Here is a 57671-nt window from a genome sequence, read left to right as displayed (position 1 = left end):
TCAGCACCTGGGTAATAAAGTGCCTTTTGATTATTTCAAAATGCGTAACCGGTTCCATATTCCGGCAAAAGAAGATACCATCATGCTGGCCAATCTGAAGCTGGCGCAACAGGCCGGTATTTTAGTAGTGGCAGGAACCGATGCCGGCAATATAGGTACGCAACATGCCGCTTCTTTCCAGAAGGAATTGTTTGCCATGCAACAGGCGGGACTCAGCAACTGGGACATCATTCGTTCCGCTACCATTAACGCCGCAAAAGGGTTTGGGCACGACAAAGACCATGGCAGTATTGAAAAAGGAAAGATGGCCGATCTGTTGTTACTGGATATTGATCCTGTAAAAGACCTGAATATACCAGCTAACCTGCACACGTTGATACACAAAGGTGCGGTCATTCAGGCAAAAGAATTAATAACGCCCACACCCGAAATGCTGGTACAACAGCAACTAAATGCATTCAATGTTCGTGATATAGAAGCTTTTCTGGCGCCCTATAGCGACAGCATTGCCCTTTATAATTTTGATGGAACGCTGATCTCGAAAGGGAAAGAACAAATGCGCAAAACCTACAGCGCATTCTTTAACCGGTCGCCCGGTTTGCATTGCCAGATCCTGAACCGCATGGTGCAGGGCAATATCGTGATAGATCAGGAGCATACGACCATCACAGACCGTAAACCATTTGGCGGAATAGCTGTTTATAAAATAGAGCAGGGTAAAATTTCAACCGTACATTTTATAGATTAATATATGGCACGCACACCTTCAGTTATGACGCCGTTGGGAAAAAAAGCGCCCGACTTTACATTGCCCGATACGGTAAGCGGAAAAACGCTCACACTTCAGACAATAAAAGGCAATACGGCCACGGTAATTATGTTCATCTGTAATCATTGCCCGTTCGTGAAACACGTAAATACACAACTCGTACAACTCGGCAATGACTATAAAAATAAAGGGATCAGCTTTATTGCCATCAGCTCAAATGATGTGGCCGGTTACCCCCAGGATGGGCCGGAACAAATGAAAGAGGTTGCCACACAATTGCAATTCCCTTTCCCCTATTTATACGATCAGTCGCAGGAGGTGGCCAAAGCCTATGAGGCTGCCTGCACACCCGACTTCTTTATTTTCGATGGCGGCTTATCGCTGGTTTACCGCGGCCAGCTCGACGATTCGCGTCCCGGCAATGAAAAGCCTGTTACGGGTGCCGATATACGTAATGCGCTGGAGCACCTGGTAGCAGGCAAACCGGTTGCAACCGATCAAAAACCAAGCATTGGCTGTAACATAAAGTGGCGCGAAAGCTGAGGGAAATGAAGAATTAGAAACAGGCAAATGAAAATTATAACGCCGGTTACCCACTGGTAGGAAATAAACCGGGTATGAGCATAGGCACCTGCTTTTTGTAGGTTACATACTTTTGGCCAAACTGCGCTACCAGCTTTTTTTCTTCGAGCCGGGCGCCTAAAACAGTGTATACAGTTATTACGAAACAGGCCAGGCCGTTATTCAAATAAGGATAGATCAGGAACAGCGACCAGATAAATAACAAAGTCCCGAAATACAGGGGATGCCGCACATAGCGATGCATTCCGCCCTGCTCAAGCACCACCGGCGGTTGCTGTTTATAAAAAACGCTGATGCCACTGAGTGAGAAAAAATATTTCTTGATCACCACCCCCATGATCAGTAAACCCACCAGCGCCGGCAGGCATAAAACCAGTTTAACACAAACAGGCACTGTGTATAATAGCGGACTTTCTACGGAATACTGAAATATAAGAACGCCAGTCAACGAAAGGGCAGCAAACACCGAATACGAAAAATGATAGTATTTGTAATGCGTTCCCAGCCATCGCTGCATAATTTGCTTCCACCAACCGGCTGCCAGCAGGCTGTGCAAAATGCCAAACAGCCCCCAAAGCAAAACAAGGATAATATGGTTGATGATCAATGGCAAGTAAAGAATTTAATTTCTGTAAGTTACGAGTCAGCAGTCAAAACTGGTAACCGGTAACCGGAAACTGACTAAATTTGCGCCATGCATTATGTATCCGTAGAAGCACTCGGCAAGTCGTTTGGAATAAAACCGTTATTTGAGAATATTTCTTTTCATGTTGAAGAAGGTGACAAAATTGCGTTGGTAGCCCGCAATGGAAGCGGCAAAAGCACCCTGCTGCGGATACTCGCCGGCAAGGAAACAGCCGATAGCGGCACCTCCTGGATCAATAAAGAAGTTACCGTAGCCCTGTTTGAGCAAGACCCCCAGTTTGATGAAAAAGGCACGATCCTGGATAATATCTTCTATCATAACCACCCCGTTATCAACGCTATACGGGAATTTGAGGCCATCAGTGAAGAAGGTGATCCCGATAAACTGAGTGATGCCATTGTAAAAATGGATGACCTGGGCGCCTGGGATTTTGACGCCAAAGTAAAACAGATACTGGCCAAGCTGAATGTTCATCACCTGAACCAGGCGGTGAATACGCTTTCAGGGGGGCAACGTAAACGAGTGGCGCTGGCCAAAACACTCATAGATATCGGCTTCGATCATAAGCATGTGCTGCTGATCATGGACGAACCTACCAACCACCTGGATATTGAAATGGTGGAGTGGCTCGAGAATTACCTCGATCAGCAGAACGTTACATTGCTGCTGGTTACCCACGACCGCTATTTCCTTGATTCGGTATGCGATGAGATTTGGGAGCTCGATGGCAGTGAACTGTTCGTGTACAAAGGAGATTATCAAAATTACATCGAAAAAAAAGCAGCCCGCCAGGAAAGCGATGCTGCCAGTATAGATAAAGCCCGCAATACCTATCGCAAGGAGCTGGAGTGGATGCGCAAACAGCCCAAGGCCCGCACCACCAAAAGCAAAAGCCGCCAGGATAATTTTTATAAAGTAGAAGCCAAAGCCAAACAGCGGATTGAAGATGCTCAATTGGAACTAAATGTGAAAATGAGCCGCCTGGGCGGTAAAGTGATAGAACTGAAAAAAGTGTACAAAAGCTATGGCGAAAAACCCATCACGAAAGGATTTGATTACACCTTTAAAAAGGGCGAACGAATTGGCGTGGTTGGTAAAAATGGCGTGGGCAAGTCTACTTTCCTGAATATGCTGCAGGGACTTGAACCGGCCGACAGTGGTAAGATCAATATTGGCGAAACAGTAGTGTTCGGCAACTATTCGCAACAGGGATTAGTGATAAAAGAAGATATGCGGGTGATTGAATTTGTAAAAAATATTGCAGAAAGCTTTCCGCTCGCCAGCGGTGGGGCATTAAGCGCCGCCCAATTCCTGCAATTATTCTTATTTCCACCCGATCAGCAATACACTTATATTTCCAAACTCAGTGGCGGCGAAAAAAGGCGGTTGCATTTATTATCCATCCTGTTTCGCAACCCCAACTTCCTCATCCTCGATGAGCCTACCAACGACCTCGACCTGCCTACCCTGGGCGTGTTGGAGAATTTCCTCAGCGAATATCCCGGCTGTTTGCTGATCGTTTCGCACGACCGGTATTTTATGGATCGCCTGGTAGATCACTTGTTTGTATTTGAGGGCGACGGTATCATCCGCGATTTTCCCGGCAACTATTCACAGTACCGGTTATGGCTAAAGGAGAAAGAGGAAGAAAAAACAGAGATCAAACCTATAACGACAACAGAGGTAAAAGCAGCCCCCACCAAAGAGGGCGAAAAAAGAAAATTGTCGTATAAAGAAAAAAGAGAGTTTGAACAACTGCAACAGGATATTGCCAACCTCGAAAAAGAAAAGGAAACCATCACCGAACAATTGAACAGCAGCTCACTGCCCTTTGATCAGTTGCAGCAACTATCAGTACGCATAAGCGAGATCACGGGATTGCTTGATGAGAAAGAGATGCGGTGGCTGGAATTGAGTGAGTTTGAGGCGTAATACCCCCCATCCCCTAAAGGGGGTGCCGGTAACAGATGCCAGGCTGTGGAATATTAGTAGTTTGCATACTATCATTGCATATTGCCTATTCACCATTGCCCATTGACCATTCACCATTCACCCATCAATTTTTCGAAATCCCATCCAACTCGTTATTTTTGAACTCAAACAAAAATAACATTATGAGAAGGATGCTCCTGGTTATGGCTATGGCGGCCACTTCGGCGGCTTCGGCGCAAAAAATAGCCGATCCCAAGCCATTTGCCAATTCGATAACACCAGATGATCTGAAGAAACATTTATACATCGTAGCCGGCCCCGGAATGGAAGGGCGTGAAACAGCCACAGAAGGCCAGCGCAAAGCAGCCGCATACATTGAAAGCCAGTTTAAATCGCTGGGCCTGATCCCGGGCAATAAAGGTAATTTTCAATTAGGTTATCCCATTTACCAGGACTCATTGATAAGCACCTCTATAGAAGTGAACGGACAGAAATTTTCGATAAACACCGATTTCATCATCAATCTGAACATGGCGCATACCAGCACTATTTTTTGCAGTGATGTGGTATTTGCCGGCGCTGGCATCAGCGATAGCACCCGCAATGATTATAAAGACATCAATGTACAGGGCAAAATAGTACTGATCCTTCAAAACCCGCCCGCCCCATCGGGAGGCGCCAGCACCCCTACCCGGCGGTTGAACCCTTTCACTATTATGGAAACGGCGCAAAAGAACGGCGCCGCTGCCATCCTGATGGTACAGAATAATTTTCCCCGCAAAGGCGTGCCCTACGTTAAGGGGTCGCCATACCTGAATGGATTCCAACACAGCGTTTACCCCAATACGTTCTTCATTTCGGAAGAGATCGCCAAAGCCATTATGGGCGCCGATTTCGATGCGGTGAAAGATGCCATGAAGAACGGGAATTCGCCCTTTAAAAAATACCAGGCCAACGTAAAGCTGGAATTCAAAAAAGAAATAAATGAACTGGCCAGCACCAATGTGATCGGTTTCCTGGAAGGCAGCGATAAAAAAGATGAATTTGTTTTTATCACTGCGCATTATGATCACCTGGGCAAACGCGGCGATTCAATCATATACTATGGCGCCGATGACGATGGTTCAGGCACCGTAAGCGTACTGGAGCTTGCCGAAGCATTTACAAAAGCCAAAGCAGCCGGTAAAGGTCCCCGCCGCTCCATCGTATTCATGACCGTATCGGGCGAAGAAAAAGGCTTATGGGGGTCTGAATTCTATAGCGATCATCCGCTATACCCGCTCGACAAAACAACAGCTGACCTCAATATCGATATGATCGGCCGCATTGATCCCAAACGCAAGGAAGGCGACAGCACCAATTATGTTTATGTGGTAGGCGATGACAAACTTAGTAGTGACCTGCGCCCCATCAGCGAGGCAATGAATAAGAAATACACCAAACTGGAACTGGATTATAAATACAATGCGCCCAAAGATCCCGAACGTATTTATTATCGCAGCGACCATTACAACTTTGCCCGCAAAGGCGTACCCATCATTTTCTATTTCAATGGTACCCATAACGATTACCACCGTCCCAGCGACACCCCCGACAAGATCAATTACAACCTGATGGCCAAAAGGGCCCAGCTGGTATTTTATACCGCCTGGGAAATGGCCAACCGCAATGAGATGCTGAAAAGGGATATTCCGCTTACACAACAATAACTTTATTATACAAATCGCTGAATGCCTGATGCAGACGCTGGTGTTGCATCAGGCATTTTTGTTTTAGGTTCCATAGGCAACCCACGGTTCTCCCTTTGCGTATTCATACATCGAACTCTAATCATTCCAAAACATAATGTATGAAACGATTACTGCCCGTAACGGGAGCAGGCATTGTATTGCTTGCACTGATATTTCAAGGCTGCAAACACGATTCCGACTCAGGCCCTTCCACAGTGAAAAAATGGACAGTGGAAATGAAAGCGATCTATGAGGTGCCCGCACCTGCCGGAAGAAATGAAGAAGGAGAAGCTACCATAGAACTGCTTTCAGACAACTCCCTGAAATATACTCTTCATATCCATAACCTGTCGGCCAGCGATCAATTGACCAATGCCCATATTCACGCCGGTGACGCAGGTACTTCGGCCGGTGTTCTTATCCCATTCAACCCCACATTTATAGGCCCCGGTACAACCGGCACCGTCACCAATTTACGCCAGGGACAAATTGATACGTTGCTTGGCAAACCGGTTTATGTAAATGTGCATTCCCAGCAACAGCCGGGCGGACTGGCACGTGGCCAATTGGATAAAGCTATTGTACTGGCCATGGATATACCCATGACTGGCGCAAATGAAGTGCCCGCGGTTACCACAACGGCTACCGGCACAGCCATTCTGCGGTTAACAGATGATAAAGTATTGTACTCAAAAGTTACCGTCAATAACCTCGAAAGCAATGACACCCTAACAGTGTCGCATATTCACCCGGGTGCAGCAGGCGCCAACGGTTCACCGCTTATTTTCCTTTGCAACAGCGTGACTGATTTTGGCGTGCTGAAGATCTCGAACCCGTTGCCCGACGCGCAATATAATTCGCTTGTAAACGATCCCATGTACGTAAATGCCCATTCACGCCGTCATGGCTCGGGCTTAATAAGAGGACAGATCAGGTAGGAAATGAAGAATAAGGAATAATAAATGAAGAATGAAAAAGCGAATACAGCTGCAATCAGCGTTTGTTTGCAGCTGTATTCCACTAACAAAAGCTTTATTTCTTTATTTTGAAACAATACCTGAACAGCTTTCCTTCGAAGTCGAATGGCGTAGTGGCCCGGGTGATATCTTTTATATCGGCAGCATTGATCAGGTCCCTTTCCAGTTCGAATTTGCGGTAATTGGTGCTGAAATAAATGACGCCGCCGGGAGCAAGCGCCTGTAAGGTCTTGTTCAGTAATTCGGCATGATCGCGTTGAATGTCGAGAAAATCTTTCATGCGCTTGCTGTTGCTGAAAGTGGGCGGGTCCATGATCACCAGGTCGAATGAAGCAGGCGCCAGTGAATCGAGGTATTGCTTTACATCGGCATGAATATAATGATGCTTTTTTTCATCGAAGAAATCATTCACGCGCATGTTTTCTTCGGCCCATTGCAAATAGGTTTTTGACAGATCAACCGAAGTTACTTCGGCGGCGCCGCCCGCCGCTGCATACACCGAAAAGGAACCGGTATAACAAAACAGGTTCAGCACTCTTTTGCCATTGGCTTCCTCACGCACCATGCCCCGCGTAATACGATGATCGAGGAATAAACCGGTATCGAGATAATCGCTGAGGTTCACTTTAAATTTCAGGCCGGCTTCTTCCTCAATAAAATTGGCCCCTTCAGTAGCCACCCGTTGATATTGACCCAACCGGCCAGGTTTGCGCTGCCGTTCCTTGATGTATACATTGTCGACTGGCATTTGCAGCACATCGCATATCAGCACAATGCATTCCTCGAGCCAGGCTTCATGCTCGACCTCCGCCATTTCAAATTTCCGCTTGTATTCGGCCAGGTATAAATTATCGCCATACCGTTCAATACAAAGGGCGAATTCGGGCAGGTCATGATCATAGATGCGATAACAGGTAATGCCCTGCCGCCTGGCCTGCTTGCCAATATGCCGGTACACCTTGGTAAGCCGGTTGCGGAACATCTCAAATTTTTCGGGTAGCATGGCGCAAAAGTACGTTATCCTTTCTCCATATACTTTTTCAACCACAGGAATCCCAGGGCAGTAGCAAAAGAGGTTGCCCCCAATACCCACCACAATACTTTAAAACCGGCATGTTCTGCCAGTTGTGCTGCCAAAAAGGGGCCGCCCGTTTGGGCAATTGACCATGCAATGGTATATAAACCTGCATACTGACCGCGGTTGTGGTGGGCGCTGCGCGAGGTCCAGAAGGTGTTCATAAATGGTAATGCCAGTATTTCGCCCATCGTCATCACCACCATCATCAACAGGGCCATAACATGATTGATGTGAAAGATATTCAGCATAAAATAGGCAACGCCTACCAGGCATACACCTCTCGAAATATAAAAAATATTCGACCGCCGGCCCTCCAGCTTAAAGATCAATACCATTTCAATTATAGAGATCATGATGCCGTTGATCGCGCCTATTAAACCAATGAACCGTTCATTGAAATGCAGTTCGATCTTGTAATAGGCATTCAGGTTGGTGAACAATTGAAAAAAACAGGCGGCAAACAGTATCACCAGTACGATAAAGAATAAATAAACTTTATCGCGGTAAGCGGAGTGCGAAGGATCGGCAACGGTTTCCTTTTTAGCCGGCCTTACCTGTTTTGATGGATGCAAAAAATAACTTAACAGCAAAGCAGCCACAATATTCGTAGCGCCATCAACCCAAAACAACAATTCATAATTGATAGCTGCCAGCAAACCGCCAATGGCGCTGCCAACCGCCCATCCGAGGTTAATGGCCAACCGGTTAAGTGCATACGAACGGGTGCGGTTTTCCTCTTTGGCATACGTAATGATCGCAGTGGAATTGGCCGGCCTGAAGGCTTCATTCACCAAACTGAGTAAATAGGTGAATAAACAGATCAGCGGATATGTTTTCATATGCCCCAAAAACATAAACAATACACCCCCACCCAGCAGGGTGATGAGCTGAACCGGGTAAAATCCTATGCGATCTGTCAGCTTTCCACCCAGGAATGCACCCGTTACCGCACCCAGCCCCCACAAGGCCATAACAAAGCCTGCCTGTCCTATGGAATAACCCATGGAAGGGCTGGTTAAATAAATGGTCATGAAAGGCAATACCATGGTGCCGCTGCGGTTCACCAACATTACAAACGACAGCCACCAGGTAGAGGAAGACAATCCGCTATAAGCGTTTTTGTACAGGGAAAGCGTTTTCGTGATCATGTGACTGTTATTATAAAAAAAACATCCCGACAGGTCGGGATGCAATTTATAATAAAACTCAAAGCAGATGAGGAAGAAAATTAGCTGCCGAACACTTTTTTCAGGATATCAGTAACACGGGCAGCAGGATCCTTGCGGATCTTTTGCTCTTCCTGAGCTACCTGGTAAAACATGCCACTCAATGATTTTTCAGTAACATAACCAGCCAGATCAGGATTTATTTTATTAAAGGTAGTCGGGAGCTTATTGTAAGCATCAAATACGGTTTTCCAGTATGAAGTGGCTGCCGTTTTTTGCAAGGCAGTATCAATTACCGGACGGAATGCACTGGAAAGTGCCGCTGTTGTTTTACCGCGCAGGTAACCCGTAGCCGCCGTATCGCTTCCTTTTAAAATATTTAATGCATCTGTAATGCTCATACTTGTGATAGCATTCACAAAAATAGGCGCCGCTGACTTGCTGGCATCTTCGGCAGCCCGGTTCATTGATAAAATAGCGTTATCAACGAGCTTGCCCATGCCTGCAGCACGCAAGGCTTTTTCAACTTTCTGCGCTTCGGGCGGCATCAACACTTTAATGGCAGCATTGGCAAAAAAACCATCCACAGCCGATAATTTATTAGCACTGTTCTTGGCGCCAACAGATAATGCTTCTTTTAAACCGGAAACAATTTCATCATTGGTCAAAGAGGTTTTGCCGGTAGAGGAAGTGGCCTTATTCAACACACTGCTTGCTTTCTTCAACAAGCTACTTTGTGCAAATGATGCAACACTGGTAAGCAGTAACAGGGGTAATACTATTCGTTTCATAGAGATATTCATTAAAATAATTCAGCTAAAATAACGTGTTAAATGGTAAAAAGTTGTTAAGTCTCCTGGTTATTTATCCCATATAAAATGTTCAGCCTTAGGCATTTTCTCAAATACATGTTTTACTGTATCTGGCGGAACCGTGAGCTTGCGCTGCTGCACATCCATCCAGGCGCCGTCAACGGTAAGAATGGCAGCTATTTCATCGCCATTTTTCCTAATATAATGCTGAATGCTCCACCGCGAATAATCTGGGCGGGTTTTCAACAGTTGCAGGTCAATGGTTATTACATCGCCCATTTTAAGCTCCCGTTTGAACACACATTCTTCCCTGAACAATATTGGCCCAAACTGGTGCTTTACCATCACCGCAGGTGTTAACCCATGTTCGCCCAGAAAAACAACGCGCACATAAGCCCCAAAATCATAATAAACGGAATGCCGCAAATGAAAATTTGGGTCAAGGTCAGACCAGCGGATCTCCAAAGGTTTAATATAGCCGCTCATAATATTTGTTTAAATTGATTACCCTAAAATTATAGAGTTATTAGTATTATTAGTACATTTCGTTAAAACCCAAATCCTGTTACGTGCGATCTTTAACTGCCATTATCTGTTTAACTGCCTTTTTGGCCTTGCAATACGGCAAGCTGGTCAGTTACTGGCATTGTAAGCTCGCTTCCATTTATACCGCCACGAGTTGCGATTGCGTTAAACAACTACTCGATACACACAAAGATGGCACCCCTCATACCGCCTCCACTATAAAGGAAAAAACAGAAGACATAGTATTCTTTCATGAGCTGGTGCAAAGCTGGCAATCACCTGTTATTCTCATTACGTATGAAATGGCTTATCTGGAGGTTATTCCCGAAACAGCCACTGCCGCCATTTTTCAGCCTCCCCGAAGCATACAATTCGCCTAATTGTACACTTAAAGTTTTTGGCCCCTGGCCTTACAGGATCATTATGCCCGTTTCAGGGCATTTAATATCCTTTGCAGCTGTATGCCACACCGGCATCATGGCCGCCTGTTTATTCATTACATAGCTATCACCTTTTAATTAAAATTGTATGCAATACATTCATATAACTGTTATCACTATCTTCATTTTTATCATTGCCGCCTGCACCCATAAAATGGCCGGCCAGGCAACCCAACCGGTGAATATGGAGGCCACTGATAAAAAAGGCAACCTCATCCTCCTGGGTAAAACAACCCGTGAACGCCTGGCAAAAGCGCCATTTGATGTTTGGTACACTAAAAATTATGAAGCGTATGCGGTTGACAGCAACACAGCCACTCAAATAAAACCTTTATTAAAGAATAAGCAGTTCCTCCTGTTTATGGGCACCTGGTGTGGCGATAGCCGCCGGGAAGTACCCCGCCTATACAAAATATTCGACTTTTGCCGGGTTAAAGCGTCGCAAATACAATTGATAACCCTCAACAACAGCGATACCGCTTATAAACAAAGTCCCGGCCATGAAGAACAGGGGTTGAACATCCGCCGCGTACCCACCCTGCTGATCTTCGAAAACCAGCGCGAAGTGGGCCGGGTGGTTGAATCGCCGGTAACTTCATTGGAAAAAGACATACTGGCCATAGTAAGCGGCCAGCCATACGAGCACCGGTACAAGAACCTGGGAGCCACCAAACCGGCTAATGTGGCCGATACTACACGATCACAGGCCGCAAACCGGCAATAATTCACCGTCGAATTCGTTTCATCTGGGAATTTTTATTGTGGTTTGGCCACATGAATCTTACTCCCGGCAAGCCGGGATAGGCTATGGCAAAATTTTCATGGGATTATGTGTTAAATGAAAATTTTGCCATGGACGATTCATTCACTTACTTTTGGTCCCTAAAATTATTGTAATGAAAAAATATGTGCTGTTGGCTTTAACCTTTTTACCAGCCGCCACCCTGTTGGCCCAGGCTCCAGCTAAAAAGAAGCCTGCTACAGCTGCTAAAAAACCAGCTGCCCAAACCGCTCCCGCGGCTCCTGCTTTGAAAAATTCTGCCGATTCATTCAGTTATGCCATTGGCTTAAGCATCGCCAGCTTTTATAAAGCCCAGGGCATAAGCGATATAAACAACCAGTTAGTACTGAAAGCCCTTGCAGATGCTAAAACAGACAAACCCCTGTTGAATGAAACCCAGGTAAACAACTGCATTGTAAGCTATATGCAGAATGCACGCAGTGCCAAAGCCGGTCCAAACAAAAAAGCAGGTCTTGCCTTCCTGGCCGAAAATAAAAAGAAACCCGGTATAGTTACCACTGCAAGCGGTTTGCAATACCAGGTTATAAAAGAAGGTAATGGCCCCAAACCAGGCCTCGAAGACCAGGTAAAAGTTCATTACCATGGTACATTAATAGATGGTACCGTATTCGACAGCTCAGTTGAACGCGGACAACCCATCACCCTTGGTTTAAAAAACGTTATTCCCGGTTGGACGGAAGCGTTACAATTAATGCCGGTTGGCAGCAAATGGAAACTGTTCATCCCTTCTGATCTGGCTTACGGCGACAACCCTGCCGGACCAACGATCAAAGAGGGTTCCACATTGATCTTCGAAGTAGAACTGCTTGAGATCGTAAAGCAATAAAATAAAATATGGTTGCTTCGCAGCTAAATGGCGAAGCAACCATATTCAATTCGATTCCCGGCGTTCCCGCTTACCAATTAATGAGCTTATCTTTCGGGTACTTCACACTGTAGCTCACGCGGAACTTCTTTATTTCACCCGGCGCCAGCTGTGGTTTCCAGGTTAAAATACCAGTTTCACTATTCACTGAAGCCCCATCAGATTGCAACAGCTCCACTTCAATATCTTTATTCGTTGACAATGGATATTGATCACGCAACTCCATTTGCACCGCTTCTTTCTTATTGTTCCGTATGGTTATTTCATACGTAAAGGTTTGCTTTTTGTTGCTGCCCAGGAATTTTACACTGCTGAAATCAGCCAGCTTTTCCCTGGTTACCACCACCCGCTTATCTCTGCCCAGCGTAAGGTTCAGCGTATCCTGTACCGATTCGGCATTGATGGTGGTTTTACCAATATAGGTGCCTTCAAAAATAATATTGGCTTCGCCCGGTAACAGGTTCAAGGCTTCCCAGTCAACAACCTCCCCCAACAAATAAGCATCCTTATCTATTTTGGGAACGCTGTAATATTTGTACAGGGCCGGTATCTTGAAATCTTTCAGGTTCACATTCTGTTCTTTTCCATTCGAAGGCACATCATAGGGCAGGTCAATATCGAATACCACATTCAGCTGGTTATCTTTCACCGATACATAATCGCCCATTTCCTTCAGCGTTACCATCACTACCCCACCGGCTGCCCGGGCACCGTAAACAGCACTCGCCGATGCATCTTTTAATACTTCCATGCTTTTGATGGCCCTGGGATCAATTCGTGAAAACTCATCCTTGCTCATGGGTGAACCATTTACAACATACATGGGTTCGTTCTGTTCTTTTTTTTCATTAGAATCATATGACTTATAACTACCGGTTCCCCGAATTCGTAATTCAGCAGCAGGCGCAGCTGATGAAACAGATAATCCTGCTACCCGGCCCTCAAGCGCCAACAAAGGGTTATTAGGGGAATAATACCCAAGGAACCAGCTATTTATTTCCGGCGCATTATTATGCTGGGCAGGAACCGAGGTACTCAGGGCCAGCTTCACATGTTGCCAGTCGATGCCGGTGCTTTGCACCAGTTTGGCTTTATAAGCCAGGGAAACAGGTTTGTTGATATTTTCCACCCGCAGATCATAGGTTGGGTTCCAGCCGGCTGAAGGCGTTACATACGATATCGTAAAATCATACTGGCCGGCCATAGGGCAGTACAATTGTAACAGCAACCTGCCGATCGTTTTATTATTCTTCTGTTCTTCCTCTTTTATCTGTTTATTTATTTTGGCTATGGTCTCAAACAGCTTCGATTCTTTTTCCCTGTAGCGGCTGAGCTCATTTTGCAATTCCAGCGTTTTTGTTTTATAGTACTCCATCATTTTAGTAAGCTCAACCACACTCACCCCGGTTTGATCGCCGCGGATCTCTTTGTTCGCTTTTAACAGGTCTAATAATTCCTGATCGGTCTTTAACACTACCTGCACTTTGGTAATTTCATCATTTACCGATTCCAGCGAATCTTCCAGTTTCTTTACAATGGGTAGTTTTTGTTCGTTGCGGAGATAATTGGTTGAGAACTCAACCGAAAGAATGGTCACATTACCATTGCTGCCTATTTGCAGGCTGTTTTTATCAATGATGTTACTGATATTATCTATTATCAGTTCATTATTTCCCTGGTTCAGGGTGGCTTTGGTTGTATGCGTTAATTCGGCGCCGGCCCTGTACACCATGGCCGATCTTAATACGGATGATACAATATTCTTATCATCGCCGGCCCATACCTGTACCACTACCGACAGGGATATTAAAAAGATAAACATTCGCTTCATATAATTCATTTTGGTGAGTGATTTCAGGATAGATGCACCAGAATTAATTATTACATAAGCGCCCGAAAAAAAGAAGTAAGAAGTAGGAAGTAGGATAATACTATTCAACATTCATTAACAAAAAAAGGACCACCTGCATCACAGATGATCCTTAATATATTTTTAGAACTTTTTAACTTTCTTACTTCTTACCTCCTACTTCTTACCTCAGCCTCATAAAACTAAGATCTCCTTCTTCTACTTATAAAGCAACTCATAATACTCATTTGCCATGCGCCCTGAGTCGAACTGAAAACGCACATCGCGCATCCCGTTTTTGGCAATCTGGCGCCAGGTATCATAGCGTTCATAATACATAGGCAGAATATCATGTTCCAACAGCTCATATATTTTATCGAGGTCGTATTGGTCCTGCTCCTGTACGCTCATTTTGGCGTAATCGGGCTTGGGCACCACAAAACCATTATGTCCCTGGTCAATGAACTCGGGTATCCAACCATCAAGGGTAGAGAAGTTAATAGCGCCATTCATGGCAGCGGTCATACCGCTGGTACCGGAGGCTTCACGCGGAACACGCGGGTTATTCAACCACACATCGGCCGCCTGTTTCATGCGCTTTGATAACCCCAATTCATAACCGACAAGCACTGCCACGTTCTTATACCCCTTGCTGATATGCACCAGGCTGTTGAAATCATTAATAGCAGGGTAATCCATTGGGTATGGCTTACCAGCCCAAATGATCTGCACGGGATATTTGGTACTGCTCAATAATTTTTCAAAACGGGCTTTATCGCGTGTCAGCAGCTCGGCGCGTTTGTAACCGGCAAAGCGGCGTGCCCATACAATGGTAAATACATTCGGGTTGAACAATTTACCGGTTTGATCGGCTACTATATCAAACGCCCGGCGCTTGAGGTATTTCTTGCGGTCATCCCACCAGCTGTCATTGCCTTCTTCTGCCGCGCGGTACAATTGTTTATCGGCCCAGTAACGCCAGTTCTGCGCATTGGTGATGCTAATGATGGGACAAATATTCTCATACCTTTCCCACATATGTCTCGATACTTCGCCATGTAATTTCGATACGCCGTTTGCGAGGTGGGCAAAACGCAAGGCTACCAGCGAGTGATTGAACTGGTCATCCTGAATACCCGTGAGCTTTCGCACTTCATCGATGCTTAAGCCACAGAAATAACTCATTTTATGGCACAGGTGAATATCATGCTTTTCATTTCCCGCTTCTTCAGGCGTGTGTGTGGTGAACACCAGCCGCTTCTTCACTTCCTCAACCTTGTTGCCGAATTTTTTATACAGGTAAAAAACTGAGGATACGCCATGCGCTTCATTCAAATGATACAGCTCGGGATTAAATCCAATTTCATCCATGAGCTTGGCGCCACCCACACCCAGTAAAATAAACTGGGCAACCTTGGTAGCTACATTGGCATCATATAAACGGTGCGTAATGGTTTGCGAAACATGATCGTTCTCGGGCAGGTCAGTGCTCAGTAAGAACAAGGGCGCCGTCTTGAATGTTTCGGGGTTCAGGTAATAGGCTTTCACCCATACCAGGTGATCGTGAATGGTGATCTGGAATTTAATGCCTGTATCTTCGAGGAAATGATAATACTTTTCGAGCCAGGTTACCTGCAGGGTATGGTCCTGGTTACGGGCCTGATCATAATATCCGTACTTCCACAAAATACCAATGCCCACCATGTTTTGCTGTAACTCATAGGCACTGCGTAAATGCGAACCTGATAAAAAACCAAGGCCGCCGCTGTAGATCTTCAATGGCTGGTGAACGGCAAACTCCATTGAGAAATAAGCTACCCGCTTGCTGTATTTTCCTTCTATCGGGTAAGGAACTGTAAAATTGGTAAAACTCATATACACTGATCTTTTTTATACATACAGGTATCGATCTTTTTGATCGTGCCCTGAGGTTGATTAAACGCTACAAAAACGGGGCGAATATAGATAGTATTATACTAATGAATGTTAGTATACCGGTTATTATTTAACATATTAACGTGTTCCCCCCTATTCCATGGGAGCAGGCGCTTCTACTTACTTCTTTTTACCCTTCGCTGTTTTCTTCTTCCAGTAACTTCCGTTGAAAAAGCACTGGATATCACGATACGAACCACAACCGCCTTTTTCCCTCATAGTGACTTTATTGCCCGCAAATACAAACTCAAGCGAGCAGGGGTTATCACTTTTAACAAATTGTGCCACCGTTGGTGAAATAAAACGTGCCGCCCCTTTTAATTCGCCGATGCACTTGCCACCATTCTTTTCAAAATGAACAAAGAACACTATTTCAGAAGCATTTTTTCCATCGCGTATTGAAACGAAATTCCGGTCATTTTCTACATAATCACCTGAAAATTTATGATTGGCCCTCATGGTATCAATGGGGTTCACAACATCCTGAATGATCTCTTCATTTGGCTCTGTTACTATAAGGGTAAAATTATCCCCGTTCCGGTCATAAAAATAGATGTTCCTTTTAAAGACCGCATCTGCGCCGGCTTTTTTGGTTTCGTGGTAGGTGGTGATCTGAAATTTTGAATCGAGCAGGCCATATGCGGAGGTATAGTGATCGAACCCGGTTCGCACCAATGGCATTGCCTTTAAGAATTTATTATCATGACTAAAACAGGCGAGGTAAACCACCCGTTTGCCACCCGATGCCACCTGGGTAAACAAATAACTTTCTTTTTCTTTTTCGGCTGTTCGTCCCAGCGCATAAATTTTAGGCATGGCATTTTTGCCAAAGTCCTTACGCCATACACTGTCAGGTATAAATTTGGAAACTACATTCAGCCCTATAGCCATTGAATCATTTGGCTTTCTTAATAACATGGTATCAGCTATCATATAGGGCAAATTAACTTCAGGATAAAATGCCACGAAATCTGCTGCGGTCTCTATTTCACCCGCCTGTAATGTTTTCGTTTTGTCCTTGCATGCAAATAATAGTAGAACCAAACCCAAACTTAAAAGGTACTTCTTCATAAAATATCCGATAGCTGTTGATGGATAAAAATAAGCATTCATCCCCATTTCAAAAAGAAAAGGCCACTCTCCCCCTCCATTTCAACGGATTAGAAAACCCTAAGTGCCTGATTAGGCAGGCAATGAAATTACGTTTATAATCAACGGGTTATTTAACACGGCATTGTTTGGATGCACGCAAATTATTTTTTAGATTTGTCTAAATTTTATTTTAGGTAAGCAATAAAAGCAGGTGTTCTTCGTATTAAAATAACAATCGTATGGGTCCAAAATATTCGAGCAGCAGGGAGAATTACCTGAAAGCGATCTTTCACCTGCAGGAAATACACGGTACTGTAACCACCAACGATGTTGCCAGTGAAATGCAAACCCGCCCGGCTTCAGTGACCGATATGCTGAAGAAACTGAAAGCCCAGAAATTATTATTGTATGAAAAATATAAGGGGTTTAAACTGAGCACGGAAGGGCGAAAAGTAGCCTTGCAGATCATTCGTAAACACCGGTTATGGGAATATTTCCTGGTTGAAAAATTGCGTTTTGGCTGGGATGAAGTGCATGAAATGGCCGAAGAGCTGGAACACATCAGCAGCAAAAAACTGGTCGACCGCCTCGATGAATTTTTAGGGTTCCCTAAAACCGATCCGCACGGCGATCCCATCCCCGATAGCCAGGGCCGGTTTACGCTCCCCCGGCAGGTCGATCTGTTGAACCTGCCCGTGAACCAACAGGCCGAAGTAAGCGGCATCGGCGATCAGTCGGCAGAGATCCTTGAATTATTGAACCACAAACACATTGCCCTTGGCACCCGGCTCGAAGTAAAGAAAAAGTTTGCCTTTGATAATTCGCTCGAATTAAAAATAAAAAATCAGTCACCCGTAACCATTAGTGAACACGTAGCAAAAAACGTATTTGTGAAATATGAGGAATAGAATAAAAGGGGAAGCATCGTTAAGTGAGGTACATGGATCAGTTGATATAAGTACGAAAAGTATAGGCTGGCGGCGTATCCTTGCTTTTTTCGGTCCTGCCTACCTGGTGAGTGTAGGTTATATGGACCCCGGTAACTGGGCTACCGACCTGGCCGGTGGCAGCCATTTTGGCTATACGCTTATCTGGGTTTTATTGATGAGCAACCTGATGGCCCTGTTGCTGCAAACCCTCTCGGCCCGTCTGGGTATAGTTCGCGGGCGCGATCTGGCGCAGGCCAACCGCGAAACATATTCCCGCTCTGTAAACTTTATGTTATATGTGCTCGCAGAAATAGCTATTGCTGCCTGCGACCTGGCCGAAGTTTTGGGGATGGCCATTGGCATCAATCTGCTTACAGGGTTACCGCTTATCTGGGGGGTATCAATAACTGTTTTAGATACCTTTCTATTGTTGTTCCTGCAGCAGCTTGGCATACGTAAAATGGAAGCCTTTATTATTGGACTGGTCGCTATTGTGGGGCTCTCTTTCCTGATAGAAATTCTTATGGCCAAACCAAATTTTGGCGAAATGGCCACCGGCCTGGTTCCTACCCTGCCCAACGAACAGGCTTTATATATTGCCATCGGTATCATTGGCGCTACGGTAATGCCGCACAATTTGTATTTGCATTCTGCACTGGTGCAAACCCGTAAAATTGCCCGAACAAAAGAAGGTATTAAACAAGCCCTTAAATGGAGCTTTATTGATTCAGCCATTGCCCTTAATGTGGCATTCCTGGTGAATGCCGCCATATTGGTACTGGCAGCAACCACCTTTTTTAAAAAGGGCCTGGTTGAAGTGGCCGAGATCAAAGAGGCGCATCAGTTGCTGTCGGGTTTATTAGGATCAAAGGTAGCACCGGTATTATTTGCCGTTGCGTTGATCGCGGCCGGACAAAGCTCTACCATCACGGGCACCCTGGCGGGGCAGATCGTAATGGAAGGATACCTGCGCTTACGCATCAACCCCTGGATGCGCCGGCTGATCACCCGGTTGCTGGCCATTATTCCCGCCATTTTAGTAATTGCGATCTCCGGCGAAAAGGAAGTTGATGGCCTGCTGGTATTAAGCCAGGTTATCCTTAGCCTGCAATTGGGCTTTGCCATCATTCCCCTGATCCATTTTGTAAGCGATAAAAAAACAATGGGCGATTTTACAATTAAACCCATTGTGCAGGTGGCAGCCTGGTTAGTGACCGTAGTGCTGGTGTACCTCAACCTTCGCATGCTGTTTGATCAGGTCAGTTCGTTTTTTGCCACATCAACCAATATATTCTGGAAGGTGCTTATCATTGCAGGCGGCGCCACTTTCCTTGGCTTGCTGGTGTATATTATTTTCTATCCGTTCTTTAACAAAAGGGCAGCAGGATCCATTCAATTGCATAAGCAAATTGAAGGCTTGCAAAAACTCACCATTCCTTCTTATAAAAAGATTGCGGTAGCACTTGATTTTGGTGAGCATGATGATACCCTGCTGTCACACGCCATTGGGCAGGGCCAGGGCAATGCAGAATACCTGTTGATACATGTGGTGGAAAGCGCTTCGGCCCGTTTGCTGGGTCAGGAAAGCGATGATTTTGAAACCCGTAACGACGAAGCGCGGTTGCAATCGTATGTGCAACAACTGCACGATCAGGGCCTCATTGCAACCAGCCATCTTGGTTTCCGCGACCGGGCCGGGGAAATCGTTCGCATTATAAAAGAATCCAAAGCCGATATGCTGGTCATTGGCGCCCACCGCCACAGTGGTATCAAAGACTGGTTGTATGGAGAAACCATCAACTCGGTGCGGCACGAGTTGAAAATACCGATACTCGTAGTTAATTTATAGGCTTATAGCTTTTTTTGAAAGAGAAGGTGTTTCAACCGGCTGAATGTTTCGGGTTTAATATTGAGGTATGAAGCCAGGATCTTTTGCGGAACCCGTTGCAGCATATGCGGGTGGTTGTTCATGTAATCGATAAAGCGCTCTCTGGTACTCGTTTTTAACTGATCGAAATAGCGGGCGTCTTTTTTAATGAACATCTGCATTATGATAGAGCGGCCCAGTGCTTCGGCTTCCGGCACTTTATCAAGCGCCTCCTGCATGCGAAGGTAATGCATTGATACAAGCACGGTGGGTTCCAGGGCTTGAATAACCACATCTGACGGTACCCTATGATGAAAGGAAATTTCTGATTGAATAACGTGGCCTTCGGTGGCCAGCTGCAGGGTAACTTCACCCCTGATGGAAGATGGAACGTATTTACGAACGAGCCCTTTGATCACTACATTCAGGTAATCTTCCATGTCGCCCAGGTTTACGAGCTTCTTTTTTTTGTCGAACCGGCGGATCTCCAGATAAGGAATTAATTGTTCTACCCCTTCGCGGCTTATTGCTGAAAACCGCTGCAGATGGCCCAGTAACTGTTCATAACATTCCCTGGCAACAATATTTTTCTCCCCCATAAAAAAATATCATTTAAGATAAGGAGCATCTGAGTTCTTTTTGGCTCTCAACAGATGCTTAAGCCGGCTGAATGTTTCAGGCTTTATGTTCAGGTAAGATGCCAGGTATTTTTGCGGCACCCGCTGAAACAATTCCGGATTTTCAGTCATAAAACGCAAAAAGCGTTCTTTTGTGCTAAAACGGATGCGTTCCAGTTCCCATTTTTCTTTTTGCAAAAATAATTCAGTGATCACCAAACGGCTTAACCGTTCCAGTTTAGGGTAGCGGAGATATAACTGTTCTGCTCTGTCATGGTGCAGGGAATAAAAAGTGGTGGGCTCAATGGTCTCTATCACATATCCCGAAGGCATGCCTGAAAAATACGACACAGAAGAAGAGATGAGCTCCCCTTCCCTGGCAATTTGGGTTATTATCTCTTCTTTTCCTTTTAAAAAGAACTTTCGCGCCAACCCTTTTATAACGAAGTACAGGTACTTCTCCGTTTCGTTTACATCGGTTAGGCGAACTTTTTTGTCTACAGATCTTACCTCAATGGAATTGATAAGCGCTTCCAGTTCCTCGGCCGGAAGATCAATAAACTGGTCTATATACTTTTGTAATATAGCAACCATACTGCAAGTTATAATTTATCAACAATTATTAGTTGGTGTTTGACCGGGGACCTCATTAATTAAGTACAACTATGTACCGGGCTTAGGAAAAAACATCCTTCCTGTGCGCTGTTTGCCAGCTAAAAAGCCTTTTGCACATTTGGCCATTCTGCTGTAGGTTTGCACCCTTATTTGAAGGCAAAAACAAGCATTTATGGCACAAAAAATCAATGTACAGAATCCTGTTGTAGAACTGGATGGCGATGAAATGACACGCATTATCTGGAAGTTCATCAAGGATAAACTCATCCTCCCCTACATTAACGTCGATATCAAGTATTACGACCTGGGTATTGAATACCGCGACCAAACCAACGACCAGGTTACAGTTGATGCCGCCAATGCTATTAAACAGTATGGTGTAGGGATCAAATGTGCTACCATTACTCCCGATGAGGCTCGCGTAAAGGAATTCTCCCTGAAACAAATGTGGAAGAGCCCCAATGGTACCATTCGTAACATCCTCGATGGTACAGTTTTCCGTGAACCTATCGTTATCAACAATATCCCCCGTTTGGTTACCAACTGGACAGCCCCCATCATTGTTGGCCGTCACGCATTTGGCGATCAGTACCGGGCTACCGATACCGTAATCAAAGGAAAAGGCAAGCTCACCATGACCTTTACTCCTGAAGGCGGTGGCGAACCCCAAACCTTTGAAGTATTCAATTTCAAAGGCGATGGCGTGGCTATGACCATGTACAATACCGACGAAAGCGTGAAGGGTTTTGCCCGCAGCTGCTTCAACATGGCCCTCAGCAAAAAATGGCCTCTTTATTTGAGTACTAAGAACACAATTCTTAAAAAGTACGATGGCCGTTTCAAAGATATCTTCCAGGAGATCTTTGACAACGAATTTAAAAAAGCCTTCCAGGATGCCGGTATCGTATATGAGCACCGCCTCATCGATGACATGGTTGCCAGCGCCCTGAAATGGAACGGCAATTTTGTTTGGGCCTGTAAGAACTACGATGGCGACGTTCAAAGCGACACCGTTGCACAAGGCTTTGGTTCACTGGGCTTAATGACCTCTGTACTCATTACCCCCGACGGCAAAACCATGGAAGCTGAAGCAGCCCATGGCACCGTAACACGCCACTATCGCGACCACCAGGCCGGTAAACCTACGAGCACCAACCCTATCGCTTCCATCTTTGCATGGACAAGAGGTTTGGCCTTCCGCGGTAAACTGGACGGCAACCAAGCCCTTATAGACTTCTGCAACACATTAGAGTCTACCTGTATAGAAACAGTTGAAAGCGGTAAAATGACTAAAGATTTGGCCGTTTGTATCCACGGAAATAAAGTAGAACATGGAAAACACTTCCTGTATACTGAAGAATTCCTGGATGCTATTGATGCCAATCTGAAAAAGAAAATGGGTCTGTAAGCACCCTGCATCAGCAAAATAAACTGGTTATATATTATCAAAAAAGCGTCTACCGTTGGTAGGCGCTTTTTTATTGGCTGGAACCGGAGCTTCAGGCCCAATGTGGTTCAGTATATTTATTTAGGGCTAATTTACGGGCTAACCGCACTAAAGCAGGGTGAATAGTACTCCATCCTGCACTACCCCCTGCACCGGGGTTGCACCGGATACCAGGGCTGCAGTGCAACTCCGGTGCAACCCCAGTGCAACCCCTGGCGGGCATTTCACTAAGGTTTACCGTATCCGATATACTATCAAAGCTGGTTTACCATTGGTTTATGCAGCTAAAAAGGCTCCCTCCCGGCAAAGCCGGAAGAAAGCCTTTTGTGATGATAATACCCCTTAACTTACCTATTTGCCACCAACCCCTAAAGGGGGTTGGTTCTTATATTCGAGTTGGCTAACAAATATCAATGTTCGCTTATCACAGAAATCTTTCACCATTCACGATTGACCATTGACCATTGGTTACATTATCCGTGCCTGAGCAACCGCTAGCCATAAAATTCATGTTAAGGAAACCATAAACCCCACTTCAGCACCGGCCTTCATTCAATGATTTCTTCACCCTGAGACATAATTTCTACAAAAAAAGACCCCTCCCGGCTAACCGGATAGAGGCCTTTCAGAAATGATTGATTAAACCCTAAACCTGTACAGACTTTTGATGCAGAAACCACTACCCGGCTTAGCGTTTATCATCACATTTTATAAGGGCCGGTGATCTATTAAAATGACAGAATACGCAATAAATACGTTGCGCCTTCAGTTTAGTAAGGGTGTTAAAGATTAGATAATGTGAATACGAAAAAATAATTGCCGGGTGTAGCTTGTGATCATACGGCCACGACCATAGATAGTGCATATATAAAAAGTAGCCAGGATCACTGTCTTAAATATTACGACAAAATATATTTTGCCATAAGTTTGAAAAGCCCGAATGTTAATTTGTGAATTTGATTTTCACTTGTATTTTGCCGGAGGATTATCTGCCCCGTTGAATTACAACACATTGTCGAAACATTAACCAAATCGTTCACCCTGTTTTTTGAATAAAAAGTCTTCTTGCCAGGGGAACGCCTATGTACATGTGAAGGATTAAAAAAAGTACGGCCGGCGTTCCTACTTTCTTATAAAAGTAAAAGGTTCGAAGGGTATAGCCCCCATCGAACCTTTTCTTTTTATTTCATTTTCCCATTTCTATTTCTTCTTATCGGCCCGCTTCTTCAACTCGGCAATCGGGATCGTGATCATGCGGCCAATTGGGTCCTTGCCTCTGTACGTGATCACTCTAACATTTTGCACATCTACGGGTATTTTCACCGGCTGGCTGTATTTGGGATAAAAGCGGTCGGGGAATGAATTATCAAAACTGTAATAGATATCCAGTCCTTCCACCTCAGTGCTCAACTCCAGTTTCAGCTGATCGCCATCCCTGCTCACATTGATGATAGCATCGTACATGCTGGGCGCATACTTGATCTCGGCTACATTGAACCTTTCGAAATGCGCTTCTACCCGGCGTATAAAATCATTCCAGTTCTTTTTTTCTGCAGGCGACCAAACACACTCCGCTACCGCAAAAGCCCGGGGCCAGGTCATATATTGCACATGACGCATATTGTAGATCTGTTCTGTCCACAGGTTCGCCTGTCCGCCTTTTATATATTTAGGATCGGCGCCTTCGGGTACCGGTTCAAATTTGTACGAATCTTTTAACCGCACCGTTTTATACACAGGCGGCTCAATGGCCCCATCGCCCTGCATCAGATCGATGTAAACATTGTTGTTAGGGCTCATCACTACATCATGCTGCATTTTGGCAGCTTCGGCGCCGCCTTTTGAACCACGCCAGCTCATCACCGCAGCATTTGGAGCCAAACCGCCTTCCAGAATTTCATCCCACCCGATCAGTTTTTTACCTTTCGATTCAATGATCTTCTCTACTTTCTTTACAAAATAGCTTTGCACTTCGTGCAGGTCTTTCAGGTTCTCGCGTTGCATCAGTTGTTTGATGGCGTCGCTCTTCTCCCAAAAATTCTTCGCACATTCATCACCACCCATATGAATATATTCAAAGGGGAACAGCTGTGCTATTTCGGTGAACACTTTATCAAGCACTTCGTATACTTTATCATTGGCCGGGCACAGGGTGTTATCGACGAGCGCATAAAAACCGGTATCGGTCCATTGCATGAACTTTTCGCCTGAGGCTACGCGGTACGTACCGGGTGTGCACGACAACTCGGGGTAGGCAGCCACGGCAGCCATACTATGCCCCGGTACATCTACTTCGGGGAGAATGTTCACAAACCGGTCGGCCGCATATTTTATCAGTTCTTTTATATCGTCCTGGGTATAAAAACCACCGTAGGTACGCGGTTCATTTTCGGCAGGTGGCGTAAACGTGCCGAAGGTGCCGGTTTTATCGACCCGCCAGGCGCCCACTTCGGTAAGCTTTGGCAGCGATTTTATTTCAACGCGCCAGCCCTGGTCATCAGTGAGGTGTAAGTGCAGTAAATTGTATTTATACTTCACCATTTCGTCGATATACTCTTTTACCTGTTCTTTGGTAAAGAAGTGGCGCACCACATCAAACATCAAACCGCGCCAGGCAAAACGGGGATAATCGGTGATCTTTACGCCGGGAATGACCCAGGCTGTTTTTTTCGCCACCGAATGGCTTTCAATTTCTTTGGGCAGCAATTGTAATAAAGTTTGTACGCCATAAAACAAACCGGCCGCATCGTTGGCAGTCACCTGCACACTGGTGGGGGTTACATTTATTAAATACCCTTCTTTTCCCAGGGTTTGGTCGGCTGTTTTGTTCAGCTTAAAACCAATTGTATTGGCTTTAACGGCTGCAGGGGCAGCCGCCAGGGTAAAACCCGTAGCCAGGTGAACCTGGTCAGCAAAAAACCGCACTACGCGCTGCACATCGGCATTTTTGGCATCAGCCGTTACCTTCGTTTGGTTATTTAAACTGAACCGGGCGTTCGTTTTTTCGAGGGAAACCGGCTGCGGAATAATGGCAATATCAGTGGAGGTTTGAGCAAAAACTTTAGCAAGCATCCAGAAACTGGCAAATAACAAGCTGAGTGATTTCATATTAGGCGTTTATTGTTCGTGACTGGTTTAAAATTAAGGGAATTTCTGCGCCAACATTACGGAAAATTAATGCAAACGATTGATCCTCTTTATTGAATGATCATTAATTTGTAACTTCCCAAAAACAATCAAATACACATGAAGAAACTGCTGGTTCCAACTGATTTTTCTGATACATCGAAGAACGCGGCCGCTTTTGCCGCAAAACTGGCTGCAGACGTTCAAAATGCCAAGATCATATTGATCCATGTGTCTGATAAGATCACAGGCGGCTCAGATGGTTCGCCCCTTACCGAAGATGATGACGACCGCCGCGTTATTCTCACCCAGGCACTTGGCCAGTTGAAAGATGAATTGCTGGCTGTAGCGCAAGTACCTATTGAGTTTGTTATGGAAAAAGGTACTTCCCTGGTAGAGACCCTTACCCGCTATGTACGCCACCAGGCAATTGATATGGTGATCATGGGCATTACCGGGGCCACCCGCCTCGAGCAGATCTTTATGGGAAGCAATACCCTCGAAATGGCCAAGGAGAGCGCCTGCCCCGTACTGATCGTTCCGCCCGATGCCAATTACCGCCAGATCAAAAATGTGGTGCTGGCGAGCGACTTTAAAGATGTTGACACCACTATACCCGTGGCTCCGCTGAAAGCCACGCTCGACCTCTTTAAACCCAGCCTGCATATAGTGAATGTCGACAGCGAGCACTATGTAGAATTAACCGATGAATACAAGGCAGAAAGAGCCAAACTGGAAGCTATGCTCAAGAATTATGCGCCCGAATTCTATTTCATCAGGCAGTATGATTTCTTTGACGCCATCAGCCAGTTTGTAGAAGACAGGAATATCGACCTCATCGTGATAGTGCCCAAAGACCGCTCATTCCTGAGTGGGTTGTTCAAGACCAGCCATACCAAAAAGCTCGCCTATCACAGCCATGTACCCATTGTAGCAATACATGAATAAGGCTCATAAATAATTCAGGAAAGGCGTAGCTGAAAAGTTGCGCCTTTTTTTGGCAGCAGAAACAGGAATGTATGCTTAGTTACAGTCACGAAGTGTTTTTCGAAGTAGCCACTCACCTGAGCTTTTCCAAAGCCGCTGACATTTTATATATCAGTCAGCCGGCTATTACCAAACATATACAGTCGCTCGAAAAACACTATAAGGTAAGCCTGTTCGAACGCAAAGGCAATTCGGTATCGCTTACCAGCGAAGGCAAAATATTACTTGAATATGTTGTTGAAGGCCGCGAGTTGCAGCGGCAGCTGGAGTTTGAGCTTACCAAACAAAAGAACCTGCAGCAGGCCCGTGGTTCGCTTACGCTGGGCACCAGCACCACCATTTCACTGTATGTGATACCGCCCGTTTTTTCCGCCTTTCATCAGCAATATCCCAATATAGACCTCACGCTCATCAACCGCAATTCAGAGAACATATTAAAGGCCCTGCTCGATCATGAGATCGACCTCGCCATTACCGAAGGGCGCAACACCATCACTTCTGTGAAATATCAGTTCTTTTTAACAGATGAAGTAATTCCTGTGTGCAGCGCCAAAAGTGATCTGGTGAAGAAGAAGAATATTACACCCGAAGACCTTAAAAGCATACCCGTAGCTTTACGCGAAAGAGGTTCGGGCACGCTGCTGGCCGTTACAGAAGCTTTACAAAAATGTAAAGTAAGCATTGCCGATCTGCAGCACAAGATCGTTTTGGGCGGAACCGAAGCCCTTAAGAATTTTCTGCTCGATGATGTATGCCTTGGCTTTTTACCCCTGCGCTCCGTTGCACGGCAATTAAAGAATGGCGAACTGGTTCGGTTATCCATTCCAGGTTTACAAATACACCGCGCTTTTTATTTTATGCAGCGACGCGGTTCCGAAACCGACCGCATCAACCAACTCTTCATTAAACTGGCCACCAGTCACTATAACAAAAAGTTATAGCGTATAAGCAAACGGTATCGTTTCCCTCGTAGCAGGTTGTTACTTTTACTTTGTCAATACAGTACAATGAAAACAGTACAACCACTTACTTCGTTATCCCAACTGGCCTGTTCGCAATGCGGAAAGGTATACAGTGCGTTTGAGCTGCAAACTTTTTCTCCCTGTTGCCGCCAGCCTTTGGTGGCTGAATATAACCTGGCTGAAGCACCCGGTAAAACGGTGCTGTACAACCGGCCGGCTACCATGTGGCGGTATAAGGAAGTATTGCCCATTTTTGAAGAAGAAAATATTGTGAGCCTCGGCGAAGGCATGACGCCCATACTTGAATTAAAACATTTACAGGCACAGTACGAACTGCCGAATTTGTTCTTGAAAGATGAATCAAAAAACCCAACCGGTTCATTCAAAGCAAGAGGATTAAGTGCGGCAGTTTCAAAAGCAAAAGAATTTGGCGTACATACCTGTATCATTCCTACGGCGGGTAATGCCGGCGGCGCGCTGGCAGCCTATTGCGCCAAAGCGGGGATGAAAGCAATTGTAGTAATGCCCCGGCATACGCCCCAGGTATTTAAAGATGAATGTGAATTGTATGGCGCTGAATTGATACTGGTTGACGGACTCATCAGCGATTGCGCTAAGAAAGTAGCGCAGTTGAAAGAGAGCATAGCCTGTTTCGACATCTCCACCATGAAAGAGCCTTACCGCCTTGAAGGGAAAAAGACAATGGGGTATGAAATAGCCGAACAATTTAACTGGACGCTGCCCGATGTGATCCTCTACCCTACCGGCGGTGGTACGGGCCTAATTGGTATGTGGAAGGCATTTAAAGAAATGCAACAGCTGGACTGGATCGGTGATAAACTTCCCCGGATGTATGCAATACAGGCAGAGAACTGTGAACCCGTGGTTCAAACCTGGAAAGGACTACAACCCAATGCAAAGAATTATGTTGGTAAACCTTCACTCGCTAACGGACTGGCTGTGCCCAATCCTTTTGCCGAAAACATGATACTGCAGGTATTGCGCGAATCCAAGGGATTACCCCTGGCCGTTACTGATGCCGGGATGGTAGCAGCCGTAAAAGAAATCGCCCGCGAAGAAGGACTGATCATAGCACCCGAAGGCGGCGCTTTATGGAAAGGGTTATTGCAGTTAGTGAACGATGGCGTGGTTCAACGTGCGGAGAAGATATTGTTGTTGAATACCGGTTCGGGGTATAAATATTTAGAGAACATTCTTTAGGACGACGGTTGACAATAAACTGGCAGCTGGTGACTGGGAGTTACTGGTTGCCAGTTTTATTTTAATAAAGTTGCCATTAAAAAGAAACCGGCCCCGCTTAAACGAGACCGGTTTACTTTTAATTACTTTCTTACTCACCTTTAGAGGGCCACTGCTTCTGGCTCCTGCTGGCTCAAACAGTGAAAGCTTCCCAGTCCCCAAATGATATCGGTTGAATCAATACCTATCACTTTTCTATCGGGGAAACTTTGCTGAATAATTTGTAGGGCCTTATCATCATTGGCGCAACGGTATGTAGGCACAATGACTGCCGCATTGGCAATATAGAAATTGGCGTAAGAGGCTGGTAAACGTTGCCCTTCATGCACCACTGCATCGGGCATGGGTAGCTCGATGATATTCAATTGCTGGCCGTTTAACAACCGCATTTGTTTCAGCTGACGCAGGTTATGTTGTAACAGTTCGTAATTCTCGTCCTTCCTGTTCTCTTCTATCACCGTAAGCACCGTATTGCCATTTACAAAACGAACGGTATCATCAATATGGCCGTCGGTATCATCGCCTATAATTCCTTCATCGACCCATAAGACCTGTTCTATGCCATAATAGTTATACAGGTATGCTTCAATCTGCGCCTGGTTCAGGTGGGGGTTACGGTTAGGATTTAGCAAACAGGCTGTCGAGGTCAGCAAGGTTCCCTGTCCGTTAAATTCTACCGAGCCGCCTTCCATCACAATGCCGGGATGGTAAACGGGAATATTAAAATGTTTGCCAATTAAAGTAGGTATAACATCATCGAGGTCGTAAGGCGGATATTTATCGCCCCAGGCATTGTACCCCCAGTCAACAATTATTTTTTTAATACCGGCTTTGGGATTTATCAAAAAGGCCGGACCATGGTCACGGCACCAGGCATCATTGGTAGGGTGAATAAAGAACTGGATGTTCCCCAGGTTGGCACCGGCCTGGCGCAGGCAGTTGATGGCAAATGCTTTCATGGCATCATCAACCACATTAATGCACACCTTTTCACCCAGCGCCACTTCTTTTATGAACTGACTGTAATTGGGATAAATACTTTCAATTTTACCGGGCCATGAGGCTTCCTTATGCGGCCAGCTCAGCCAGGTGGCTGTATGCGGCGCAAATTCGGCGGGAAAGAAATATCCTAGTTCCTTGGGTGTCGGTGAATCCGGGAGTTGAAATGACTTCATCTTGGCTCGTTGATTCCTGAGTTTTTCAGTTATTCAGTTTGTTAGTTATTGAGTTCAACTAATAGCTTATTCTTCGTCAATAAATCGTTTGGTGATCGGCTGATAGGAATCTATTCTGCGGTCGCGCATAAAAGGCCAGTGTGTGCGATAGCGATCAGTTAAATTGGTGTCCAATTCCATCACATGCACTTCTTCCCTATCGTGCGAAGCCTGGTATAAAATGGTGCCGAACGGATTGCTCACAAACGAACCGCCCCAGAATTTCATGGCGCCGTTCTGCTCCAGTCCAACCCGGTTTACCCCCACCACATGCACGCCATTGGCCACGGCATGCCCGCGTTGAATGGTTTGCCAGGCATTGTATTGCTCAATATTGGTTTCCGAATCCTGTGAGGTAGCCCAGCCAATTGCAGTTGGGTAGAACAGGATCTCAGCACCCATCAGCGCAGTAATGCGCGCTGCTTCGGGATACCATTGGTCCCAACAGATCAACACACCAATTGTAGCAAAACGGGTTTTGAATACTTTATAACCAAGATCACCAGGCGTAAAATAGAACTTCTCGTAATACGCCGGGTCATCAGGAATATGCATCTTACGGTATTTACCCAAATAGGTACCATCTGCATCGAGCACCGCAGTGGTGTTATGATAAATACCCTGCGTTCTTTTTTCGAACAGGGAAGCAATGATCACCACACCTGTTTCCGCTGCCACTTTACTAAGTGCTTCTGTTGAAGGACCGGGAATGGGCTCAGCCAGTTTGAAGTTCTCATAATCTTCCACATCGCAGAAATACAGCGAGGTGAACAACTCCTGCAAACAAACGATCTGGGCGCCTTTGGCAGCTGCCTCACGTACTTTGGCGATCGCTTTTTGCAGATTTACTTCTTTATCATTGGTGCAACTCATTTGCACCATACCTATTTTTACTTTTGTCATTTTCTTTTGTGCTGGGTTCTAAGTTTCCGCATTATAACAAGGAACTTTCCAAATTGTTAAGCTGCTACCTTATCAAGTTGTTAACTTTTCTGTTTAGGTCTCAACCTGCAATAACGCATCCAGATTCCTGATCCCGATCTTCTTCTCACAAATAAATCCTTCCGCATATTTTACGCCAATACGCTTTCCCATCATGCGGGCCCGGCCAATTACGCTATCGAGGAAATCGGGTGTTGAAATATAGGTTTGCGGCCCTTCATTACCATTATCAGTATTGAAGAATTGTGTAGTATACGCTTTAATGGCCTCCATGCGCTGTTCAAATACATCCGAAATATCTACGAGCAAATCGGGCTCATGGTACCAGTCCTGCAAATAATGCAACACATATTTCGGGCGCCAGCGTTGTTGCGGCCTACCATTCTCATCCTTGGTTTCTATTTTTGCCAAACCCGATAAAAAACAGGCGGTTGCAATAAGGTGTCCCGCACGCCCATGATCGGGGTGACGGTCTTCCAGGGCATTTGCCAGCACCACTTCAGGCTGATATTTTCTGATAGCCTGAATCAGCTGCAACTGGTGTTCTTCATCATTTTTGAAAAAACCATCCCGCATTTTCAGGTTGGCGCGTACATGCACTCCCATGATCTGGGCTGCTTTGGCTGCTTCGGCATACCGGGTTTCAATAGTTCCCCGGGTGCCCAGTTCGCCTTGCGTAAGGTCGAGGATACCTGCTTTCTTACCCTGTTTAATTTCATTGAGGATTGTGCCAGAACAGCTCAGTTCCACATCGTCAGGATGAACGCCAATGGCCAGTAAATCCAGTTTCATAATAAAAATTGAGCCGCAAAGGTATGAAAAACATCCCGAAGCAACTTCCTTCAACTACACGTACGGTTACAGTCTTAATCCCCACTGTATCAATGCATCAACTTCCGCAGGTGCATTATCTTTCCGTTCGCCGGAACGCTTTTTGCCAAGCCGTACAATGACCGTTTTTTTTGAAGGAATAACGATGACGTACTGGCCCAGAATGCCACGGGCATAAAAGATATCGGGGTGGCTGGGTGTGATCCACCATTGGTAGCCATAATATTTACAGGGCTTGCCTGTTTCATCGGGGATCATACAGGGTTTTATAGATTGCTTGTAGTAGTCAATGGGAATTACGTCATACCCCTTCCACCGGCCGCTGTCGAGCATCAGCTTGCCCAACCGGGCAAAATCCCGGGCGTTGGAGTTGAAGCAACAATAGGCTTTTTCGCTTCCGCCAATTTGGTCGGTACTCCATAAAGCCGCATGTTCGGCGCCCATTGTTTGCCACAATTTCTCCGAAGCATAGGCGCTGAGCGATTTGCCGGTGGCTTTTTCCACGATGAGCCCCAGCAGTTGGGTATCGCCCGATTTGTACACATGCAGCGTTCCGGGCGAATGAATAATGGAAACCCCGGTTGCCACCTTATATGCATTATGTCCATAATATAATTCTGTGGTAACCGAAAACGGATTGGCGTAGGACTCGTCCCAGTTGCTGCCACTGCTCATGGTAAGCAGGTCGATTATGCGCACTTTGGCCTTCTCGCCCGTCCTGAATTCGGGCAGGTAATTGCCTACCGGTTCCTCCAGCGACTGTATTTTTCCTTCTTTAACCGCCGCGCCAACAAGCAGGCCGGTAATACTTTTGGCCATCGAAAACGAGCCCGACAGGGAAGAATCGCTGTATCCATCCCAGTAGTACTCATACAGGATAGAATCATTTTTTATAGCCAGCACTGCAATGGTTTCCAGGTCTTCAAGCATTTTTTTGAGCTCAACCGGCAGTGGATTTTTGTTATAATCGATAGAAAGCGCCCAGGGTTGCGGTTCGCCCGTTACTACGGTATTATTGGAGAACTTTTGATAATCGTCGATATCGGCAAAATTATACCACACGGCTTCGAACAGGTAGGTTCGGCCCGAAATAAACGCATATGCCGAAAAGCTTACAATTATCACCACTATTATAGCTACAATGGCCCGAATAAACTTTTTCATAGCTGGGGTTGTTAATCCCGGATGGCGGGACAGGTTGAAGTTAACAAATTGAACCAACCTGCATTCACCATTTAATTGGTTATTAACTATTTTTTGAAGCCTGTGTATAAAAAAGGAATATGTAACACAATAAAAATTATTGTCATAGCCCCGGCACTGCAATAGTCCCTTTTTTTTGCTCTTTTCTCATTTTCGAGTAGCTTCGCAGGGCTTTATTAGAACCTGATATAGAAAGTCAGTAATAGAATACTGCCGGAAGGATCAGAAAAATCGTAAAATCTAAAAATCGTAAATCGAAATGGCATACGACGTAGTAGTTCTCGGAAGCGGCCCCGGCGGATATGTGGCAGCTATCCGGGCATCTCAACTGGGATTCAAAACCGCTATAATTGAAAAAGAAAGTTTGGGTGGTATTTGTTTGAACTGGGGCTGTATTCCCACCAAAGCCCTGCTGAAAAGCGCCCAGGTGTTCGAAGACATTAAGCACGCAAAAGATTATGGTATCGAAGCTACAGGTACCGCTGATTTTTCGGCAGTAATAAAACGCAGCCGCGGTGTGGCCGACAAAATGAGCAAAGGCGTTCAGTTCTTGATGAAGAAGAACAAGATCGATGTGATCATGGGCTATGGCAAACTGAAAGCCAAAGGCCAGATCGAAGTAAAAGGTACCGACGGCAAAACACAGATCGTTGAAGCAAAACATATTATTCTGGCTACCGGCGGACGCAGCCGCGAATTGCCCAGCCTGAAAATAGATGGTAAAAAGATCATTGGCTACCGCGAAGCCATGGTGTTGCCTCAGCAACCCAAAAGTATGATCGTGGTAGGTAGTGGTGCCATTGGCGTTGAGTTCGGTTATTTCTACAACGCACTCGGCACTAAAGTGACCATCGTTGAATTCATGGACCGCATCGTTCCGGTTGAAGATGAAGAAATTTCAAAAGAACTGTTGAAGAACTTCAAGAAAACCGGCATTGAGGTTATGACCAGCGCAGAAGTTACCAGCGTTGATACCAGCGGCAACGGCGTTAAAGCCAAAGTAAAAACCAAAGAAGGTGAAGTTACCCTCGAAGCTGATGTAGTATTGAGCGCTGTAGGGGTTGCTGCCAACGTTGAAGGCATCGGTCTCGAAGAGCTCGGTGTAAAAACAGAGAAAGGTAAAATAGCTGTAGACAAATATTACAAAACAAACGTACCAGGCGTTTACGCTATTGGCGATTGTGTTCCTGGTCAGGCATTGGCGCACGTAGCTTCGAAAGAAGGTATCATTTGCGTGGAAAGCATTGCTTACAGCGAAAAGAAATACAACCACCAGCCCGAAGCACTCGATTACGGCAACGTACCAGGCTGTACTTATTGCTACCCCGAGATCGCTTCAGTTGGTTTAACTGAAAAACAGGCTAAAGATGCCGGTTATGAAATTAAAGTAGGTAAATTCCCGTTAAGCGCGGCCGGTAAGGCTTCTGCTGCCGGACATAACGAAGGTTTCGTAAAAGTGATCTTCGATGCCAAATACGGCGAATGGCTTGGCACGCATATGATCGGTTACAACGTAACTGAAATGATCGCCGAAATTGTAGTTGCCCGCAAACTGGAGACTACTTACCACGAAGTACTGGATAGCATCCATCCTCACCCAACCATGAGTGAGAACATTAAAGAAGCTATCGAAGTAGCTTATGGTGAAGCAATTCACATCTAAAGAATTAGCATAGAAATAAAAAAGTCCCGACGTGTCGGGACTTTTTTTTATGGTGTAACGGCAAAGTATCATTCTTCTATACCATCCTCATAATGATAATGTTCCTGAGAGGCTGAAGAAAACCGTTGAATGAATTCCGGTTTTGTTTGTTCTTCCTTTTTAATTTTAAAGGTGCCATTCGCCAGGCTCCAGTCATAAACACCCTCATCAACCGGGTATTTTGTAAGAACGCCAGTAAGCTTATGCTTTGCGATCCAGGCATCAGCAATCTCTTTTTTACTGAATACTCCGCTGGGGAAATGGCTTTTCGCCCCATTAAAGACCCATATTTCCATCAATTCTCCTTTATTATTTTTCGCTTGTAATTTTTCATTTTAACTCCCACCCTGCGCCTGCTTGCTCCCAAATACCTTCTTCAACAGATCTGTCACCCGCGCCACGGGGTCTTTGCGGATCTTCTGCTCTTCCAGACTTACCTGGTAAAAAATACCATCGATGGCTTTACCGGTTACAAACGCCGACAGGTCGGGATTGATCTTGTTCGTAGCAAATTTATTATAGGTATTAAAAACATCTGACCAGTATTTAGTGGCATTCACCTTCGACAGCGAGCTTTCAATAACCGGTTTAAAGGCCGAGGTTAACGCCATTGTTGTTTTTGATTTCAGGTAATTGGTAGCGGCAAAATCGCCACCCTGTAAAATACCCAATGCATCCTGAATGGTCATGGTTTTGATGGCATCAACAAAAATGGGCGCAGCCGATTTGGCGGCATCCTCCGCAGCCCGGTTCACCGATAAAATGGCTTTATCAACCAAACTGCTCATACCCAGGTCACGTAAAGTTTTTTCCACCTTCTGTGCTTCGGGCGGCAACAATATTTTTATAGCGGCATTTTTAAAAAAACCATCGAGGGCAGAGAGCTGACTGGCCGAATTCTGGGCGCCCACTTCAAGCGCCTGCTTTAGTCCGGAGGCAATTTCAGCACTGGTCAACTGGCCATTGGCGCCGGTGGCGTAGGGTTCTATCGTTTTAAGGATCTGCTGCGTACTTTCGCAGCCGGTCAACAGTATTACACAGGATACTAATTGGATAATTTTTTTCATCATCAATTGTTTACTCGTTAAATTATGCAAGATTAAGGCCGTAAAATTAAAAAAATGCAAATATCTGTCTGGGAAAAAGAAAGCTTTTATGCGCCAAAAGATGTGATCATCGTGGGCAGTGGCCTCGTGGGCTTATGGTGCGCCTGGTATCTTAAAAAAAATGATCCAACGCTTTCTGTTGCCATTGTCGACAGAGGCATTATTCCCACCGGCGCCAGTACGCGCAATGCGGGGTTTGCCTGCTTTGGCAGCGTTACCGAACTGGTTGAAGATGCTACCCGCTTCGGGGAAGATAATATGTTGCAACTGGTTGAAATGCGCTATAAAGGATTGCAACGTATTCAAAAAGTGTTTAAAAGCGCTGCTATTGATTTTGATGGGTGCGGCGGCTATGAATTATTTACCGGTAATGATCGCTGGCAAAAGGAAGAACTGGACCATGAAACAGACCGGTTGAACAAACTATTACACGACATAACCGGTAAAAAGAAAACCTTTAAACAAGCCAATAAAAAGATCGGCAAATTAGGCCTGCATCATGTAACCCACTTAATTGAGAACAAGCTGGAAGGTTATTTGCATTCCGGCAAATTATGCCAGGCCCTGTTACAGGCAGTGCATTCGATGGGCGTTACCGTATTAAATGCCATTGAGATCAGTGGGTTCGAAAAAATAAATGATCACGTGGAATTATATACGAACCAGTTCATTCATTTGCGCACCAGCAAACTGCTGATATGCACCAATGCCTTTGCCCGGCAGTTGTTGCCTACGCTCGACATTGTGCCCGCACGTGGGCAGGTACTGGTAACCTCCCCTATTGAGCATTTACCACTCAAAGGCACGTTTCATTTTGATGCAGGGTATTATTATTTCCGCAACCTGGGCAACCGTGTGTTGCTGGGTGGTGCGCGTAATAAAGCTTTTGAAGAAGAAACTACTACCGAGCTTACGATCACCAACACCATTCAACAGGAGCTGGAACATTTTCTGAAAACCTATATTCTGCCCGGATATGAGTACCAGATCACCGATCGCTGGAGCGGCATCATGGGCATGGGTAATGAAAAACTCCCGATCGTGAAAGAAGTATCGCCCAATGTATTTTGTGCGGTAAGAATGAGTGGAATGGGGGTTGCGTTGGCGCCAATCATTGGGGAACAGGTAGCCATGCTGATGAAATAATTAAAACTTCGTCTTCGACGAAATGACCGTTGTCATAAAACCAAGCACAGCTATAAAAGCTAAGGAAACTCTTAAACTAGCCGCCTGCGCTATAAACCCGATCATTGGCGGCCCCGCCAGAAAACCAAGGTAACCAATAGTGGAAACTGCTGCCAGGGCAACACCCGGTGAGAACACGGTTGATTTTCCGGCCACCCCATATACCAGCGGCACTACTGATGACACCCCAATTCCAACCAGCATAAAACCCAATGTGGCAGTAACCAGGGTGGGAAATGTAATGGCGATCACCAGGCCGCTGGCAATTACCAAACCACTGCATTGCAACATGCGAAGTGTACCCAGGCGGGTTACCAGCCTGTCGCCGGCAAAACGCCCGCCCGCCATCGTGCTCATAAAAGCCGTATACCCCAACGGTATCAATCCCTTGGGCGCCAGCACCACTTTCTGAAAATATACCCCGCTCCAGTCGAACATGGCGCCTTCGCAAACCATACAGCACATGGCAATTAAACCCAGTTTTAATAAAGTAGCATCGGGTTTTGCAAACAAAGGCCTGTCGGTATCGGCATTAATATCCTGTCGCAGGGTATTGCGGTACACCAGGCATACAAACGTCAAGGCAGTACCGGTAATAATACAAAAGTGAGTGAATGGCAGTAAACGCAGGTTGATCATAAGGGTACCAATAGCAGCCCCGGTAAAACCAGCCAGGCTCCAGATGCCATGAAAGGAGGCCATGATGGAGCGGCCGTACAATACTTCCAAACTAACAGCTTGTGTATTAACAGCTATATTGTATAAATTACCCATGAGGCCATAGCAAAACAAAACAACTACCAACTGCCAGGTTTCCTGCACCAGCCCAATGCACGATAAAACAAGCGGATACAACACTGCCGATAGCAATACCATTTTTCGGCTGCCAAAATGATGCACCAGCCAGCCCGAAAATGGCAATGAGACCATGAGTCCCACCGGAAGCGCCAGTAAAACAGCCCCCAGTGCGCCATCGCTTAAATTGAGGTGCGCCTTTATATCAGGAATACGCGAAGCCCAACTGGCGAAACACAAACCGGCAATAAAAAACAATGACCCAATCGAAAACCGGGCCGCCCCCTTAGCAATCACCTGCTTCTCAATAGAAGTGTTCATGCCGCCAAAATTACTGGGAAGTAAGCGATTGCGTCGTAAAAACATTTTGAAACATATTATGAAGGATGCACAACCATTTCGCCGCAACAGCCGTAAATACTATGAAAATAGTTCGCGTACTAAAGAAAGAAGGACTGCCAATGAAATGTTTGAAGAAACAATAGATAAGATTTATAACCGTTAATGCAGTCTGATTAATATATTTCTTTAAATTTACAAAACAGGTTCCCGATACATTCGTTCAAAAAGGCTCAGTGATTTTCCAACCAGTAGTCATCATTCTCTCTGACTAGTAGCAATTAATCCCTTCCAAACCAGACTGGTGTTTTCATGTAACCCATGGAAATGGTGAGTTTATTGACGATTTAATTATTACTATTTATGCAAACCTCATCTGTTTCGCATAGTAATGCTACTATGCAGTCAGCTAATACCAGGCGTCCAGTGCCATTTGCGGCTATATTAAATGGCGTCATTGAAAATACGGAAGGCTACACCTGGATCATCGATAAAAATCTTCGTTACATAGTATGTAACATACATCTTCGAAATGTTATTCAACAGTACACAGGTAAAGAAGTGTTGCCGGGCAGCGAACTAATTGATTTTACCGCTTTGCTCGATGATACACAACAACTTCCCTGGCCGGCCATTTACGAAGCGGCCTTCAATGGTTCGGCATGCCGGTTTACCCATCAGTTGACTATTCAGCAGAAACCTGTTTTCTTCGAGATCGCGGTGAATCCCGTACGCGAAGGGAATAACATCATTGCGCTTTCCTGTTGGGCCCAGGATATTACCGAAAGAAAAAGTGCCGAAGAAGCATTGCGGCAAAGCGAATTGAAATTCAGATCGTTGATCGAGAACAGCACCGACATCATTACCATGGCGAATGCGGAGGGCAATATTTTTTATGGATCGCCCTCATCGAAAAAGATCCTTGGTTATGAAGAACCTGACTATATAGGCCGCCACGTGTGTTCGTTCATTCACCCCGATAGTTTACCGGCCGTGGGCGAACTGCTGCAGAACCTGATGCAACACCCTGATGAATTGTTTACGATCGATCTTAAAATATTCGATAAAGCCCATAACGAACGATGGGTGCAGGGCCTTGCATCGAACATGTTAGAAGTACCGGGCATGAATGCACTGGTGGGAAACTTCCGCGACATCACCGAACGGAAAAGAGCCGAAGAAAAAACAAGGGAGTCTGAATACTTATACAAAAATCTGTTTTATAAAAGTCCGCTCCCTATTTGCGTATGCGCTGCCGATGACTTACAGTTTGTTGAAGTGAACGAAGCCGCAGTTCAACTGTATGGCTATAGCCGCAAGGAGTTTATGCAAATGACGGCCTTTGAAATAATGTCATCCGAAGAAAAGCAGGAGCTGCTACAATCCTTTGCCAGTATAGCTCATATCAACCGCCAACCTGTATTGCGCAAGCATATTAAAAAGAATAAGGAAGCCATTTTTGTAGAAGTTCGTTCACATGCTATCAATTATAAAGGCAGCAATGCCTGGCTGGTAGTGGTCAATGACATCACAGAAAAGATCAACCTGCAAAATCAACTGGTCGAAGAAAAGATCAAGCAGCAGCAGGAGATCGCCAAAGCTGTGATTGATGCACAGGAAAAAGAACGCGAAACCCTGGGCCGCGAGTTGCACGATAACATCACCCAGGTGCTCACCACTGCCCGGTTATACCTGAACGTGGCCAAAGATTCACCGGCAATGACTGAAAGTATGATCAAAAAAAGTGGTGAAACCATCAGCAGCGCCGTAGAAGAGATCAGGCGTTTGTCAAAAGCAATGACCGAAATGTTCCATAAGGAAGTGGGGCTGGAATTATCATTGAACGACCTTATTGAAAACATCAGGCTGGTGCAGCAATTCACCATTTCCCTGCACTTTTCGGTGCCCGATGAACAACAGCTTGATGATAAACTGAAAATGACTATATTCAGGATCGTACAGGAACAATTGAACAATACCATAAAATATGCAGCAGCATCGGAAGTTCAGATCGCTATCATTCAAAAAGGCCGCTTGCTGCAGGTAACCATTGCTGACGATGGCAAAGGTTTTGATACCACCCTGAAACGAAAAGGGATCGGTATTACCAATATTATCAGCAGAACAGAATTGTTCAATGGCCGTGTTAAAATAGAATCATCTCCCGGTCGCGGCTGCCGCATGCAGGTGCGCTTTACTATTTGAGGATCAGCGAAGCATGCGCTCCCACTTGTGAGCGGAACCGAAGGATAAATATTTGTGTTTGTGTTTTACACTGCAAAACGAGGCTGATGCCTTACTTTTGCGGTGTTTTTTATTAAATGCACGGGGAATTTTATGGATAAGGCTTTTTTATTCGATCTGAACGGAACCATGATCGACGATATGCAATTTCATTTAAAGGCATGGTATCATATTTTAAACGATGATCTGGACGCTAATTTAAGCTGGGACGAAACCAAACACCACATGTATGGCAAGAACCAGGAGTTATTGATCCGCGTGTTTGGCAAAGACCGGTTCACCCAGGAAGAAATGGACCAGCTTTCGATAGAAAAAGAAAAACGCTATCAACAGGAGTACAAACCGCACCTGCAACTGATACCTGGCCTACACCAGTTCCTGGAGAAAGCACATGCCCTGAACATTCCCATGGCCATAGGCTCTGCCGCCATTATGTTCAACATTGATTTTGTGCTCGACAACCTGAATATCAGGCATTATTTCAAGGCCATTGTGAGCGCCGATGATGTACAAACCAGCAAACCACATCCCGAAACTTATCTTAAGGCAGCCAAACTGGTAGGTATTGACCCCGCCAATTGCCTGGTGTTTGAAGATGCACCCAAAGGGGTAGAAGCGGCACTGAATGCAGGCATGCCTTCGGTAGTGCTTACCACCATGCATGAAAAAGAGGAATTTGCCTCCTACAATAATATAATTCAATACATAACAGATTACACCCAATTGTCACCAGCCGGGTTGCTGAAATCGATGGCCGTGTAGTGAATAAACTTTTCTTCAGGATAATTTAAGTATTAACATGTATTAAACATTTGAAAGAAGGCAGTGCTTCTTTATAAGCGGTGTTAAATGTATCTTTGACATTAAATTTATCCAGTCTGTATCAGCCTTTGGCTTACACTATACAACAACTTATTTAATGCTTTTTATGCTTTGAGGGCATAAATAAAAACGGAGAGGGGGTTCCCCCTCTTTCCTATTTATATCAATAAATTGTTACGAAGATCATAACCGGTACCAGGTCGAAAAAGTTGGAGAAGTTGGTTATTATGGACCATCCGGAAGTATCTTTGAAACTTCCATTCAAAACTCAGGCAGATCTGCCTGAAAGTTGCCTGGTTCCAATTCTGCGAATAATTTCCATACAGGCGCGGCCATTATGATAGGGGCATTTCCATAAGCCGGCTTTATCCTGACCGGGCATAACAACATGATCTTCGGTAATGCCCCAAAACCATTCTCCATTCTTATTATCGCGGATGTATTGTTTAATGAATGCCCAGTTATTGAAAGCATATTGCAGAAATTCATGACGGTCACTCAGTTGCCAGGCATTATAGAACCCTACCAGCGCTTCGGCCTGTGGCCACCAATGTTTTTCCTTTATCAACCGGTTATGTGCGGCTTCATATTCATACCATAAACCGCCATCTGTATCCAGTCCAATGACCACGGCTTCAGCCATTTTAACTGCCAGCTCCTTCATTCTGCCGATCCATACTTCATCGCCAATTACTTCAGCTGCTTCGAGCAGCAGCCAGCTGGCTTCTATATCGTGACCATAAGAAATGGTGTCGCCCTTTACCTGCCAGTTCTCCTCAAAGAATAAGTGCAGGTGACCGGTAGTTTGATCAATGATGTGCTTATCAAAATGCTGAAGCAACCCGGCAATATGTTGCTTTAACTGCGCATCGGGCCACAGGCGGTATAAACAGGTATAGGCTTCCAGAATATGCAGATGCGTATTCATGGTCTTCTTTTCATTCGCATCTTTATTGCTCAATCGCAAGTCGTCGAGCGGTTGCCAGTCGCGCGCAAAGGCTTCGAAGTAACCGCCCTGTATGGGATCATAACTTTTTTCCTGTATCACCCTGTACAATTCAATGGCGAGCTGTTTTGCCGGCTCGCTGTGCAGGGCTATATAATATTCGCTGCAGGCATACAATACAAATGCCAGCGCATAGATCTGCTTTTTGGAATCATGTATTTCGCCTTTGCTGGTCACGCTCCAGTAAACCCCGCCATATTCCTTATCTACAAAATGATCGCGAATGTAGGCAAAGGCGCGGTTGGCCATGGCTGCATACCGCCAGTCATTGGTTAAATTAGCGGCAGCAGAAAAAGTCCAAAGGATGCGGGCATTCAGCACAGCTCCCTTGGGCGCATCGGCATAACAAATATTGTCATTATCGATGCGCCCGCAAAAACCGCCCTGCTGTTCATCTTTGGTATGCTGTATCCAGTATTCCAGTATGGCAGCAAGCTCCTGTTGTAATTCATTCTTGAAAAGGGAAAGGTCCATGCTACAAATATCCTACTGTTGCACCATTTTATTATTATCGATCATTTTATACAGGGTTTGAACCGAAGTAGCAGAGGTATATCCATCGGCCGGGGTATGCATTACATAATCAACCAGCCGGTCGAGGGTCGATTCGGCCACATGCATGCGCGTATCGGAGGAGGCGTAATAGATGAGCACACGGCCATCGTTATCAACGATCCAGCCATTGCCAAACACTACATTCGATACATCCCCTACCCTTTCTTCGCCTTCGGGGGCTATAAAATAACCTGCCGGTTTATAGATCATTTTGGTGAGGTCGTTCAAATCGGTCATAAACATATACAACACATAACGCAACCCTGCAGCGGTATTACGCACACCGTGCGCCAGGTGCAGCCAGCCTTCACTTGTTTTAACCGGTTGCGGGCCCAGTCCGTTCTTTAATTCTGAAATGGTATGGTATACTCTTTTATCGAGCACCACTTCTTTATGAATGACTGCATTTTCAATGGAACGGCTTAATCCAAACCCGATACCGCCGCCGGTTCCAGCCTCAATAAAGCCATCTTGCGGACGGGTATAAAAAGCGTATTGTCCGTCAACAAATTCGGGATGCAGCACTACATTGCGTTGCTGGGGCGATGGGGTTTTCAGATCGGCCAGGCGTTCCCATTTTTTAAGATCTTTTGTACGGGCAATACCACATTGGGCAATAGCCGAAGACTGATCGCCGGGCGCAGCATTGGGATCGCGGCGTTCGGTGCAGAACAAGCCGTAGATCCAGCCGTCTTCATGCTGTACCACGCGCATATCGTAAATATTGGTGTCGGCCACTTCTGTTTCGGGCATCAGCACCGGGTAATCCCAGAAGCGGAAACCATCAATTCCATTGTCGCTTTCGGCAACGGCAAAAAATGATTTGCGGTCGCTGCCTTCAACCCGCGCTATCAAATAATATTTTCCATTCAGTTTAATAGCTCCGGCATTGAGCACGGAGTTAATGCCGATGCGCTCCATTAAATAGGGATTGGTAGCTGCATTGAGATCATAACGCCAGAAAAGGGGCGTATGCCGGGCCGTAAGCACCGGGTTTTTGTACCGGCAATAAATGCCGTTCTCTTCTTCCACTTTTTCATTGGTGCGGTTAATTAATTTCTCGTACGATTTTTTCAGCATTTCCAGCCGCGTCAAAAAATTCTTATCCATTTCATTTCATTTTTAAAGTCTGATTAGTTTTCCAGTTTTTCCCACCAGGTCTTTTTAAGCACCAGGGCTATAACAACCAGTATGGCAACGGTGATCAGCAATGGCAGCTTCAGCCATAACACCACATACATGGGCAAAATGGTTAAACAACACTGCCCTATAATTCCCAATACCACATTGAACATATCTGTTTTGAATCGGGTATTGGGTTCAAAGGCAGGGTCTTCAGCCATTACTTTTACCTGTATGGGGTTCCAGAAGCCCCACGGCTTTACGGTTTTGTAAAATTGTTTCAATACGCTTTCTTCGGTAGGCGGGGTACTAAAGGTTCCAATAAAACAACCGGCCAGCGAAATAAGGAATAACAGCGGCCAGCTATATAAAGGCAGGGTGTTCTTAAAAATATAGGGGAATACCAGCGCAGCGGCAATACCACTGGCCATGCCCCAGAAAAATCCACTGGCATTAAAACGCCACCAATACCATTTCAACATATTGGCGGCAATGTATCCGCCATATAAGGCGCCTACTATCCATTGCAATACGCTGTTCACATCCTTTGCAAAAAAACCAAGCGTTACGCCAATTGCGACAACAACGATACCCACCAGGTAATTCGCCCGCATCACTTTTTTGGTGCCTGCCTGCGGATTGACATACTTCAGATAGATATCGTTAACTATGTATGCCTGCGCCGCATTCAATGTACCGGAGAAGGTGCCCATAAATGCACCCAGTAATCCTGTAAGCACCAGCCCCAGAATGCCGACCGGTAAAAAATTATTGATGGCGCCGGGTAGTATCTTTTCAAAATCGGTTCCACCCGCCGAATGCAGATCGAGCTGATTATAATACAACAATGCCAGCACGGTAAGGCCAATGATCATGGAATAACGGATGGGTAATAAGATGATGGATACAAACCCCGACATCTTACTGGCTTCTTTCGGTGAACGGGTACTCAATACTTTTTGCATGTCGTAGTTGGGCGCAGGGCCGGCCAAACTGGCAAATATGCCTTTGAACAGCATCATCATAAAGAAGAACCCAAACAACCCAAACCCGTCTTCCGCTATTTTTTTATTGGCATCGGGCACATGCCTGCGCCAGTCTAAATTGAGATGCCAGTTGAAAAACGGATTACTCCATCCTTCGGGTACCGACAGTACGGCACCGGTGCTGTGCAACCGCACCATGGCTATCACAGCTATGGAAATACAGGCAATGGTCATGATCACATACTTGATCACATCGCCCAGTACAATGCTGTGCATGCCCCCCAATATGGAATAGAACATCGCAAAAAGGGTGAACACGATCCCGTACAGGTGCGGCACATATTCAGGCGATACGGCAAACGGCACATAATCCTTCACCATATGCCAGGGAACAAAAATTTCAATGAACTTGCCGAGGCCAACAAAGCCATAAGCTAAAAAACCAAAACAGCTCAGCAGGGCAAAGGCCACTACCACATTGTGCGAGCTTTTTACCCAGGTACCGTTTGATCCGAAACGGGTCACCAGCCATTCGGCGCCGGTACTGGCATTTGACCGGCGTACCCATTTCGAAATGAACATCATCATAAATACCTGGTTAAATACAGGCCATAACCAGGGTATCCAGATGGATTTCATACCATATACAAAACAGAGGGCTACCATCCACATGGTTCCGCTGATATCGAACATATCACTGGCATCGCTTAACCCGAGCATATACCAGGGCAGCGATTTACCACCCAGCAGGTAGCTTTCTTTATTCTTGCGGGCTCTTTTTCGTAACCCCCACCCTATTACTACCATGGTAACCAGGTACAGGAAAACAATGGATGCGTCTAATAATGTGATCTTCATTCTGCTAATTTCGTGAATCGGTTTCCTACTTCCTAGTGCTTACCGTTTACTTCATTCATACAATTTCTCATTTGCTACATCCTTTTCAAAAAGTGTATTATCCAACTGATAGAACTTTACAAAATCCGCTTCTGACCCATGGCCTTTATAGGGTGCGTAATAGTGCATTCTTTTCATCCACTGGTTATAACCGTGGTTGCGCCATACAAGTACGTACGAGATCTTATGCTGTCCTATTGCTTTTGCCAGGGTCTCCGTCCACCAGCTGGCAAAAGGAATTTGCTCGTATCCGGTTTCGGCAATGGCCATCAATTTGTTTTTATCAGTGGCTATTGCAGTCAGCATGTCGAGCTGCATACTGGTGTTCTTTACAAACCAGTCGCTTTTTACCGGGTCGTCATACTGGTACGAATCAAAGCTGATCATATCAACCATATCGTCGCCGGGATAGCGTTCGAGGAATTCTCCTTTTGTTTTAAAATCGCTTGCCGTATTATAGACGTACAATAAATTATGCACTTTCTTTTCGTTCTGCAGATAATACTGGGTGAACCGCCAAAGTACTTTAAACTGTTCGGCACTGCAGGCATTACGGCCCCACCAGAACCAGTTGCCCGTTAATTCGTGAAAGGGCCTGAACAATACGGGAATGGCCTCACCCTGGCTGTTCTTTAACGACAGAAAGAATTTCGCCAGCTCATCGAGCCAGGCCTTGTACATCAAATGGTTTTCGCCTCCTGGTAAAATGGAAGCTACCGACCCATGTGTAGTATCCCAGGCCCCTTTGGCCGCGCCAAACGGACTGCGGGCATGCCAGCTGATGGTGATCACGCCGCCGCGTTCATATCCTTCCCTGATGAACTGCCGCATTTTCTTAAAGGGCACGCCATCAATATTCTTGTCTTCGTTGGCTTCCAGTCCGCCTAACTCCCAGCCATACACGGCGGGGTAATTGCCGGCCACTTCTTTTACATCGCTTCTGCCATTCTCATAGCGCCAGTTTACGCCGTAGGCCAGATCGTCCTGGTGACCGAACATATACCCTTTGCCGGCCAGTTTCTTTAAATTGTTACACAGGTGAACTGTTTCAGCAGTGGCCAATTTATCGGCCGGCACCTGGTTGGCTGCGGGCTGCGCCGGGGAGCAGTTAGCCCCCAACAACGCAGCCAGCAGTAAAGAAGCATATCTGGTTTTTATATTCATTTACTGTTATAACCGTTTAAGCATTACTTAACCAACAAAATATCATCGAAATACAGGGTCTTGGGCGATTCATTGATCTGCATTACAAAAGTGTTCAATGCGGATACGCCATTGTTCTTGAATATGCCCAGATCAATTTTATAATAGGTCCATACGTTCGCTGGAATTGTAAGAGTTTGGTCGTTTGTCCAGTTGAAATTGAATTTCATTTTCTTGTCAACATCTGCGCCCTTGATATAGAAAGTAACATATTTATAAGGTGTGAGGTCAATGGCAGTACCCCAATGCAATTGCATACCACCCCAATCGCCATTATAGGCAGCCTGTAAAGAGGAAGTGCCGGCAATAATGTTACTGGAAGAAGTTGAATTGGTGAGGCTCCACGACCAGTCGTCCATACCTGTGGGGAATGCATCAGTAAAAATGCCATAGGCATTGGTTATATAGGTAAATACCTGCGTAGTGGTCATGGTGCCCGAACTGTTTGTAATGACCAGTTTACAGGTATTCGCAGTTGTTGAAGGCATTTTCAGCACCAGCTTCTTTTTCTCTTTTGATACAATGGTGGCTACATCGGTTGTACCATCGAGCATCACTTTGCTTACGCTTTCCAGGTTAATACCAGTGAGCGTAATGGTTGATCCCGCCTGAAAATCGAGCGGAAATGCATTGGTGATATTGGCAACGGCAATTACATTAAAGGGAACCAGCCATTGTTTTCCTTTGCTGTTCTTGAAAATAATATTCTGCTGTCCGCCGCTGGCCGTATCGGGTACGCGGAAGATGACTGCGTTTTCTGTATTTAGTGTGGGGTTAAACAAACAACGCACACTGTCAGTTTCAAACACAATGGAGGTAACGCCGGCCAGGTCGCTACCTGTAAGGGTTAATACATCGCCGCCTGACCCCTTTTCGGGACTGAGCTTGTTGGCGGAGGGATTATCCATTCCGGTATCTTTTTTACAGGCGCTGAATACCAGTACACCGGCAAAAAGAACAATCGCTAATTTATAGGTTGTATTTTTAAAATAGTTCATTGTTATCGCTTTTAAGATTTCACGGCTTGGGTTACCTGTATTTTTAATAGTATGCAACAGCCGGTTCCAGCAGTTTGGGGTCCGATACGGTCTCTGACTGCGGAATGGGCAGGAAGAGCTGGCTTTCTGAATTGAGATTGGCAGCCGCATGGTTAACAGTGCCATCGCCATTCAATGTGCCTCGTTCCTGTGCATTGATAACTGATTTTGCATAGGCAAATCCCTGGCGCTGGATATCGAACCAGGAGTCGCCTTCAAAAGCAAACTCAACCCGGCGTTCATGCAGAATGATGGCTTTGGTTAACGAAGTAACCGGCACATCACTAAAATTATGATTGCGGTTATGCACTTTATTGAACGCCGTGAGCGCCGATGCATCGGCCGTTGAAGCACTATTGCCCAGTACCGCTTCGGCATAGATCAACAACACATCTGCATAGCGCAGGATGTAGGTACAAATATCACTTGATCCGTTGCTGCTGAGCGCTTCGCCATTGGAGCCGGTTCCAACCACATACTTTAATGAATTTGACCGGGTACCATTACGGAAATGCGTGGCATCTTCATACGCAGTACCGGTGGTATCGTATACAAAACCACTGGGAAAATTGATGTTCGTCCAGTCGGTTCTTTTAAACCCATGTTCCATAACCGACCATTGGCGGCGTTGGTCATTGGCATCATAGGCCTTTAACATATCCAGTGTGGGGTATACAGAGGAATAGCCTGTTCCCACCACCGGTTTTAATAAGGTAGAAGGCGCTGCATACACCTGTATGGGATTGGCATAACTGTAACCGCCTGCTGCGATCCATTGCAGGGCAAACAGGGATTCTACGTTGTTGTTGGCTTTTGAACTGGTGAACATTTGCGCATAATCGGGATACAGATCGTAATTACCGGAACTTATAACACGTTGCGCATATATTTTGGCGCTGTCATAATCCTTGCGATAGAGGTATAATTTCGCCATCATACCTGCTGCCGAGTATTTGCATACGCGGCCTTTTTCAGCAGGCACAGCCGGTAAATTCTGTTCGGCAAACCTGAAATCTTCGAGGGCAAATTGCAGTACATCTTTCTGAAAGTAACGCGGCACACTATAATTGCCTGAACCGGCCAGCGCCACCGGATCGGTCACAATGGGCACATCGCCGAACGTGCGGGCAATGGTAAAATAGGCGGCCCCCCGCATAAAACGCGCTTCAGCAATACCCTGGTTTAAATAATTTGTTTCTGTAGCTTTCCCTTTCTTTTGCTCGAATGTATTAATGAGCACAGTGGCGGTACCGGCTACTTTGTACAACGATTGCCAGCAGCTCGACACCAGCGGGTCGGTGCTTAATACGGTGAACAGGTTATAACTGCCGCTGCCATAGTTGGGCCCGGTTTCGGTAAGCATGTTACCGGCCAGCGTTTCGCCAATGGCATGAAACGCTTTATCCTGGTAATCGTACCAAACGGAATTGTACAAATAACCGGTAGCTTTTAATACCTGATCGGCTGTATTGTAATAGGTATCGAGTGTGGGATTATTTTCAGACGGATGATCGAGAAAGCTTTTATTGCAGGAAGCCAACGTTGCCACCCCGATGATCCCATACGCTATATATTTATTAATTGTTTTCATTACTCTTTTTTTTTGCATTAAAATTCAATATTGGCGCCTACTGTAATGGTGCGTGGATTGGGATAGTGCCCGTTGTCGACATTCTGCGACAACACGTTCTTGTTAAATGATCCAATTTCCGGATCGTAGCCTGAATAATTCGTGAACGTTTTTATATTCTGTGCCGACAAATACAGGCGGGCATTCGACATTTTGGCCTTGTTGATCCATTTAGCCGGGAAATTGTAACCAATTGAAATGTTCTGAATGCGCAGGTAAGAACCATCTTCTATATACCGGTCTGAATTACGGGTATTGTTATTATTCCACTGGTTATAGCGGGGAATGGAAGCTCCGGTATTTGATGACGTATAGCGCTCCATTACTTTGGTGCTTTGATTTAAATACACACTCGATAACGACTCGGTATACTTGCGCGTCCAGTTAAAGATCTTGCTGCCCTGAACGCCCTGCAAAAAGAAGGAGAAATCGAATCCTTTATAGGTGAAAGAGTTGGTAATACCATACGTGAATTTGGGGTTGGGATCGCCGATGAAGGTCACATCTTCACTGCCGATCTTACCATCTGGTTTACCATCGGGACCACTCAGGTCTTTATAACGGATATCACCCAGGTAAATACCTTGCGGGCCAACAGCCAGGCCCCAGTTGGTTCCATTGTTCAACTCACTCATATTACGGAAAAGGCCATCCGTTACATACCCATAAAAAGTACCTACTGCACGGCCGGCCTGTGTAATATTCACTACAGAAGCGCTACCCGTAAAATCCTGTTCAGCGCCGCGTAATAAGGCCCCGGGCGCATTCAGCTTCACCAGCTCGTTACGGTAACGGCTGAAGATGATGTTGGTTTTCCAGGTAAAGTCGCTGCGTTGAATATTATAAGTTGTGAGGTTGATATCAATACCGGTATTGGTCATTTCACCGGCATTGGTTACGGGCGGTTCAATTTCTTTATAGGCTGCATTGGGTGGGTTGGGGTCTAAACCTACAAACACGGGCAGTGTTGTAGACAGGATCATATTGGTAGTGGTCTTTTTATAAAGATCAACTGATAATTCAATGCGTTTTTTGATGAATGAAAGGTCAACACCTGCGTTATATGTTTTCACCGCTTCCCAGCTCAGGTTCGGGTTGCCCACATTAGCGGGCACACCGCCAGCGCCAAAGGGCGCTACACTAAATAACCTGATGTTGGTTGAATAGGCGTTTTGTACAGGCGAGTTCTGATTACCTGCCGAACCGGCGCCCACGCGGAATTTCAGGTAGTCAACGATCTTCCAGTTCTGGGCAAATTTTTCGTTGGTAACCGTCCAACCGGCAGAAACAGCCGAGAAGTTACCCCACCGGCTATTGGGACCAAAACTCGAAGAGCCATCTCTTCTTATTGAACCGCTGAGTGAGTACCGGTTATCGTATGTATAGGTAGCACGGGCAAAGTAAGATTCCATGCTCCAGTCGCCCTTTTGACCACCGGTTTGCGATACATCAACCGTACCCGCATTGGACGACTGCAGGTTCAGGGTAAGATTGGTCACAGAAACAAACTTATTATCCCAATGTGATGCCTGGGCTTCATGACCTACCACGGCGTTTATGGCATGTTTGCCGAACGATTGGTTATAGGTGAGGTAATTCCTGAGCGCCCAGTAAAAGCTGGTATTCCTGTCTTCGCGCAGGCGGCTTGGCGCCAGCACTACCTGGTTCGTTGCTTCGTTTACGTAATAGGGTTGAAAAGCAGAATTTTCCGTCAACTGAAAATCATAGTTCACTTCATTTCTTAAACTGAGGTACTTCGTGAACTGAACATCGGTATATATATTACCAAAGGCTTTTGATTGTATAGCTTTTACATTGCGTAACAGAGCTGTAGCAATGGGGTTTGAATTGCTATTGCCAAAAGTGGTGCTCCCCAGACTGGTGGTAGTGATGTATTGTCCGTTAGGCCCTTTTACCGGGGTGGCCGGACTATTATACAACACGATGGCGGTAGGCGTTTCTACCCCATCGGCCAGGGTTACCCGTTGGTTGCTTCTGGAGAGGTTGGTGCTGATACCGGCCTTTAGCCAGCTTTTCACCTGCTGATCGAGGCTGAAACGGCCGGCATACCGGTTGAACTTGGAACCAAGGAGAATACCGGTTTGGTCAAAATAGTTCAGGGAAAAATAATAAACTGTTTTTCCCTGTCCGCCCGAAAATGCCAGCTGGTGGTTGTCGATCTTTCCGGTTTGGTAAATTTCGTTCTGCCAGTCGGTACCCTTACCCAAAACGGAGGGGTCTTTCAATTCACCGATCGTATCCAAACCTCCACCGGCGGCTCTTACTTCGGGCACTATGGAGTTATAATATTCTGCATACTGGCGTAGGTTCATGACCGGCAGTTTTTTAGTTATGTTTTGCCAGCCATGGTATACATCGTAGGAAAACTTGCCTTCGCCGCTGCGGCCGCGTTTGGTGGTGATGAGCACCACGCCATTGGCGCCCAGCGAACCATAAATGGCCTGAGCCGAGGCATCCTTCAGGATGTCGATACTGGCAATGTCGGCCGGGTTCAATGTGGCCATTACGCTTTGCTGGGTTTGACCGGCTTTACCGCCCAACTGGTCCTGCGAGGTACTGGTTGTATTGGTAAGAATGGGTACTCCATCTATTACATATAAGGGTTCGTTGCCATTCACACTGGTAATACCGCGCACGCGGATGGAAACCCCGCCACCCGGCTGGCCACTGTTATTGGTGATGCTTACGCCGGCTACTTTTCCCTGTAAAGCCTGGTCAATACCGGCCACCGGCAGGTCTTTCAGGTCTTTTGCCTTTATAGAGGAAACGGCCGATGATACATCGCTGCGGCGGGCGGTACCATACCCGATCACCACTACTTCATTGAGTTTGCTATCGGTTACGTTCAGGGTAACCAGCACCGATTGTTTTCCTTCAATGGAAACGGTTACAGGTTTCATGCCCACATAGGATACTTCCAGCGTGGTAGCCCCATCGGGAACTGCCAGTTTGAAAGAACCGTTGGCATCGGAAGTGGCCGAAGCTTTTCCGCCTTTTACTTTGATAGTAGCCTTTTCAAGGGGGATCCCATTTTGGTCAGAGATAATGCCCGAGATGGTTTTGGTTTGGGCTAATGCAGGAACCGTTAGCGCCAGTACCCATAGAAAGACCATGAGTACCCGGCAGAGTACTTTTTTTCTCATACAGCAATACAATTTACACCAAATGTATGCCTCAATTATGATTGCTATATAATACTATATTGACATTTATTTATATTATTTCCCATTCTATATACTCAAAAAACTAATAAACCTTCGCTAAATCGTTGATAGTACTGCATTTCATAGGTTAAAGTAATAAAAACCAGTTATGGTACTAATTATACCAACAATTGTATAAATTTGATCAGCATAACGACACAATTGCCACCAAATGAAAAGCACTTTATTACGGGAAATCACCCCACTCACTCAAAGCGACTGTTTTACCCTGTTCTCGCGCGTAAAATCGGAATTCGATTTTCCGCTTCATTACCATGAGGAATTTGAGCTCAATTTTATTCAAAACGCCAAAAACGCCAGGCGGGTCATTGGCGATCATATTGAAGAAATTGATGAGCTGGAGCTGGTACTGGTAGGCAGCAACCTGCAACATGCCTGGTTCACCCATAACAGCAAAAGCGGCGAGATCCGTGAGATCACGATACAGTTTCACAAGGACCTTTTCGATGAAAAGTTCCTGCGCCGTAACCAACTGAGCTTTATTCGCACCATGCTGGAGAAATCATTACGGGGGATCCTGTTCTCCAAAGAGACCACCCAGCAGCTGGCGCCGCGGATCATGGAGTTGAACCAGAAGCAGGGGTTCGATTCGGTGCTGGAATTAATGTCAATACTACATGACTTATCGATTTCGCGAAATATGCGCATTTTATCGGATGCCTCGTTCAACAATACCGAACAATACACATATAACAGCCGGCGTATTGAAAAAACGTTGGAATACATGAACCACAACTTCGACAAACCCATTACCCTGAACGAAGTGGCGCGGCTGGCCAACATGTCAGATGCTGCCTTTAGCCGCTTTTTTAAACAGCGTACCGGCAATACGTTTATTGACAGTCTTACCGAGATCAGGCTGGGCCATGCTTCCCGGATGCTGATAGATACCACCCAATCGATAGCCGAAGTGGCCTACCATTGCGGTTTTAATAATATTTCCAACTTTAACCGCATCTTTAAAAAGAAAAAAAGCTGTACCCCGAAGGATTTCCGTGAAAGTTTTTCAGGCACCCGGATCTTTATTTAAGGGTCATTTCCTGATCATCGTTAGCAAATTGCAGCTACCGGTTGGTATTAGGGGGTTAGCGTTGGCAAAAAAATGCAACCGGTCTTCAAGCAACGGGCATGGCCTGGCGGCTATTTAAAAAAAATAGCTATCTTCATCACAAGGTTACACTTTTGTTCCCTTTTTCTTATTACTTTAACCCAAAATTCTATCCGTTTCCACTATTATGATTGCCAAATTTTAATAGTTCAAATGGACGGTGCACTTTCATATGAAACATTATTCCAAGCAAAAACGCATGCTTGTTGCGGTAGACTCAATCATTTTTGGTTTCGATGGACATGAACTGAAACTGCTGCTCATACAAAGAGGATTTGAACCCGAAAAAGGCAAATGGAGCCTTATGGGTGGTTTTGTACAGCCTGACGAAGATTTTGAAGCGGCAGGCGCGCGCATCCTAAAACAACTCACCGGTCTTAAAAATGTATACATTGAACAGTTACATGCCTTCGGTGAACCTAACCGTGACCCCGAAGAGCGCACCATTTCCATTGCTTATTTTGCCCTGATCGATATTCATAAATACGAGAAGCAGATAAGCGATGATTTTCATGCCGAATGGTTCTCCCTGAAAAAAACGCCCAAGCTCATCTTCGACCATAGCCGTATGGTGAAAATGGCCCAGGAAAAGCTGCGCTATAAAGCCGCCTTCCACCCTATTTTATTTGAACTGCTGCCCGAGAAATTTACGCTGCCCCAGTTATACAATTTGTACACCGGTGTGTATGACACTGTACTGGACAAACGTAATTTCACCCGCAAAATATTGTCGACCAAACTGCTCATCAAGCAAAAGGAAAAGGAAAAAGAGGGGTCGAAAAAAGGTGCGTTCTATTACAAGCTCGACAAGCGCCGTTATGATTCACAATTCCATGCATTCCTGAATTTCATTCCCAACCCTGATAATCTTAAATAGGCCAACCCGCCTGTACGCTCCGGTGGCTCCAGTGCTGAAGCGCTGGCGCAAGCGGCTACAACTTCAGCGGGTATAAAAAATGGCGGTTCCCCGGAGGAGGAACCACCCTAAAAACAGGACATAACTGGTCGGAGAGTTGCTATACCAACTGCGACATCCCGTTGTTGTTGCCTTTCCCTAAACCTATTATCAAGTTTGTTAGTTTTTAGTTGCCGGTTCGCGGCCTACAGGTTAAAGTTGAAATTTCGCAGTTTGCAGTTCGCCGGCTCACTGTTGCCGGCCTACAGGTCATGATTCACTGTTTACCCTTTTTAGTTTATCTATATGTTGTGGTTACCCCGGCAACCTGATGGCCGGGGCCCATATTAACCTGATGGTATCAGGGACAGCAGCTCTCTTGTGAACAGCTACTGTCCTGAACTTTGTACAGGTATAAATAAAGAGTACGATCGAAACAAGTCCTACAATCTCTTTTATTACTTTTTTAAGTATAATGGTGTATTTCATAGTTAGCATGTTCAACAGGCAATGGGCAAATTACTTTCACCAGCCATCGTGATGGCCATAATCAATTGAGTAAATACAACAGGTTAAAACAGGTGCGTGTAACAGGAGGATAATCAAAAGGCAATTGGTGCATTCCCGATCGCTATCGGGATTTCAGGGCAAGAACAACAAGCAAGAAAACAAGGACCAAATTTTACATGTCAGACATCTTGTTACTACTTTGAAAGAACCATGCCAAAATGATAATGATCGATGTTTAAGCAACAGTTGAAATAAGATATTTATTTTTGCTATCTGTGTTCCAGTTTTACAGTTCACAGTTTCACAGTTTACAGTTTACAGTTCACAGTTTACAGTTCACAGTTTACAGTTCACAGTTTACAGTTCACAGTTTACAGTTCACAGTTTACAGTTCACAGTTTACAGTTCACAGTTTACAGTTCACAGTTTACAGTTCACAGTTTACAGTTCACAGTTTACAGTTCACAGTTTACAGTTCACAGTTTACAGTTCACAGTTTACAGTTCACAGTTTACAGTTCACAGTTTACAGTTCACAGTTTACAGTTCACAGTTTACAGTTCACAGTTTACAGTTCACAGTTTACAGTTCACAGTTTACAGTTCACAGTTTACAGTTCACAGTTTACAGTTCACAGTTTACAGTTCACAGTTTACAGTTCACAGTTTACAGTTCACAGTTTACAGTTCACAGTTTACAGTTCACAGTTTACAGTTCACAGTTTACAGTTCACAGTTTACAGTTCACAGTTTACAGTTCACAGTTTACAGTTCACAGTTTACAGTTCACAGTTTACAGTTCACAGTTTACAGTTCACAGTTTACAGTTCACAGTTTACAGTTCACAGTTTACAGTTCACAGTTTACAGTTCACAGTTTACAGTTCACAGTTTACAGTTCACAGTTTACAGTTCACAGTTTACAGTTCACAGTTCACAGTTCACAGTTTACAGTTCACAGTTTACAGTTCACAGTTCAAAGCTCAAAGCCGTTGCTGTAAGGCGAACAGGAAACTTTGAACTTTGAACTAAAAACTTACATCCTTTATGGGTTTGAAGTTCTACTCCTCTCATCGTAGTATTCCTTCAATACAAAGAACGCTTTCTTCTTGCGTCCCTGCTGATCAATCAATCCTTTATTGTTCCAACCTTCCTGAAAGGTTTGGTTATTCCGGCGGGGTGATCGGAAATCGCAGAGTATCCAGGGCGAAAGGCCGGCAAAATTATCGGGCATGCGTTTGAACATGGCCACCTGTTCGCGGTAATACCATTCCTGGTATTCTTCACTCCAACGGGTGAGTGAATCGCCATGAAAACCACCCAGGGTCTCGGCCCCGGTTTCACTGATGAAGAAAGGTTTATTATACGCAAATTCCCAATTGGCTGTACGGCACTTGTCGGGCAAACCGGCATACCAGCCCAGGTATTCATTAAAGGATACAATATCAACATACTCACCCAGTGGGTCATCGATCTTGTTAACACCGGGCTGGTAATTTACCTCCAGCGCTGCCGATACCAGGCGCGTTGAATCGAGCGACCGGGCCGCACCAATGAGGTTACGCATAAAAACCAGCCGCAAAGGATTTACAGGCGTTTCATTTCCCACCGACCAAATGATGATACTGGCCCGGTTATGGTCCCTGGTGATCATTTCCGTTAGCTGGGTGCGGGCTTTGTCAAACACTTCCCCACTGCTGAAATCGATGGTCCAGTAAACCGGTATCTCTGACCACACCAGGATGCCCAGCGAATCGGCCGTGCGGGTCATATTTTCATTGTGCGGATAATGCGCCAGCCGCACCATGTTACACCCCAGCTCTTTGGCCCAGCCCAGCAATTGCAGCGCATCCTGTTTGCTATAAGCCCGGCGTCCTAGCTGTGGTATTTCTTCGTGTGTACAAATGCCCCGCATAAACAAGGGCTTGCCATTCAACAGCACCTGCCTGCCAACGACCTCTATGGTACGGAAACCAATTTTGTCTTCTATTTTGTCGGCACCCGTGTTAATAACGATATTGTACAGTTTTGGGGTTTGTGGCGACCAAAGCTGTACCGCCGGTAAATTAAATTGAACCGCCACTTTA

General features: G+C 45.5%; 48 protein-coding genes (2 of these 48 running past the window's edge). 21 read left to right on the top strand and 27 right to left on the bottom strand.

Annotated elements, in window-relative coordinates:
* Together A3860_RS17455 and A3860_RS17450 are read left to right on the top strand one after the other, a co-directional pair.
* Positions 1-748 carry the final stretch of an amidohydrolase family protein gene (locus A3860_RS17455; RefSeq protein ID WP_081148017.1) on the top strand. The gene continues 1001 nt to the left of window position 1, outside the view, so the window shows 748 of its 1749 coding nt (coding positions 1002-1749); its start codon lies off the left edge, out of view; it ends in the stop codon at positions 746-748.
* A gap of 3 nt (positions 749-751) precedes the next feature.
* Positions 752-1312: a thioredoxin family protein gene (locus tag A3860_RS17450; RefSeq protein ID WP_081148016.1), complete on the top strand. Its 561-nt coding sequence runs from the start codon at positions 752-754 to the stop codon at positions 1310-1312.
* Positions 1313-1358: 46 nt separating this feature from the next.
* On the opposite strand, the gene A3860_RS17445 is transcribed toward A3860_RS17450, so the two are convergent.
* Positions 1359-1964, bottom strand: coding sequence for a methyltransferase family protein (locus A3860_RS17445; RefSeq protein ID WP_158085284.1), 606 nt, complete (start codon positions 1962-1964; stop codon positions 1359-1361).
* A gap of 81 nt (positions 1965-2045) precedes the next feature.
* Between A3860_RS17445 and A3860_RS17440 the strand changes: the two genes are divergently transcribed.
* The 3 genes from A3860_RS17440 to A3860_RS17430 all read left to right on the top strand — a co-directional run bounded on the left by A3860_RS17440 (position 2046) and on the right by A3860_RS17430 (position 6597).
* On the top strand, positions 2046-3929 hold the full coding sequence (locus A3860_RS17440) for an ABC-F family ATP-binding cassette domain-containing protein (RefSeq protein ID WP_081148014.1): 1884 nt from the start codon (positions 2046-2048) through the stop codon (positions 3927-3929).
* Between the two features lie 182 nt (positions 3930-4111).
* Positions 4112-5638, top strand: coding sequence for a M28 family peptidase (locus A3860_RS17435; protein WP_081148013.1), 1527 nt, complete (start codon positions 4112-4114; stop codon positions 5636-5638).
* 140 nt (positions 5639-5778) lie between these two features.
* Positions 5779-6597, top strand: a complete 819-nt coding sequence (locus A3860_RS17430; protein WP_081148012.1) for a CHRD domain-containing protein — start codon at positions 5779-5781, stop codon at positions 6595-6597.
* A 94-nt stretch (positions 6598-6691) separates the two neighbouring features.
* On the opposite strand, the gene A3860_RS17425 is transcribed toward A3860_RS17430, so the two are convergent.
* The 4 genes from A3860_RS17425 to A3860_RS17410 all read right to left on the bottom strand — a co-directional run bounded on the left by A3860_RS17425 (position 6692) and on the right by A3860_RS17410 (position 10178).
* Positions 6692-7639 carry a class I SAM-dependent methyltransferase gene (locus tag A3860_RS17425; protein WP_081148011.1) on the bottom strand — a complete coding sequence of 316 codons (948 nt, stop codon included), beginning with the start codon at positions 7637-7639 and terminating at the stop codon, positions 6692-6694.
* Positions 7640-7653: 14 nt separating this feature from the next.
* The gene (locus tag A3860_RS17420; RefSeq protein ID WP_081148010.1) at positions 7654-8862 is read right to left on the bottom strand and encodes an MDR family MFS transporter; all 1209 of its coding nucleotides are present in this window, start codon (positions 8860-8862) and stop codon (positions 7654-7656) included.
* A gap of 80 nt (positions 8863-8942) precedes the next feature.
* Complete coding sequence (locus A3860_RS17415) at positions 8943-9671, bottom strand: DUF4197 domain-containing protein (protein WP_081148065.1); 729 nt, start codon at positions 9669-9671, stop codon at positions 8943-8945.
* A 69-nt stretch (positions 9672-9740) separates the two neighbouring features.
* Positions 9741-10178 carry an acyl-CoA thioesterase gene (locus A3860_RS17410; RefSeq protein WP_081148009.1) on the bottom strand — a complete coding sequence of 146 codons (438 nt, stop codon included), beginning with the start codon at positions 10176-10178 and terminating at the stop codon, positions 9741-9743.
* Positions 10179-10261: 83 nt separating this feature from the next.
* Here A3860_RS17410 and A3860_RS17405 point away from each other — a divergent pair, with 83 nt between their 5' ends.
* The 3 genes from A3860_RS17405 to A3860_RS42115 all read left to right on the top strand — a co-directional run bounded on the left by A3860_RS17405 (position 10262) and on the right by A3860_RS42115 (position 12285).
* Entirely contained in the window at positions 10262-10597 is a 336-nt protein-coding gene (locus A3860_RS17405; RefSeq protein WP_081148008.1) for a hypothetical protein, read from the top strand.
* Between the two features lie 148 nt (positions 10598-10745).
* Positions 10746-11381, top strand: coding sequence for a thioredoxin family protein (locus A3860_RS17400; RefSeq protein WP_081148007.1), 636 nt, complete (start codon positions 10746-10748; stop codon positions 11379-11381).
* Between the two features lie 172 nt (positions 11382-11553).
* Positions 11554-12285, top strand: coding sequence for an FKBP-type peptidyl-prolyl cis-trans isomerase (locus A3860_RS42115; protein WP_081148006.1), 732 nt, complete (start codon positions 11554-11556; stop codon positions 12283-12285).
* A 70-nt stretch (positions 12286-12355) separates the two neighbouring features.
* On the opposite strand, the gene A3860_RS17390 is transcribed toward A3860_RS42115, so the two are convergent.
* The 3 genes from A3860_RS17390 to A3860_RS17380 form a co-directional block, all read right to left on the bottom strand.
* Positions 12356-14155, bottom strand: a complete 1800-nt coding sequence (locus A3860_RS17390) for a DUF4139 domain-containing protein (RefSeq protein ID WP_081148005.1) — start codon at positions 14153-14155, stop codon at positions 12356-12358.
* A 237-nt stretch (positions 14156-14392) separates the two neighbouring features.
* Entirely contained in the window at positions 14393-16048 is a 1656-nt protein-coding gene (gene glgP / locus A3860_RS17385; RefSeq protein ID WP_081148004.1) for an alpha-glucan family phosphorylase, read from the bottom strand.
* Positions 16049-16228: 180 nt separating this feature from the next.
* Positions 16229-17179, bottom strand: a complete 951-nt coding sequence (locus tag A3860_RS17380) for a hypothetical protein (RefSeq protein ID WP_143774153.1) — start codon at positions 17177-17179, stop codon at positions 16229-16231.
* Between the two features lie 260 nt (positions 17180-17439).
* Between A3860_RS17380 and A3860_RS17375 the strand changes: the two genes are divergently transcribed.
* Both A3860_RS17375 and A3860_RS17370 read left to right on the top strand, forming a co-directional pair.
* Entirely contained in the window at positions 17440-18108 is a 669-nt protein-coding gene (locus A3860_RS17375) for a metal-dependent transcriptional regulator (RefSeq protein WP_081148002.1), read from the top strand.
* Positions 18098-19978, top strand: a complete 1881-nt coding sequence (locus A3860_RS17370) for an Nramp family divalent metal transporter (protein WP_081148001.1) — start codon at positions 18098-18100, stop codon at positions 19976-19978. Before A3860_RS17375 ends, A3860_RS17370 begins: the two co-directional genes overlap by 11 nt.
* Before the next feature lie 2 nt (positions 19979-19980).
* Here the strand turns inward: A3860_RS17370 and A3860_RS17365 are convergent, their stop codons facing one another.
* A complete protein-coding gene (locus tag A3860_RS17365) occupies positions 19981-20595 on the bottom strand; it encodes a Crp/Fnr family transcriptional regulator (protein ID WP_081148000.1) in 615 nt (204 codons plus the stop codon).
* Between the two features lie 9 nt (positions 20596-20604).
* Positions 20605-21207 (bottom strand): Crp/Fnr family transcriptional regulator, encoded by a 603-nt coding sequence (locus A3860_RS17360; RefSeq protein ID WP_081147999.1) that lies wholly within the window; start codon positions 21205-21207, stop codon positions 20605-20607.
* 193 nt (positions 21208-21400) lie between these two features.
* Between A3860_RS17360 and A3860_RS17355 the strand changes: the two genes are divergently transcribed.
* Complete coding sequence (locus A3860_RS17355; protein WP_081147998.1) at positions 21401-22636, top strand: isocitrate dehydrogenase (NADP(+)); 1236 nt, start codon at positions 21401-21403, stop codon at positions 22634-22636.
* Between the two features lie 1239 nt (positions 22637-23875).
* Here A3860_RS17355 and A3860_RS17350 read toward each other — a convergent pair.
* The gene (locus A3860_RS17350) at positions 23876-25783 is read right to left on the bottom strand and encodes a beta-N-acetylhexosaminidase (protein WP_081147997.1); all 1908 of its coding nucleotides are present in this window, start codon (positions 25781-25783) and stop codon (positions 23876-23878) included.
* Positions 25784-25921: 138 nt separating this feature from the next.
* On the opposite strand from A3860_RS17350, the gene A3860_RS17345 reads away from it, so the two are divergent.
* From A3860_RS17345 to A3860_RS17335, 3 genes are all read left to right on the top strand, one after another.
* A complete protein-coding gene (locus A3860_RS17345) occupies positions 25922-26749 on the top strand; it encodes a universal stress protein (RefSeq protein ID WP_081147996.1) in 828 nt (275 codons plus the stop codon).
* Between the two features lie 71 nt (positions 26750-26820).
* Positions 26821-27729, top strand: a complete 909-nt coding sequence (locus tag A3860_RS17340) for a LysR substrate-binding domain-containing protein (RefSeq protein ID WP_081147995.1) — start codon at positions 26821-26823, stop codon at positions 27727-27729.
* Between the two features lie 66 nt (positions 27730-27795).
* Positions 27796-28971, top strand: a complete 1176-nt coding sequence (locus tag A3860_RS17335; protein ID WP_081147994.1) for a threonine synthase — start codon at positions 27796-27798, stop codon at positions 28969-28971.
* A gap of 140 nt (positions 28972-29111) precedes the next feature.
* Here A3860_RS17335 and A3860_RS17330 read toward each other — a convergent pair whose 3' ends face one another.
* The 4 genes from A3860_RS17330 to A3860_RS17315 form a co-directional block, all read right to left on the bottom strand.
* Positions 29112-30185 (bottom strand): agmatine deiminase family protein, encoded by a 1074-nt coding sequence (locus A3860_RS17330; RefSeq protein WP_081147993.1) that lies wholly within the window; start codon positions 30183-30185, stop codon positions 29112-29114.
* 66 nt (positions 30186-30251) lie between these two features.
* Entirely contained in the window at positions 30252-31127 is an 876-nt protein-coding gene (locus A3860_RS17325) for a carbon-nitrogen hydrolase (protein WP_081147992.1), read from the bottom strand.
* Positions 31128-31220: 93 nt separating this feature from the next.
* Complete coding sequence (gene bshB1, locus A3860_RS17320; protein ID WP_081147991.1) at positions 31221-31958, bottom strand: bacillithiol biosynthesis deacetylase BshB1; 738 nt, start codon at positions 31956-31958, stop codon at positions 31221-31223.
* Between the two features lie 66 nt (positions 31959-32024).
* Positions 32025-33161 carry a serine hydrolase domain-containing protein gene (locus tag A3860_RS17315; RefSeq protein WP_081147990.1) on the bottom strand — a complete coding sequence of 379 codons (1137 nt, stop codon included), beginning with the start codon at positions 33159-33161 and terminating at the stop codon, positions 32025-32027.
* 298 nt (positions 33162-33459) lie between these two features.
* On the opposite strand from A3860_RS17315, the gene lpdA reads away from it, so the two are divergent.
* Positions 33460-34863: a dihydrolipoyl dehydrogenase gene (lpdA, locus tag A3860_RS17310; RefSeq protein ID WP_081147989.1), complete on the top strand. Its 1404-nt coding sequence runs from the start codon at positions 33460-33462 to the stop codon at positions 34861-34863.
* A gap of 68 nt (positions 34864-34931) precedes the next feature.
* Here the strand turns inward: lpdA and A3860_RS17305 are convergent, their stop codons facing one another.
* Together A3860_RS17305 and A3860_RS17300 are read right to left on the bottom strand one after the other, a co-directional pair.
* Positions 34932-35198, bottom strand: coding sequence for a DUF7710 domain-containing protein (locus A3860_RS17305; RefSeq protein WP_081147988.1), 267 nt, complete (start codon positions 35196-35198; stop codon positions 34932-34934).
* 39 nt (positions 35199-35237) lie between these two features.
* Entirely contained in the window at positions 35238-35969 is a 732-nt protein-coding gene (locus tag A3860_RS17300) for a DUF4197 domain-containing protein (protein ID WP_081147987.1), read from the bottom strand.
* A 54-nt stretch (positions 35970-36023) separates the two neighbouring features.
* On the opposite strand from A3860_RS17300, the gene A3860_RS17295 reads away from it, so the two are divergent.
* Complete coding sequence (locus tag A3860_RS17295; protein WP_081147986.1) at positions 36024-37154, top strand: NAD(P)/FAD-dependent oxidoreductase; 1131 nt, start codon at positions 36024-36026, stop codon at positions 37152-37154.
* Here the strand turns inward: A3860_RS17295 and A3860_RS17290 are convergent, their stop codons facing one another.
* Positions 37155-38309 (bottom strand): MFS transporter, encoded by a 1155-nt coding sequence (locus A3860_RS17290; RefSeq protein WP_081147985.1) that lies wholly within the window; start codon positions 38307-38309, stop codon positions 37155-37157.
* A 58-nt stretch (positions 38310-38367) separates the two neighbouring features.
* On the opposite strand from A3860_RS17290, the gene A3860_RS42110 reads away from it, so the two are divergent.
* The 3 genes from A3860_RS42110 to A3860_RS17275 all read left to right on the top strand — a co-directional run bounded on the left by A3860_RS42110 (position 38368) and on the right by A3860_RS17275 (position 41333).
* Positions 38368-38493: a hypothetical protein gene (locus tag A3860_RS42110; protein WP_262497312.1), complete on the top strand. Its 126-nt coding sequence runs from the start codon at positions 38368-38370 to the stop codon at positions 38491-38493.
* Between the two features lie 197 nt (positions 38494-38690).
* Complete coding sequence (locus A3860_RS17280; RefSeq protein ID WP_081147983.1) at positions 38691-40532, top strand: sensor histidine kinase; 1842 nt, start codon at positions 38691-38693, stop codon at positions 40530-40532.
* Positions 40533-40664: 132 nt separating this feature from the next.
* Positions 40665-41333, top strand: a complete 669-nt coding sequence (locus tag A3860_RS17275) for an HAD family hydrolase (RefSeq protein WP_081147982.1) — start codon at positions 40665-40667, stop codon at positions 41331-41333.
* 328 nt (positions 41334-41661) lie between these two features.
* On the opposite strand, the gene A3860_RS17270 is transcribed toward A3860_RS17275, so the two are convergent.
* The 7 genes from A3860_RS17270 to A3860_RS17240 are packed head-to-tail and all read right to left on the bottom strand — an operon-like array spanning position 41662 to position 52993.
* Entirely contained in the window at positions 41662-42873 is a 1212-nt protein-coding gene (locus tag A3860_RS17270) for an AGE family epimerase/isomerase (protein ID WP_081147981.1), read from the bottom strand.
* Between the two features lie 12 nt (positions 42874-42885).
* The gene (locus A3860_RS17265; RefSeq protein ID WP_081147980.1) at positions 42886-44064 is read right to left on the bottom strand and encodes a glycoside hydrolase family 130 protein; all 1179 of its coding nucleotides are present in this window, start codon (positions 44062-44064) and stop codon (positions 42886-42888) included.
* 23 nt (positions 44065-44087) lie between these two features.
* A complete protein-coding gene (locus A3860_RS17260; protein ID WP_081147979.1) occupies positions 44088-45920 on the bottom strand; it encodes a sodium:solute symporter family protein in 1833 nt (610 codons plus the stop codon).
* Between the two features lie 51 nt (positions 45921-45971).
* On the bottom strand, positions 45972-47123 hold the full coding sequence (locus A3860_RS17255) for a glycoside hydrolase family 26 protein (RefSeq protein WP_081147978.1): 1152 nt from the start codon (positions 47121-47123) through the stop codon (positions 45972-45974).
* 23 nt (positions 47124-47146) lie between these two features.
* Entirely contained in the window at positions 47147-48160 is a 1014-nt protein-coding gene (locus A3860_RS17250) for an IPT/TIG domain-containing protein (protein WP_158085283.1), read from the bottom strand.
* 43 nt (positions 48161-48203) lie between these two features.
* Entirely contained in the window at positions 48204-49790 is a 1587-nt protein-coding gene (locus A3860_RS17245) for a RagB/SusD family nutrient uptake outer membrane protein (protein WP_081148064.1), read from the bottom strand.
* A gap of 17 nt (positions 49791-49807) precedes the next feature.
* A complete protein-coding gene (locus A3860_RS17240; RefSeq protein WP_081147976.1) occupies positions 49808-52993 on the bottom strand; it encodes a SusC/RagA family TonB-linked outer membrane protein in 3186 nt (1061 codons plus the stop codon).
* A gap of 232 nt (positions 52994-53225) precedes the next feature.
* Between A3860_RS17240 and A3860_RS17235 the strand changes: the two genes are divergently transcribed.
* Positions 53226-54104, top strand: coding sequence for a helix-turn-helix domain-containing protein (locus A3860_RS17235; protein WP_081147975.1), 879 nt, complete (start codon positions 53226-53228; stop codon positions 54102-54104).
* 277 nt (positions 54105-54381) lie between these two features.
* Positions 54382-55059, top strand: a complete 678-nt coding sequence (locus A3860_RS17230; RefSeq protein ID WP_317043497.1) for an NUDIX hydrolase — start codon at positions 54382-54384, stop codon at positions 55057-55059.
* Between the two features lie 333 nt (positions 55060-55392).
* On the opposite strand, the gene A3860_RS41110 is transcribed toward A3860_RS17230, so the two are convergent.
* Together A3860_RS41110 and A3860_RS17220 are read right to left on the bottom strand one after the other, a co-directional pair.
* Entirely contained in the window at positions 55393-55566 is a 174-nt protein-coding gene (locus A3860_RS41110; RefSeq protein WP_158085282.1) for a hypothetical protein, read from the bottom strand.
* A 1063-nt stretch (positions 55567-56629) separates the two neighbouring features.
* A protein-coding gene (locus tag A3860_RS17220) for a glycoside hydrolase family 2 protein (RefSeq protein WP_081147972.1) crosses the window boundary here: on the bottom strand, positions 56630-57671 show its 3' portion. Its footprint extends 800 nt past the window's final position; only the last 1042 of its 1842 coding nucleotides appear in the window; the start codon falls outside the window, past its right edge — the gene reads right to left on this strand; the stop codon is at positions 56630-56632.

It is taken from the genome of Niastella vici (assembly GCF_002077945.1).
In the GTDB taxonomy this organism is placed as follows: domain Bacteria; phylum Bacteroidota; class Bacteroidia; order Chitinophagales; family Chitinophagaceae; genus Niastella; species Niastella vici.
Note: the sequence above shows the minus strand (reverse complement) of the source record. Positions and strands in the feature narration are given on the sequence as shown.

Bases quoted from the DNA above. Each gene is read 5' to 3' on its own strand.
- A3860_RS17450 (WP_081148016.1), top strand. From the start codon at position 752: ATGGCACGCACACCTTCAGTTATGACGCCGTTGGGAAAAAAAGCGCCC.
- A3860_RS17440 (WP_081148014.1), top strand. From the start codon at position 2,046: ATGCATTATGTATCCGTAGAAGCACTCGGCAAGTCGTTTGGAATAAAA.
- A3860_RS17435 (WP_081148013.1), top strand. From the start codon at position 4,112: ATGAGAAGGATGCTCCTGGTTATGGCTATGGCGGCCACTTCGGCGGCT.
- A3860_RS17430 (WP_081148012.1), top strand. From the start codon at position 5,779: ATGAAACGATTACTGCCCGTAACGGGAGCAGGCATTGTATTGCTTGCA.
- A3860_RS17425 (WP_081148011.1), bottom strand. From the start codon at position 7,639: ATGCTACCCGAAAAATTTGAGATGTTCCGCAACCGGCTTACCAAGGTG.
- A3860_RS17420 (WP_081148010.1), bottom strand. From the start codon at position 8,862: ATGATCACGAAAACGCTTTCCCTGTACAAAAACGCTTATAGCGGATTG.
- A3860_RS17415 (WP_081148065.1), bottom strand. From the start codon at position 9,671: ATGAAACGAATAGTATTACCCCTGTTACTGCTTACCAGTGTTGCATCA.
- A3860_RS17410 (WP_081148009.1), bottom strand. From the start codon at position 10,178: ATGAGCGGCTATATTAAACCTTTGGAGATCCGCTGGTCTGACCTTGAC.
- A3860_RS17400 (WP_081148007.1), top strand. From the start codon at position 10,746: ATGCAATACATTCATATAACTGTTATCACTATCTTCATTTTTATCATT.
- A3860_RS42115 (WP_081148006.1), top strand. From the start codon at position 11,554: ATGAAAAAATATGTGCTGTTGGCTTTAACCTTTTTACCAGCCGCCACC.
- A3860_RS17390 (WP_081148005.1), bottom strand. From the start codon at position 14,155: ATGAAGCGAATGTTTATCTTTTTAATATCCCTGTCGGTAGTGGTACAG.
- glgP (WP_081148004.1), bottom strand. From the start codon at position 16,048: ATGAGTTTTACCAATTTTACAGTTCCTTACCCGATAGAAGGAAAATAC.
- A3860_RS17380 (WP_143774153.1), bottom strand. From the start codon at position 17,179: ATGAAGAAGTACCTTTTAAGTTTGGGTTTGGTTCTACTATTATTTGCA.
- A3860_RS17375 (WP_081148002.1), top strand. From the start codon at position 17,440: ATGGGTCCAAAATATTCGAGCAGCAGGGAGAATTACCTGAAAGCGATC.
- A3860_RS17370 (WP_081148001.1), top strand. From the start codon at position 18,098: ATGAGGAATAGAATAAAAGGGGAAGCATCGTTAAGTGAGGTACATGGA.
- A3860_RS17365 (WP_081148000.1), bottom strand. From the start codon at position 20,595: ATGGGGGAGAAAAATATTGTTGCCAGGGAATGTTATGAACAGTTACTG.
- A3860_RS17360 (WP_081147999.1), bottom strand. From the start codon at position 21,207: ATGGTTGCTATATTACAAAAGTATATAGACCAGTTTATTGATCTTCCG.
- A3860_RS17355 (WP_081147998.1), top strand. From the start codon at position 21,401: ATGGCACAAAAAATCAATGTACAGAATCCTGTTGTAGAACTGGATGGC.
- A3860_RS17350 (WP_081147997.1), bottom strand. From the start codon at position 25,783: ATGAAATCACTCAGCTTGTTATTTGCCAGTTTCTGGATGCTTGCTAAA.
- A3860_RS17345 (WP_081147996.1), top strand. From the start codon at position 25,922: ATGAAGAAACTGCTGGTTCCAACTGATTTTTCTGATACATCGAAGAAC.
- A3860_RS17340 (WP_081147995.1), top strand. From the start codon at position 26,821: ATGCTTAGTTACAGTCACGAAGTGTTTTTCGAAGTAGCCACTCACCTG.
- A3860_RS17335 (WP_081147994.1), top strand. From the start codon at position 27,796: ATGAAAACAGTACAACCACTTACTTCGTTATCCCAACTGGCCTGTTCG.
- A3860_RS17330 (WP_081147993.1), bottom strand. From the start codon at position 30,185: ATGAAGTCATTTCAACTCCCGGATTCACCGACACCCAAGGAACTAGGA.
- A3860_RS17325 (WP_081147992.1), bottom strand. From the start codon at position 31,127: ATGACAAAAGTAAAAATAGGTATGGTGCAAATGAGTTGCACCAATGAT.
- bshB1 (WP_081147991.1), bottom strand. From the start codon at position 31,958: ATGAAACTGGATTTACTGGCCATTGGCGTTCATCCTGACGATGTGGAA.
- A3860_RS17315 (WP_081147990.1), bottom strand. From the start codon at position 33,161: ATGAAAAAGTTTATTCGGGCCATTGTAGCTATAATAGTGGTGATAATT.
- lpdA (WP_081147989.1), top strand. From the start codon at position 33,460: ATGGCATACGACGTAGTAGTTCTCGGAAGCGGCCCCGGCGGATATGTG.
- A3860_RS17305 (WP_081147988.1), bottom strand. From the start codon at position 35,198: ATGGAAATATGGGTCTTTAATGGGGCGAAAAGCCATTTCCCCAGCGGA.
- A3860_RS17300 (WP_081147987.1), bottom strand. From the start codon at position 35,969: ATGAAAAAAATTATCCAATTAGTATCCTGTGTAATACTGTTGACCGGC.
- A3860_RS17295 (WP_081147986.1), top strand. From the start codon at position 36,024: ATGCAAATATCTGTCTGGGAAAAAGAAAGCTTTTATGCGCCAAAAGAT.
- A3860_RS17290 (WP_081147985.1), bottom strand. From the start codon at position 38,309: ATGAACACTTCTATTGAGAAGCAGGTGATTGCTAAGGGGGCGGCCCGG.
- A3860_RS42110 (WP_262497312.1), top strand. From the start codon at position 38,368: ATGAAGGATGCACAACCATTTCGCCGCAACAGCCGTAAATACTATGAA.
- A3860_RS17280 (WP_081147983.1), top strand. From the start codon at position 38,691: ATGCAAACCTCATCTGTTTCGCATAGTAATGCTACTATGCAGTCAGCT.
- A3860_RS17275 (WP_081147982.1), top strand. From the start codon at position 40,665: ATGGATAAGGCTTTTTTATTCGATCTGAACGGAACCATGATCGACGAT.
- A3860_RS17270 (WP_081147981.1), bottom strand. From the start codon at position 42,873: ATGGACCTTTCCCTTTTCAAGAATGAATTACAACAGGAGCTTGCTGCC.
- A3860_RS17265 (WP_081147980.1), bottom strand. From the start codon at position 44,064: ATGGATAAGAATTTTTTGACGCGGCTGGAAATGCTGAAAAAATCGTAC.
- A3860_RS17260 (WP_081147979.1), bottom strand. From the start codon at position 45,920: ATGAAGATCACATTATTAGACGCATCCATTGTTTTCCTGTACCTGGTT.
- A3860_RS17255 (WP_081147978.1), bottom strand. From the start codon at position 47,123: ATGAATATAAAAACCAGATATGCTTCTTTACTGCTGGCTGCGTTGTTG.
- A3860_RS17250 (WP_158085283.1), bottom strand. From the start codon at position 48,160: ATGAACTATTTTAAAAATACAACCTATAAATTAGCGATTGTTCTTTTT.
- A3860_RS17245 (WP_081148064.1), bottom strand. From the start codon at position 49,790: ATGAAAACAATTAATAAATATATAGCGTATGGGATCATCGGGGTGGCA.
- A3860_RS17240 (WP_081147976.1), bottom strand. From the start codon at position 52,993: ATGAGAAAAAAAGTACTCTGCCGGGTACTCATGGTCTTTCTATGGGTA.
- A3860_RS17235 (WP_081147975.1), top strand. From the start codon at position 53,226: ATGAAAAGCACTTTATTACGGGAAATCACCCCACTCACTCAAAGCGAC.
- A3860_RS17230 (WP_317043497.1), top strand. From the start codon at position 54,382: ATGCTTGTTGCGGTAGACTCAATCATTTTTGGTTTCGATGGACATGAA.
- A3860_RS41110 (WP_158085282.1), bottom strand. From the start codon at position 55,566: ATGAAATACACCATTATACTTAAAAAAGTAATAAAAGAGATTGTAGGA.